Raw genomic sequence first — 49,745 nt, 5'->3', positions numbered from 1 at the left:
GTCCCACCAGCCCCCCCTAATATTCGGGGGGGGCCCGGCGCCCCCGGCCGGCCCCACCACGCTCTCCCCTCCGGAGATCAGCGGATGAAGAGCATCTCCTGATAGGTCGGCAGCGGCCAGAGATCGTCGGCGACGATTCCTTCCAGGGTGTCGGCGGCGGTCCGCACGGCGATCATGGCCGGCAGTAGGGCATCGCGGGCGTGCGCCGCCTCGCCGAGGGCATCCTCGTCGCCTTCGTGGGCGAGAGCCGTACTCAACGTCGCCAGTGCCGCGGTGAGCTCGTTGATCGTTGTGGAGACCTCGTCCAGCACGGTCATGTCGGCGCTCTGGCCGACCGCCTGGAGCCCGGCGGCGTTGGCCGCGAGCTCTGTCTGGTAGCGCATGGCCGCTGGCAGCACGACCGTTTTCGCCATCTCGAGTGTCGTCCGGGCCTCGACGGCCACCGACAGGGTGTACTGCTCGAGGTAGACCTCGTAGCGGCTCGCGAGCTCGCGATCGTTGAGGACGTCGTAACGGGCGAACAGTTCCCGTGTCTCGTCGGTGTCGAGTTCGGGCAGGGCGTCGACCGTGGTGCGGAGGTTCTTGAGCCCCCGGGCTTCGGCCTCGACCTGCCAGTCCTCGGAGTACCCGTCTCCGTTGAACACGACGTTGCCGTGCACGGTGATGATCTCCTGGAGGACCTTCTGGACCGCCTCGTTGAAGTCCGTGCCGGCGGCGGTCAGCTCCTCGAGCGAGGTCGCGATGAAGTCGAGGGCCTCGGCGAGAGCCGTGTTGATCGCAACCATCGGCCCGGCAATCGACTGGGAGGAGCCCACGGCGCGGAACTCGAAGCGGTTCCCTGTGAACGCCATCGGGCTGGTCCGGTTACGGTCCCCGGCGTCGCTGGGCAGGTCGGGCAGCGTGTCGACCCCGATCGTCAGGGTCCCCTTCTCGCGTGAGCTGGTGACCCCACCCTTCGCGACCTGGTCGAAGACGTCGGCGAGCTGGTCGCCCAGGAAGATCGAGATGATCGCCGGGGGTGCCTCGTTGGCACCCAGGCGGTGGTCGTTGGATGCCGAGGCGATCACGGCACGCAGCAGTCCGCCGTGGACGTGGACGGCGCGGATCACCGCGGCGCAGAACACGAGGAACTGCGCGTTCTCGTGGGGGGTGTCGCCCGGGTTCAGGAGGTTCCCCTGGGTGCTGTTGCCGAGCGAGAAGTTGACGTGCTTGCCCGAACCGTTCACACCTGCGAACGGCTTCTCGTGCATGAGGCACTCCATGCCGTACTTGAGGGCCACCCGGCGCAGGGTCACCATCATGAGCTGCTGGTGGTCGGTGGCGACGTTCGCCTTCTCGAACACCGGCGCGATCTCGAACTGACCGGGGGCGACCTCGTTGTGGCGGGTCTTCGCCGGAATCCCGAGCTTGAAGAGTTCCCGCTCCGCCTCGAACATGAAAGCGAGAACCCGCTCAGGAATCGCACCGAAGTAGTGGTCGTCGAACTCCTGGCCCTTCGGCGCGGGCGCACCGAACAGCGTCCGTCCCGATGCCATGAGGTCGGGACGGGCGCTCACGAAGTGCCGGTCGATGAGGAAGTACTCCTGTTCGGCGCCGGCGAACGACGAGACCGCTCCGATGTCGGTGTGACCGAACAGCTCGAGGACCCGCCTGGCCTGGATGTTCATGGCCTGTTGCGAGCGCAGCAGCGGCGTCTTCTTGTCGAGCGCCTCACCGGTCCACGAGATGAACACGGTCGGGATGCACAGCGTGTTCCCGTTGGGGTTCTCGAGGATGTACGCCGGGCTCGTGACGTCCCATCCCGTGTAGCCACGGGCCTCGAAGGTCTGGCGGAGTCCACCGTTGGGGAAGCTCGATGCGTCGGGCTCACCCTGCACGAGGGTCTTTCCGGCGAACTCCGCGATGGCGGCCCCGTTGCCGTCGGGCTCCATGAAGCTGTCGTGCTTCTCCGCGGTGAGCCCGGTCAGGGGATAGAACACGTGCGCGTAGTGGGTGGCGCCCTTCTCGAGGGCCCAGTCCTTCATCGCCGAGGCGACGACGTCGGCGATCGCGGGATCGAGTGGATCGCCCGCTTCGATCGTGGCGATGACGGATGTGAATACCGACTTCGGCAGCCGGCTCTTCATGACAGCCTTCGAGAACACGTTCGCCCCGAAGAGCTCACCGGGCGCGTCGTGGAGTTCGAACTCGTGGTAGGGCGCCCGGTACTCGGTGACGGCGTCGATCGCCCGTCGTCTCACGCTGTTTCCACTCATGTGTCGACTCCCTCGGCAGGTGCGGTGACCTGCGGCTTCGCGGTGTGGGAGACGGTAGGGCGACGGTGTCACAGCCGTGTTTCGGGGTCGTGAATACGCCGACGCACCACGGGCCGACCTGCGACTCACGCGAGGAAGGGAACGAGCGCCCCGTAGCCGACCACGAGAGCGATCCCCTCACGGCGGGTCACGACGTGACCCGTCCCCATCGCCACGACAGCCAGCGCGGCGGCGCCCAGCGCCGCGAGCGACCCGAACGTGCTCAGCGCGACGGAATCGAGTCCGTCGGTGCCGATCACACCGATGAGCCCCCCGACGGCCAGGGCGTTGAAGAGATTCGACCCGAGCAGATTCCCGACGATCAGGTCCGCCTCGTTGCGCCGCGCCGACTGGATCACCGTCACCAGTTCAGGGAGCGAGGTCCCCACCGCCACCATCGTCGCCCCGACGAAGCCCTCCTCGAGGCCGGCCCGGTCGGCGAGGTCGAGGGCGCCCCACAGCAGCAGCTGCGCGCCGCCCACGGTCCCGACGAGCCCGAGAACGGTCCTCAGCACCTCCTGACGCAGGCCGTGGGCGGGGACGTCGGCGAACTCGGCGACATCGGCCGCCAAGGTGTCGTTCGGACTCCGACGCATGACGATCGAAAGTGTTGCGGCCATCAACACGAAGAGCCCCAACCCCTCGGGCCACGACACTCCGCCTCCCTGCACGGCGATCGCGAAGGCTCCCATCGCCACCACGGTGAGCGGTCCCTCACGGCGGACCGTGCGGGAATCGACCGTCAGCGGAACGAGGATCGCCCCCACCCCGAGAAGCAGGGTCAGGTTGGCGATGTTCGAACCGACGATGTTGCCGACCGCCACGGCGGGCTCATCGCCGGCGGCCGCGAGTGCCGACACCAGCATCTCGGGCGCGCTCGTGCCGAAGCCGACGATCACGACACCGACGACCAGCGGCGAGATCCGGGCGATGAGGGCGATTCGCGCCGCGCCGAGCACGAACTGGTCCGCGGCGAAGCCGAGTAGGGCCACACCCCCGACCAGGGCCATCAACGCCAGCGTCATCGGAACCGTCCCGAGGTCACACCTGACCCAGCCGGATCAGCGCGGACAGATCGTAGTGGTGAGCGCCTGGGAGGCAGCGGCAGCCTCACGGGCGCGGTCGCGACGCACCCGCGACGTGTCGCAACCCGACAGCAGTCGGATTCAGACAGCTGGGCGCGCTGGCGCGAGCCCCGCGCGGGTGCACAATGCGCGCGGGGGCGGATCGACTCCCCGGCGACGACCACGAAGGACCAGAGATGGCGAAGCGAAAGATCCTCCGGACACTGCTGGGCGTGCTGGCGATCGTCTCGCTGATCGCCACCGCATGCGGCGATGACGACGACGACGCGACGGGGACGCCCGAGCCCACCGCCGAGCCGACTCCGACGGCCACGGCGACATCCGAGCCGACGCCCACCGCCGAACCCTCGCCGACGACCACCCCGGAGCCGACGGCGACGACCGAACCGACGCAGACCGCCACACCCGACCCCACGGCCGAACCGACGCCCGACGAGGACATCGACGTCCTGGTCTACTTCCTCGACGGCACACGACTGGTGGTCGGTGGCCGGACCTCCGAGGACACCGGCGTGGCCACCACGGCGGTCAACGCTCTCCTCGATGGACCGCAGGGCCTCGCGGATGAGCTCGGGTGGTCGAGTGAGATCCCGGCGGGCACGACGCTCAACGGGATCGTCGTCGAGGACGGGACGGCGACAGTCGACCTTTCGGCCGAGTTCGAATCCGGCGGCGGTTCGCTCTCCATGATCAGCCGCGTCGCCCAGATCGTGTTCACCCTCACCCAGTTCCCGACCGTCGACGAGGTGGACATCAGCATCGACGGCGTGCCCGACGATGCGATCGGCGGCGAGGGATTCCAGGGGCAGGATCTGACCCGCGACGACTTCCTGGTCGCCGACTTCGTCGACGCACCGACGCCGCTGATCCTCGTGGAGAGCCCCTTCGTCGGCGAGGCGGTGGATCGACCGCTCGTCATCTCGGGACTGTCGAACACGTTCGAGGCGAACGTGCGCTACCAGGTCACCGACACCGACGGGATCATCGTGGTCGATTCCTTCACCACCGCGACCGCCGGCACCGGCACCTGGGGGACCTTCGAGATCACCCTCGACATCGGCGACATCCCCGCCTTTGCACGGGAGGGGGTCGCTTCTGTGATCGTGTTCGAAGAGTCCGCCCGTGACGGTTCGCCCATCAACGTCGTCGAGGTTCCGATCGTGATCGGCTCGCAGTGGCTGACGCCGTGACCGGATCGCCGTGCCGGGCATGATCGTGGCGTTTCGGTACGGTCGGGGGCGCTAACCGACTCCCGATACGGACTCATTGACCATGGTCGGCCTGATCAGCCTCTTCATCGTCGTCATCACGTCACTGCTGATCACGCGCGTCGCCACGGTGATGTTGACGCTCACCGGCCTCTCCAGGGAGTCCGCGAAGTTCCAGGCCCGCTCTGCCTTCAGCGGCGTCGGGTTCACCACGTCGGAGTCGGAGTCGGTGGTCAACCACCCGCTGCGGCGCCGCATCGTCATGGCGCTCATCCTCCTGGGCAACGCTGGCGTGGTCACCGTGGTCGGATCCCTGCTGCTGTCCTTCGGGGGGGTGAACGATTCCGTCGCGGCGGTCGAGCGTCTGGGGCTCATCGCAGGGGGCCTCGTACTGGTCTGGTTGCTCGCACGCAGCTCTCTGATGGACCGGGTGCTGTCCCGGGTCATCGAGCGGACGCTGCGACGGTTCACGGACCTCGATGCCCGCGACTACGTGGCTGTTCTGCGACTCGCAGGCGACTGGGTGGTCTCCGAGATCGAGTTGCGCGACGGCGACTGGCTCTGCGACGTACCGCTGCGGGACCTCGACCTCCCCGAGGAGGGGGTCGTCGTCCTGGGGATAGACCGACGCGACGGGCGCTGGGTCGGGGCCCCTTCGGGGAAGTCGGCCCTGCACGGCGGCGACGTCGCCGTCCTCTACGGGACCAAGGAGGCGATCCACCGCCTGGACGGCCGCCAACGCAGCGCCGAGGGTGAACTCGACCGGATCGCGTCGCAGATCGAGTTCACCGAGAAGTACCTCGAACAGCAGGAACTCGAGCGCCTGCGCGAAGAGCTGAAGGACGCCCACGTCCCTGAGCCCGAACTGGTCATCGACGACACGGGCCCGGAGACAGCACCCTCAGCCGGTGACGAAGCCGCTCCAGCAGGTGATGCGCACCACATCGATTCTCACGAGGACTAGCTCGTCTTCGCGTCCGGCGACCGCCCCGGAACCTCGCAGTATCGCCCCCGCCTTGTCGGTGGGGCCCGAGCCTGCGTCGCTGTCGATGGTCACGCAGACGGGGCCCGGCAGGCGCGCGGCGACAAGACCCAGCGCGTCGTGCGACACCGTCACTCCCCTGTCGGGTTCCCACGCGGCCGGGATCACGACGGGCCCGTCGACGCCGAGCACTCCGAGCCATGCTCCACGCGTGGGAGTCACCACGAGCGCCTCGTGATCGTCGCCGAGGTCCGTGAATCCAGCCGGGAGGGAGACGCCCGGCGATGCCGTCGTCGCCGGCGCCGCTGGCCGCCGGTCCCACGCTCCCGCGGCCGAGACGACCCGTCCGGCCGCATCGATCACCATGTCCCTGTTCGGCTTCACGGCGAGGAGAACCCGGCCGACCGCCGACCACTCGACGGGAACATCCCGACGGTCCCGCAGATAGCCGCGAACCTGGCGTGCGTTCGTACCCGCGAGGCGGGTCACCGCCGGTCCGGCTGCCGCCACGGCGACCGGATCCGCAAGCGCCCGGCGACCACGCCGGGCGTCGATGATCGTGACGGCGCCGCCGATCACCGTCGTCGAGTCGCCGACACCACGGGCCACGCATGCGGCGGGTGAACCGTCGAGAACGCGGGCCTTGTAGGACGACCGCGCCGTCGTCGTCCAGTACCGGCCGACGAAGTCGGTTCCCGCCTGCATCGTGACGTGCGGGCCACCGCGGCCGGAGACTGCGAAGGCGTCGAACGTCATCGCCCGGTTCTAGCCGCCGCAGACGCACACACCTCTGACCGAGCGGAGGCCAGGCCGCGCTGACACGACCGGATTTCTTGGGTATTTTGACCTTCGACCGGGCTCATGGCGCGCCGTTCGTGAGTTCACGAGCCTGGTCCGGCGCGGGCATCGCCGTCATCTCCGGAGGTGATGGGTTGCGAGAACGCGTGCTCCATCCGAGGATCCTGGTCGAGATCGCAGGACTCGCGGCGTGCTGGTACCTGTACCGGTTCGGCCGATTCCTCATCCGGGACCAGGTCGTCGAGGCCTACCGCAATGCCCACGACGTGCTCGCCTTCGAATCCGACTTCGGACTGTCGTTCGAAGACGAGCTCCAACGTCTGGTGATGTCGAACCCAGTGGCAGTCGACGTCGTCAACCACTACTACGTGTACGCCCACGTGGTCGTCACCTTGGCGGCGCTGGTATTCACGTGGTTGACGGCGCCCGAGGTCTACCGACGCACGCGACGGGTACTCGTCGTCGCGACGATGCTCGGACTCGTCGTGCACGCGGCGTACCCCCTCGCTCCGCCGCGGCTGGTGGCCCGCAGCGGTCTCGTCGACACTCTCGACCGCTTCGGACCACAGGTCTACAGCGACGATCGGTTCGACTCGGTCGTGAACCAGTTCGCCGCCATGCCGAGCTTCCACGTCGGCTGGGCGGCCCTCGTCGCCGCCGCAGCGGTCACCGGGTACCGCAGCCGCTGGAGATGGCTCGTACTCGCACACCCGGCCCTCATGATCCTGGCGGTCGTGTCGACAGCGAACCACTACGTCCTCGACGCGATCGCCGGGGTGACCGTGGTGGCAGCGGTCGCCTTCGCCGATTCATGGATCACCCGGCGCCGAATGCCCAGAGCCGAGGACGCCCTCGACCACGGCGCGGACCTCGGCGAAGTCGACGACCTCACCGGCCACGGCGCGCTCCCGCATGGTCGCGACGAACTGGAGCGTCTCGTCTACGTTCCCCGCTGAGACGCCACCGGGCGCATCCTCTTCGAGCGCCGCTTCCATCGCTGCGGCCGCGACGATGACCGCCTGGCGGGTCTCGCCCGCCGACTCGAGGCGCTCTGCGGTCACCAGCAGCCGACGTGACAGCGGAGACCGCCCGATCAGGCTCGTCACCTTCGTCTGCCACCGGGTCCGTGACAGTCGGCTGAGCGCCATGGCCGTCAGGGCCGCTGCGAGAGCGAGCAGACCCAACCAGCCGGGCGCACGGGCGAGGACCGCTGCGAGCGCCCCCGTCACCCAGCCCAGTTCCAACCTCGTCTCGAGCCCGGCGTAGGCAGCGCCGCGCGCGCCGTGCGGGGCCCGTTCCTGCACGACGTTGTCGAACGCACGCCGGCCGATCGCGACCGCGGAGCCCAGCCCGAGGGTGACGAGGACCACGCTGACCGGATGGAAGCGAAGCGCAGCGATGAACGCGACGACCGCTGGGATCGTGAGCGCGATGGTCAACATCCGGTACTCGCTGATCCTCTTGCGGAGGGCCGGAGAGGCCAACGTTCCGAGAATCCCGCCGAGTCCGTTGGCCACCAGGACGAGGCCGAAGACCCAGAGGGGTTCACCCGAGCTCTTCAGCGCGAAGCCCAGGTGGAAGGTGACGAACCCCACCGCTGCCCGCAGTGCCGACATGGCGATGCCCGCTGAGCGGATCGCCGGGCTCGCGAGCTCGATGTACTCCTCGATCGCTTCCATCTCTGCGGCGGGCGCAACCGGGGCTGTAGCGGGCGCCGGCACCTTCGTGATGGCGAGGACAGCGAACGCTGCGGCCGCGTAAGGCGCCATGGCCACCCACAGGACGACCGTCGACCCCGCTGTCTCGAGCAGTACCGCCCCCGCGACCGCGGCCAGGGCTCCGCCGACCGTGCCGATGACCGCCAACTGCGAGTTGGCGCGCACGAGTTCGTGGGGGCCCGAGGCGATCGACGGAACCAGCGAGTTCCGTGCGATCGAGTACGTCTTCCCGAGGACCAGTACGCCGAATGCAAGTGGGTACAGCCACAGAGACAGCTCGCGCCCTGCGAGTAGACCGGCCAGTGCGGCCCGGCCGAGGAGGGTGATGAACAAGACGATGCGGTAGCCGCCGCCGATCCGGTCGATCACCGGCCCGATGAGGGGCGCGAGGATGGCGAAGGGCGCCAGGGTCAGCGCCAGATAGAGCAGGATCCGGGGGCGGGCCGCGTCGAGCGAGACGCTGAAGAACAGCGACCCGGCGAGGGAGATCGCAAACATCGTCTCCGCGCCGCTGTGGAGCGCGTGCACGAGCGAGAGGCGGCCGAGCTGGTCCCGCAGGGAGACCTCGAAGGGCAGCGACGGTGCTCGGAACCTCACTCGTCCTCGACGAGCTCTGCGACGGGCAGCGGTTCGGGCTCCCCGTCGAGCCGCCAACTGTCGCCACCCCCGACGAGGGCCACCAGGAACGCGGAGTTGTCGACGAGGCTCCGGTAGACCTCGACTCGCACGACCACCGGCGACGACGCCGGGACCGCGCCCAACCCGATCAGGACACCGTTGTCACGGACCGAGAGCTCCTCGTCGTCCGAAAGCGCCTCGGCCTGGTCGTCGATGAAACGGACGTCGAGCTCGTCGCCGAGGCGGTCGATCGTGTCGACCTGAACCTCGAGCGGGATGCCGTCCTCGTGGAGCGAGTCGATGAAGACACTGGGCCCGTCCCCGGCCGCTCCGGCCGTTGGATCGGCTCCGACCGCCCACCTCACGAGTTCCTCGTAGACGGCTGCCTCGCGGGTCTCCGAGGGCGACGTCCCGGTGCAGCCGGCCGCGCCGACGAGCGCGAGCGCTGCGAGCACCGCCGATGCCATCCGATACCGGGCTTCCATCGCTCCATCGGAGCCCAACGCTCGCCGATGCGCAACACCCTGATCGGGAACCGACCCTTCAGCCATCAGTCAGGTGATCATCGGCGCTCGTCGGCGCCGACGTCAGCTCTCAGCGAAGACCCGGAGGGTCTCGGGACGCACGCCGTCGTGCTTCATCGCCTCGGCGGCCTCGGGTGTGGCCATGGCCGCCTCGAAGGTCGCCATGTCGGGAGTGTCGATGAGCACCCCGACGAGGTTGGAACCACCCGGGTCGACGAACGTGCGTACCGTCATTCCCCTGCCTCCGAAGAACTCCTCGCGCTTGGTCGAGGCGCTCCAGTGGGCGACGTCATCGACTTCGTGGGTCGCCATCAGTGTGATCATCGGATACCTCTTCGTCTTCGGGGACATGCAGAAGACCGCACGCTAACAGGGACGCCGAAGCCGAATCCCCGTCGCGACGGGCCTGTGGGTCCCTGACGGCCGGGACTGTCGCCGACTACGGTCGCGTCCATGTCGCCGCTCGCACCGACGCTCGCCGAACGATGGGAAGAGTTCATCGAAGAAGCGGATCTGCTGATGCTGCGACCCGACGACCTGGACAGATTCGCCGCATTCGTCGCCCGCGCCCACCGCACGCGGCGCGAGGATCCCGTCGACTTCGTGGCACTCCTCTCCCAAGCGTCCGAGGAGTGGTCGAACGACGACCTGGTGCGTCTTGCGAACCATCTCGACGCGCTCTACCAGTTCGGACGCCTCGTCCGCGCGGCACCCAGCTGACCTACGGTTTCTTCAGGCTCACGGGCACGATGGAACGACGCATCGTCGCGACGGCGACCCGGATCGGGCACGCGATGCGGCGCCGCATGACGAACCCCGGGTACCTGCGCAGCGTCGTCAGCCCCGACCCGGTCCGGCTCTACGGCATCGGAAACGAGCGGCACCGAAGCGCGTCGTTTCGAACCCTCGAGCTCTTCCGACAGGGTTTGGCGACCCGCACACCGGTCCGTCGAATCCTTCCTTCGTACCTCGTGGCCCTCAACCACCTCGACGAGGAGTTCGTCGACTTCGCCGGCCCGAGGGTGTTCTGCACCTACGAACCGCCGATGTTCATGACCGACGAGACCAAGCGGCTCCTCGGGACCGCCGAGGTCGCAGCGCACTGGTACCGCGGCGACGATCCCGATCCGGCCCGACGGATGGTCTACCCCGTCCTGCGCGGACTCGATCCCGCCGAGATCGCCGGACGGCTCGCGCCGACCGTGGCGGCGATCCGACCCCACCTCTGCTCCATCGTCGCCCGGTACGCCCGCAACGACGCACCCGAGTCCCTCCTCGACGAGCGGCTCGCCGTCGTCGAGGCCTTCGGTGGCAACATCGACATCTTCGGCCATCCCGGCCGCGACGGCACCAACCGCTGGACCGCGTACGACCGTTACAGGGGTCCGGTGGACGACAAGATCGCGACGCTGCGCAGCTACACGTTCACCGTCGCCTACGAGAATGCCGACGTCGCCGGCTACGTCACCGAGAAGATGCTGGACGCCCTCCGCGCCGGTTCGATCCCCCTCTACCGCGGCGGCGGCGGGCTCGCGGCCGATCTCGTCCCGCCGGACTGCTACGTCGACTGCAACGGCCTGCGACCCGGAGAGGTGGTCGAGATCGCCCAAACCATGTCACACGACGAGGTGATGCAACGCCGTGAGGCGGCCGTGCGCTTCTTCTCGTCGAGCGCCGCGCTGCGGTTCACCGCCGCTCACTGGAGGGCCGAGGTCGCCGCCCGGCTCGCCCCGGCGTCAGGGACTCGCTGAGGCGCGGTCGACCGCTGCGATGATCTCGGCGTTGCGTGGCTCGAGGCCGTCGAGGAGGTAGTTCGTGAACGCGTCCGGCCACGCGCCGGACCGCGGCGCATCGAGCCCCGCCGCGGCGGCGAACCCGTCGACGAGATCCACGAACCGTCGACGATGGGTCCAGACGAGCTCCAAGGTGCGCGACCGGATCTCTTCGGGGCCCACGGCACAGCTCACCAGCTCGTCGACCCCTTCCGCCACCGCCTCGGGCGTCGGCGGGACGATCCTCACGTAGTCGGGGTGGAAGAACTCGTCGCGTCCGCCGCTGCTCGGCGTCGAGACGACGGGTAGTCCGGCGAGCAGGTACTGGATGCTGGCGAACATCGACCCCTCGACCGCCGACAGCGCCAGCCCGACGCGGCACTCGTTGAGAGCACGGTTGACCGCCGACGGCGCGAGGCGCGGCTCGCCCCTGAACGGGTCCACGTAGAGGTGGGCGTGGGCGAGGCGCGTGCGCACCTTCGCCTCGTAAGCGGGATCTATTCGGCCTTCGTAGAACGAGGGGATCAACGCCAGGCTGGCGATCTCGGCAGCGAGCTCGTGCCGCTTGAACGACGTCAGCCGCGCGTCGTAGATCGCGTCGTGACGCTTCTCGACGTGCGCCAAGGGGCGGTAGGTCCCTTCGTGGGAGAACGCGTTCTGATTGACGTGTTCGACCCGCACGCCCGCGGCGACCAGCCGTTCGACCTCGGCGCGGTTCGGCGCCAAAAAGACGACCTCGACGTGGCGATGACGCCGCTCGATGCGGCGGACCATCCGGCGGGCGCGCTTTGCCAGGTCGTCACGGTCGTAGGTCCACGACGGCGACAGCAACAGGTGGACCGGTCGACCTGCGAGGCCGCTGAGCAGCCCGTGGATCGGCGCACGGGGGTGCCGGAACGCCCAGTCCTTGGCGTGGACGACGACCGGTCGGAAGCACACGACCATGAACGGGGCGAACGGCTCGGGTGGCCCGAGCACGAAGCGCGCCCGCCCCAGGTGGTGGCGGAGCCGCCGGACACCGTGACGGATGGAGCCGACGACGCGGATCAATGCGCATCACCCCTGTCGCGCCGGGCTCGTCCGCGTAGCGCGCGGAACAGCCCCTGCCGCTGCTCGTCGGCGCGGTACGAGAGGTTCGCGCCGTGGATCCGTCGTCGGAGCACGACCTCGTCGACACGGTCGACGCGCACGCCGAGCGCCCGCGCCCGCACGAGCCATTCCATGTCCTCGGACACCCGGAAGCTCTCGTCGAAGGGCCCGACCCGGTCGAGGACGCGGCGCCACAGGACCATCGTGACGAGACTGAGGCTGTCGGCGACCTCGCCGCCGTCGAGCCGCTGGACCCACGGAGGGGGCTCGACGCCGTCGGTGCGGAGGACCTCCTCACGACCGAGGACCGCGTCGCATTCCGGATTGCGGAGCAGATAACCGACCTGGACCTCCAGCTTGTCCGCGGGCCAGATGTCGTCGGCGTCCAGGTAGGCGACGACGTCCCCGGTGGCTCGCGCGACGGCTGCGTTGCGGGCAGCTGCGGGCCCGCGGTTGGGCTGACGCAACAGCTTCACGCCAGTCGCCGCAGCGGCGACATCCGCCGTGCGATCTCGCGATCCATCGTCGACGACGACGATCTCCACCGGGGACCAGGTCTGGCGAAGCGCGCTGTCGAGTGCCTCCGCGAGGTAGGCCTCCGCATCGTGAGCCGGCACGACGACGGTCACGAGCGGTAGGTCGGCGGTCTCGATCACCGCCACGCGCTCCCGTCGAGCAGTGCGGCGATGACCTCGGGGAGCCGGGTCGGATCGCTCGTCGGCTCCAGGCGGAACGCGGGCGTGTCAGCGAGGGCCCTGGCGATGACCTTCGCGGCGCCCGCACCTGCGCCCGGCAGCTGGCTCAGCGTGCTCGGCGCCAGCGCCCGGAACGCGACCGCCGGCGGGATCCGTTCGAGCGAAGGGACGCTTCGTCGTGCCGCACCGGCCAGGTCGGGCACGACGACAGCAGCCAGCTGCGCCCGTCGCGGGAGGGGTCGTGCCCCGCGTCGGAGGTGGACGAGCAGCTTCTCGTCATGTGCCTCGGTACGGCCGGCCAGGTCGACCGGATCGACCAGACCGCCGAGGGCCGGCAGGAGCCGGAGCCCCTGTGGCTCGACCTTGGCGATCGCGGAGATCCCGTGTACCACCCAACCGCCGTCGACAGGCTCGAGGGCGCAGTAGTCGTCGGCGAGGCAGCCGAGCTCCGAACCGATCGCCGACAGGCAGGTCGTGGACTTCCCTGCTCCTCCGGGACCGACGACGAGCGCCGCCCTCCCCTTGTGGACGACGGCGCCGCCGTGGACCACCTGGACGCCGTGGCGAGCCAGCAGCCAGTGCAGCACCGGGAGCAACGGCGCGCTCCGCTCGTACCGGGGCATCGCCGCAGCGTCCCCGGTGCAGACGAAACCCTGGGAACCGGCGACGTCGAACGCGAAGACGGTGTCGGTGTCCGTGCGGTAGTCCGCCAGCACGGTCGGGACGGTCTCCGATCCGTGAGAACGCGCTGATCGGGACCCGGCGGTCCAGGAGGACCCGGGCATCGGCCCTGCCGGTCGGCTCGCTCCCGTTTCGGCGACGTCCCACACGTCGATGACCGCAGTGGCGTGCGACCGGTCGCTCCTGTGGTGGCCGAGCGCATCGGTGACGAGGGACACGTGTTATCGGCGGTGCAGGCGGAGTAGCAACCCCACGTCCGCGATACACAGCTCGAACTCGCGGCCGCGTGGCGTCGACGACGCGGCACGGCCGGATGCGACGCGGAGGGCGTCAACGAACTCTCGGAGCACCTCGGGTGGCTCGGAGCCGCAAGGTCGTAGGTCGATTGGCGTCGCGGGCACCACCACTCCTCGATTCGCCGTCCGCAGCCTAGTAGCGTCGACCGCCGTGGCCGTACTCGTCAGCTGCATCGTGCCGACCTTCAACGCCGCCCGCTATCTGCCCGAAGCGCTTGAGAGCATCAGCGCCCAGCGGTACCGTCCGATCGAGATCGTGGTCGCGGACGACGGATCTTCGGACGAGACGCTGGCGATCTGCAGCGGGTGGGTCGACCCGGTTCGTGTGGTGTCCACCGACGGCGACGTCGGCCCGGCGGCCACGCGCAACGCCGGGCTGCTCGCGGCGAGCGGCGATCTCGTCGCGTTCCTCGATCCCGACGACCGCTGGCACCCCGACAAGCTCGCGGTGCAGTCGGCACGTTTCAACGCCGACGCCACCCTCGACGTCTGCCTCTCGCTGGTCCGGATGTTCTGGGAGGACGAGGTGGCCCACGAGCGGCCCGGCGACGACGCCGGCCCACGCGCAGGGGACGTCCCCGGCTTCGCCACGACGACGATGCTGGCACGTCGCCAGATCTTCGACCGCGTCGGGCTACTCGACCCGCGGCGCCGGTTCAGCGACGCACCCGAATGGTTCATCCGGGCCTCGGAGAGCGGCGCGCGCCTGGAGGTCGTCGAGCGGGTCCTCACGTTCCACCGCATGCACGGCGACAACCTGACGCGACGTAGCACCGAGGACTCGCGCCGCGAGTTCCTGGAGTTGATCCGTTCGTCGCTGCGCCAGCGGCGACGGGACGGAACGGCCGTTGCACCGCCCTACACCTTCGGGACACGCTCCACACCCGAGAATCGCTGACGTGCGCTTCGTATACTGGACCCAGCAGTTCTGGCCCTTCGTCGGCGGCGTGGAGGTGCTGGGGACCAAGTACGTGGCGGCGATGAGAGCGCGGGGCCACGAGCCCGTGGTGGTCACAGGCCACGGACCTCGGCGCCGACCCGACACCGAGGTGCACGAGGCCACGCCGATCCACCGGTTGCCATTCCACGACGCCCTCACATGCGGTGACCCCGCCCTCGTCCTCGAGACGGCTCGCACGGTCCGGACGCTGCTCGACGACATCGGACCGGACCTGATCCATGTCAACATCACGGATCCGAGCGTCTTCTTCCTGCTGCGGGCTCGGCACCCGACCCCCGCCGGCGACGCGCCGTGGGTCGTCTCTATGCGCGTCGCACCCGACGTCGCCGGCGCCGGAGCGGGCTCGATCCTCGGTGACGCCCTCCGGCGAGCCGCCGCTATCAGCGTTGCGTCACGTGCCGTTGTCGACGAGCTCGAGGCGCTCGCTCCGGGTGTCGCCGCCCGCAGCGTCGTGATCCCCAACGGCCTCGACACCGACGGACCGGAACCAACCGACCCGCCGACCGGTCCGCCGGTCATCGCAGGTCTCGGCCGGCTCGTGACAGACAAGGGCTTCGACACCGCCGTCGACGCGTTCGCGCAGGTGGCGCCCGATCACCCTTCGGCACGACTCGTCATCGGTGGCGACGGCCCGGAACGAACCCCGCTCGCGGCCCGGGCCCGGGCGCTCGGTGTCGGCGGCGCCGTGGATCTGCCGGGCTGGGTCCCACCGGACCGGGTCCGCTCCTTCCACGCCGCGGCGTCGTTCGTTGTGATGCCGTCGCGGTGGCGCGAAGCGTTCGGGCTGGTCGCCGTGGAGGCGATGTTGTCGGGTCGGGCCGTGATCGCCTCGGACACCGGAGGCCTGCCCGAGGTGGTCCTGCACGGTCGGACCGGGCTCCTCGTTGCGCCGGAGGATCCCGACGCTCTGGCCGCGGCGATGGCGTCCCTGCTGGACGACCCGGCGTGGGCGACCGAACTCGGGCGCGCCGGGCGGCTCCACGCACTCGAGAGGTTCGGGCTCGACCGCTACGTCGCTGAACACGAGACCTTGTATACAGACGTCGTGACATCGAGGAGGAAGTCATGAGCAATCCGGCCCGACTGGTTGTGCCCGAGGACACGATCGCCGCGGAGACCCTCGACGGCGAGACCGTCGCGCTCGACCTGGTCAGCGGCGCCTACTACAGCCTCGCGGGAGTCGCGTCCGACATCTGGCTACTGACGGCGATGGGCCTGACCGTCGACGAGACCGTCGAAGTGCTGGTCGGGCGCTACGACGTCGACCCCGAAACCGCAGAGGCCGACGTAGCGGCGCTGCGGTCGGGTCTGCTCGAGGCGTCTCTCGTCGAGGTGGCCGATCGTGCGGCACCGCCCGCGGTCCGGCTGGACCCGCCGACCGCTTCCTACGCCACGCCGGAGCTCGTCACCTACCACGACATGGCCGACCTGTTGGCGCTCGACCCGCCACTGCCCGGCTTGTCGGGCATGCCGACCACCGACGGGTGAAACCCGGCCACCCGGCCGAACTCGTGCTCGACCTGGCCAGGCTGGTCGGCGGCGGGCTCGATCTGCTGCGTTGCTGCACGGCCGCAGACGCCGATGGGGTCCGCGAAGCCTGGCAGAGGTGGAGCGGGACGACTGGGCCGCCTCATGCGTCGTCGTTCGGCGGACGCCGCCGCCGCGAGCGCGGGATGCTGGCGATGCTGTCATCGCGGCTGCGGGAGGCACAGGTCGAGACGGATGCGGAGCTCGCGACCCTGTTGCGGATGGCACTGGTCCGCGAACGGCGCCGGGCGGAGGCCCACAGGGCCGTGCTGATCGAGGTCCTCGACGCAGTTGACTCCGATGCGCTGGTCCTACGTGGTCCGCCGCTCGCTGAGTGGGCGTACCACGATCCGGACCTGCGTCACTCGGGCCCGCTCCAGATCCTCGTAGAGCCCGGCGCCTTCGACTCGGCGGCTGCGAGCGTCGCAGCGGTCACCCGGCACCTCGGGCGCGCGCCGGGCCGGGCGGTGTCGGAGCACGCGTCCGGCCTGGAGGTCGTCATCGCCACATCGCTGTTCCCCGGTCGGCTCCACGCAGTGGATGCATCATCGGTGACGGCGCAGCGCAAAGTCGTCACCGTGGCTGGTCGGCCCGTCGCCACACTCGACCCGACGCTCACGCTGCTCGAACTCTGCGTGCTCTGTTCGAGCCATCCGGGTGTGCGGCATCTCCGCTGGCCGGCCGATGCCGTGCTCGTGGCGAAGACAGGCGAAGTCGACTGGGATCACTTCGTCGAGACGGGCGTCTCCTGGCGGCTCGGGCCGGTGATCGCGTCGACGTCTCAACTGCTGCGCGATGAGCTCGGCGCTGACATCCCCGCTGACGTACCCGGGCGGCTCGTGTCCGCCGGGAGATCTGACGCGCTGACTGCAGAACTGGCCGTCGCGGCCTACCGGGAGGCCGTCGGTGGGGACCTGCGCTCGCTCCTAACCCACCTCCCCGATCCGAGGTCCCGATGGCGTGCGGTGCGGATGACCGGCCGGCCGTCGCCTGCTATGCAGCGCCTGACCGGCCGACCGTTCCGGTGGCGGGACCAGCCCGGTCGTGCGACACGTACGGCCCGCGCGTGGGTTCACCGGTAGAACGGCCTCGCGACACTGAAGAAACCGATCCGGGTCGTCTTGGCGTCGACGTGGATGGCTAAGGAGTCGTCGCCCTCTGCCAGGGCGACCATCGCCGACTTCAAGAGTCGACACATCTGTCGGGCTGAGAGGATTTGAACCTCCGACCTTCGGTCCCCCAGACCGACGCGCTAACCAAGCTGCGCCACAGCCCGTCTGTGAAGGCCACACTCTACCGGGCCACGCGCCCACGCCTACCGGCCGGACTCGCGTCCGGGGTCTGCTCTGCTCAAACCGTGACCGGTGCGGGCTCGCGGGACGCCCCGTCGTCGTCGCCCGTCGGATCCGACTCACCTTCGGAGAGACCGAAGCGGTCGTGGATACGGCGCGCCCAGACCGGAGCCCACCAGTTGGCGCCGCCCGCCATCTTCATCAGGGCCGGCACGAGCGTCGCCCGCACGACGAAGGCGTCCGCCAGGATGGCGATCGCCAGCCCGAGACCGAACAGCTTGATGAACGTCACCCCGCTCGTGGCGAAGGCGAAGAAGGTGACCGACAGCACCAGCGCGGCTGCGGTCACGATCCCGCCCGTCTTGGCGAGCCCGGCGGCCACGGCGGTGTCGTTGTCCCCCGTGCGGTCGTACTCCTCCTTCATCCTCGACAGGAGGAAGACCTCGTAGTCCATGCTCAGCCCGAAGGCGATGCAGAACATCAGGATCGGCGTGGTCGTATCGGTCAGTCCCGTGGCGGTGAAGTCGAGTAGGCCGGCGCCATTGCCCTCCTGGAAGATCCACACCATCGCCCCGAACGTGGCGGTCAGGCTGAGACTGTTCAACACGATCGCCTTGAGCGGGACGAGAAAGCTCCCGAACATCAGGAACAGCAGGATGAACGTGGCCACGGCGATCCACAGCCCGGCGAGAGGCACCAGATCGAAGATCGCGCTCTTCGAGTCCACGAGGCTCGCCGTCGCGCCCGCCACCAGTGTGTCGAAGGACGTGTCGATGTCACGGATCTCGGCGATACGCGCCTCACCGGCCGACGAGATGGGCTCGAACTCGGGAACGACGCTCAGCCACACCGACTCCCCGTTGTCGAAACGGGCCGACGTCGGATCAGGTTCCGCCACCCGGATCCCGTCGACGTAGCTGCCGGTCACCGTGTCGACACGGGCGATGTCGGTCACGTTCGACACGGCGGCCGCGTAGGACTCGACGGCTTCCGTGTCCCCGCCGATGCCGGTGGCGACCACCGGAAAGGCCGCACCCTCGTCGGAGAGGAACTCGGTGTCGATGATCTCGCTGGTGATGCGCGTCTCGTCGTCGGAGGGCAGCGACCTGGCATCGGCGCCACCGAAGTTCACGTTCAGGAAGGGCAGCCCGACGAACAACAGGACAGCGACCACGGCGGCCGTCACGACGCCCGGCCGGGCCATCACCGACGTGGCCACCCGCCCCCAGAACGGCGAGTCCGCCGACCGCTGGGCGCGCCCACCGAGGGACCACTTGTTCACCCGGGTCCCGAGGGCCGCCAGCAGCGCAGGCAGCGTGATGACGGAGGCGAACATCGCCACCAGGATCACGCCGACGCCGGCGTAGGCGAAGCTCCGCAGGAAGTACAGCGGGAACAACAGCAGCGCCGACAGCGACACGGCAACGGTGAGGGCGCTGAAGGCCACCGTGCGCCCGGCGGTTGCGACCGTGCGCACCACGGCCTGGTCGGGGTCGAGCCCGGCGGCGAGTTCCTCCCGGTAGCGCGACACGATCAGCAGGCTGTAGTCGATCGCGAGGCCCAGGCCGAGCGCCGTGACCAGGTTGAGGCTGAAGATCGACACGTCGGTGAACGCCGTCACGCCGAACAGCACGAGGAACGCCCCGAAGATCGCTGCGACACCGACGGCGATGGGCAACAGGGCGGCGACGATCCCCCGGAAGATGATCACCAGCAGCAGCAGGGTCAGCGGGATCGCGATCGCTTCGGCCGTGGCGAGATCGCCTTCGATCGTGCTCCCGATCGCATCGTAGACCGCCAGCTCACCACCGACTGCCACCTCGATGACGTCCCCGTCGGCGGTCAACTCCTCGATGACGACGCCGGCCACCTCCTCCTGGGTGTCCTCGTCGCCGGGGACCCGGGCGAGGATCAGCGCCCGTGACCCGTCGTCGGAGGCGAGCGAGGGCGGCTCGCCGAGCGACCAGAACGAAACGACGTCGGTCACTCCCTCGATCTCCGCGAGCGTGGCCTGCACGGCGGCGGCCTCCGCCGCAACCTCGGGGCTGCGAACGTCACCGCCGTCAGCGGTGACCAGCAGGAGAATGTTCGAGCGACCCGCATCGAAATCGGTCTCGAGGAGCTCGTCGGCCCGGAAGGACTCCGAGTCCGGATCCTCGAATCCACCGCCGGAGAGACGGTCGAAGACGCCTGTCCCGAGTACGCCGGCGATCACGAGGGCTACGAGAGACGAGACGAGCACCACGCGGCGCCGCCTCACGACGAGATGGCCGAGACGGGTGAACATGTGGGGGGTTCCTCCTCCGGGCGGGCCGTTCCCACCGACACCGACGACCGTAGAGAACCGTCGGTGGACCGTCGCCAGGCTTCGGGACCCTCTTCGCTTCCACTCACGGATGGGGATGCGGGCGGCTCTTCCTACCGTCGTAGGAGGACCCACTCCACCGTGAGGTCAGCCGCCCCCGGGCGTCACGACGCCGTGATCGAAGGCGTAGACGATCGCCGCGGCCCGGTCGCGCACACCCAGCTTGGAGAAGATCGCCCCGACGTGGGTCTTGACGGTGGTCTCCCCCACGAACAGATCGCTGGAGATCTCCGAGTTGGTGCGACCCCGCGCCATGAGACGCAGGACGTCGTGTTCGCGCGGCGTCAGATCATCGAGCAGACCGGCGTCACGCTTCTGGGGGATGACGACCCGCCGGTAGGACTCCAGGACCTCGGGCATGAGGGTCGGATCGAGCCACGACCCGCCGCTGGCCACCGATCGGACTGCACCGATCAGGTCGTCGGAACTCGCACTCTTCAGCGCGAAGCCGGCGGCGCCGGCGTCGAGTGCGTCCCAGAGGATCTCGTTCTCACCGAAAGTGGTCAGCACCAGCACCGGCGGGCCACCGCTTTCGGCGATGCTCCGGGTCGCTGCGACGCCGTCGAGGACCGGCATCCGGATGTCCATGACCACGAGGTCACAGGGCACCGAATCGACGATGACGAGCGCCTCGGCACCGTCATCGGCCTCGCCGACGATCTCGAAGCCCGGCTCCGAGTCCAGGATCAACTTGAGCCCTTGGCGGATGAGGGGCTGGTCGTCGACGAGGACGATCCCGATGTCACCCATGTGACCGGGCCTCACGCATCCGCAGCCGAATGCACGGGCAGGTAGGCGGACACGGCCCAGACACCGTTGCCACAGTCCACGTCGAGTCGCCCACCGACGGCCTGGAGTCGTTCGCTCATGCCGGTGAGACCGATGCCCGAGGCCGCCCCGTTCACGACGGTCCCGCGCGGGACGGGGTTGCGGATGTGCATCTCGGCAGTTCCGGAAAGGCTCACGTCGATGCTCACCGGACCGGACGTCCCGTGTTTCACCGCGTTGGTCAGTGCCTCGCGGGCCACGCCGTAGAGAACGACGCCGGCGGCGGGATCGACGGCGTCAGGGTCGCCGCTCGTGGTCAGCGAGACGTCCATTCCGGCCTGGCGGAATCCGTCCACGAGGCGAGGCAGCGCCTCGTAGCCGTGCACCGGGTCGCTGCTGTCGTCGTCGTCGCGCAACAGCGTCAGCGCGGCCCGTAGGTCGTTCATCGAACGCCGTCCGACACCTTCGGCCTCGGCCAGGGCCTCACGCGCACGCGCGGGGTCGGAGTCGAGCATCCGGCGTGCCCCCGAGAGGTGCAACAACACGACGCTGAAGGAGTGTCCGACGACATCGTGGAGTTCCCGTGCGATGCGTCGCCGTTCGTTGTCGGCTGCGGCCTCCGCCAGGCGCTTCTGCGACGACTCGAGATGGCCGATCAGGTCTCTCTGACGGCCGGCGGTCACACCGAACAGTGCCGACAGCCCGAGGCCCATCATCCAGGTCCATGGCCCCATCTCGACGTAGTCGTCGATACGGCCGACCCACAACCAGAACGGCGCGACCACTATCGCGCCCATCAGAGCCAGCGTGAGGCGCGTCGGGCGGGCCGCGCCGCTGACCACCAACGCCACGCACACGAGGAACCATCCGTCCTTACCGACGTCAGCCGCCTCGGTGGCGAGGACCGGCGCGGCGGTCCCCGCGAGCAGTAGCCACGGCGGCATCGACCGCCACAGGGCCCTCACGACCACCAGCAGCGTCGCGGGCACCAGGCAGAGCCACGCCCACGACGACGAGTTGGCGACGGCGAGAACTCCCGCGGCGACACCCAGGGCGGCGCCGGCGCCGGCGAAGTCGACCTCGTCCTCGATCCAGGACCGCATCCGCCGAGTGTACGAAACGCGCAGGTCAGGGTCGTCGGACCGCGGTGCGGTCTCCGCCTCCTCCCGTGGAAGGAGACTCAGAAGAGCCCGGCGAGGGCGATGAGGCCCTGGATCAGGCGCCAACCCAGATAGATCGAGATCGCGACGATCAGGACCCAGAAGTGCCACGGGATGCGGGTGTGGGCCGGCGCCTTCGCGATCTTCTCGTCGGCTCCGTCACCCGACCCGCCGTCGTCGACGGGACCGCCACATACCGGACATGTTCGGTCCGCGGCCAGCGCCGAGGGCGCGTGATAGCGGTCGCAGGACCCGCACCATGGCACCTAATCAGACCTTGCGGATGGCGAGGATCGCCACGTCGTCGGCGATCGGCCCGTCCGAGAAGTCGCTCGCCGCCTCGTACATCTGCTTGCACAGCACCTCAGGGGAAACCGTGGGGTCCCGCCGTAGCAACATCGCCACCCGGTCCTCGCCGAAGAGATCCGATCCGCGCTTCACCTCGGCGAGACCGTCGGTGTACATCAGCACGATGTCGCCCGAGTTCAACCCGATCTCGCGGCTGTAGTACTCGGAGCTCCCGTGGAGCATGACGAGGGGACCCGTCGCCCTCAGTGGCATGACCTCTCGGTCGTGCCACAGCCACGCAGCGGGGTGACCTGCGGACGCGTACCTGACCGTCTGGGCCTGCGTGTCGAAGACGACGACCACGAGAGAGATGAACTCCTCGCCGCGGTCACCGCTCGACATCTGCCGGTTGAGCTCCTGGAGGGCCTGGGCGGGATCACGGAACTGGCGCAGGAACACCCGCAGCAGGTACTTCGCCTGGAACGCCGTGATGGACGACTCGATGCCGTGTCCGGCGACGTCGCCGAGGACCGCAGCCACCCGTGTCTCGGCCACGTTGAACACGTCGAAGAAGTCGCCGGCCATCAGGCCCGAACCGGCCTGGTACACCTGACCGGTCTCGAACCCCTTGAAGGCCGGCAGGTCCTCCGGAGCGAGCCGTCCGGCCCAGGCCCGGGGTGCGAGGTCCTCCTGGGCGAGGGTCTCCTCGGCGCGCTTCTCGATCTCGAAGCGCTGCTGGGTGATGCGGGCCTCCCGGGCGGAGTTGCGACCCCACGTCGCCGAGATCAGGGCCGGAATGGCGACCAGGACGTACAGGGAGAGCCATCCGCGGCTCTCGGTGACCGCGACGACCAGGCTGGCGAGGGCGATGACGACGTAGAGGCCCGCTGCGTGGACCTCCTTGCGGAAACCCGAGTTGGCCAACTCGAGCGCCTCGTCGAACTCGGCCCGGTCCGCCAGGTCCGCCTGACGGCGTTGACGTTCGATCTGTCGCACGAAGCGAAGCCGGTGTCTCGCGGACCGCACCCATACGGCGGCCGCCACGAGACACGCACAGGCCACGACGACCAGGATCGGTGTCTCCATGAGGGTTCCATCGTAGTCCCGACGCGGACGAGTGCTCCGGGCACCGGTCCGTGCGCTACTCCGAGCGGTTACGCACCCGGAGCTTGATCGGCGTCGAGCCGAGGTCGAAGGCCTCCCGCAGCGCCCGTTCGAGATAGCGGACGTAGGTCTGGGGCAGCCGCCGGTTGGCGAACAGGGTGAACGTCGGCGGATCGATCGCCCCCTGGGTGGCATAGAGCACCCGCGCGCCGCCGGGTGCCGCCTGGGCGATCTGGGCTTCGCGGATCACCTGGTTGACCTGGCGGGTGGGGACGCGGCGGTGGTAATCGTCCACGGATCGACTCAGCAGGGGCATGAGCCGCTGCACGCCCCGCCCGCTGATGGCCGAGATCCGCATGATGGGTGCCTCGCCGAGGAAGTGCAGCTTGCGTTCCATGGAGCGCTCCACCACGGGACGGCTGTCGGCGTCGAGCATCTCCCACTTGTTCATCACGATGATGATCGGGCAGCCGGCCACGTCGATCCGCTCCGCCAGGCGCTGGTCCTGGTGGGTCACGCCCTGGGTGGCGTCGATCACGAGCAGCGCGATGTCGGCGCGGTCGATGGACGACAGCGCCCGGGTCATCGCGTAGTACTCCGTGCCGTCGTCGATGCGGGAACGCCGGCGCAGGCCGGCCGTGTCGACGATCCGGACCGTGCCGACCTCGGTCTCGATGACTGTGTCCACCGAGTCCCGGGTGGTGCCGGGCATGTCGTGGACGACCGAGCGGTCCTCACCGACGAGACGGTTGAAGAGGGTCGACTTCCCGACGTTGGGGCGCCCGACGATCGCCACCGAGATCAGGTCCTCGTCGGCGTCCTCGCCGAGGGCGTCGCCGGCGAGATCATCGTCGCCGATCCACTCGTCGTCGGGCTCTTCGCCCTCGGCCGGCGGCAGCAGGGCGACGATCGCATCGAGAAGGTCGCCGGAACCGCGGCCGTGCAGCGCGCTGAGAGGGAACGGATCACCGAACCCGAGCGACATGAACTCCCAGATCAGCGATTCGCGGCTCTGGTCGTCGACCTTGTTGACCGCCACCAGCGTCGGGCCCTCCCGCCGCCTCAGGAGGTCCGCGACACGATCGTCCTCGGACGTCACACCCGTGGTTGCGTCCACGACCAGCACGGCCACGTCCGCCGCGTACATCGCCTGCTCGCTCTGGCGCGACACCTTGTCGTCGAGGTCGTCGCCCGCGAGCGACCAGCCGCCCGTGTCGACGAGGACGAAGAAGCGACCCTGCCAGTCGGCGACGACCTCCTTGCGGTCACGGGTGACCCCGGGACGCTCCTCGACGATGGCCTCGCGGCGGCCGAGTACCCGGTTCATCAGCGTGGACTTGCCCACGTTGGGGCGCCCGACGATCGCCACGGTGGGAAGGGTGGTCATGAGCTGGCTCCGGAGGTGGTGGGGACGGGCGCCGCGGACATGCCGAGAGCCCGGCGTAGCGCGAGCCCGTCGGTGGCGACGACCTCGACGGGACGGGGAAGATCGGCGACGGACATGCCGTCGAGAAAGGTTCCCCCCGACAGGCAGACATCGGGGAGAAGGTACCGACGGCCGGTCGGCGATTCGGCGAGAACGGAGGCGACGTCGGCGCCCACCATGAGCCCGGCCACGCCGATGTTCCCGCCGAAGAACCGGTTGGGCACGGCACACACCTCGATGTCGTCGCGGCCGATCGCGTCGAGCATCGGCGGCAGGACCCGTGCGCCGTAGTCCCCGGTCAGGATGGTCACGGGTGCGTCGGCCCGAGGGCCCAGCATCACAGGCACGGCGCCATCGGCGTCGGCACGCAGGCTGGGCGTCGCCGCCGGGGCGACCCTCGGGGCCCGGTAGCCCTCGGCGGGCGCACCGTCGACCCAGGCGAAGAAGCCGGCAGCGGGCCCGGTCGGCTCGTCGACCTCACCGCGCAACTCGCGTTCGAACGTGCGGACCATCCCGATGCCGTCCTCGTGCATGCCGAAGTCCTCGTAGGCCTCGGCGGTGGGAAACGGGCGATCGGCGAGAAGGTGGTACTCGTCGGCGGCGAAGACCATCCGCCGGCCGAGCACGGCACTGAAGATCGCCTGCCATTCCTCGACCGTGTCGAGAACCGCCTGCGCCTCGGCGACGGTGTGCGCGCGCATGCGGGCCTCGTTCGAGTGGTCGCTGATCCCCAGTGGCACGACCGCCACCGACGCCAGTTCGGGGTACTCGTCGAGCACTCCGGCCATCGTGTCCTCGAGAACACCCCCGTCGTTGACCCCGGGACACACGACGACCTGGCCCCGGACCTCGATCCCGTGGTCCAGCAGGGCGCGCAACCAGCGGAGGCTGGTCGCCCCCCGACGGTTGCGCAGCATCTCGGCACGGACCTCGGGGTCGGTGGCGTGGATCGAGACGTACAACGGGGACAGTCGCTCGGTTACGACCCGCTCGAGATCCATCTCGGTGAAGCGGGTCAGCGTCGTGAAGTTCCCATAGAGGAACGACAGGCGGTAGTCGTCGTCCTTGAGGTAGAGGCTGCGCCGCATGCCCTTGGGCAACTGGTAGATGAAGCAGAACTCACAGTGGTTGTCGCAGGTCCGGACCGCGTCGAAGATCGCTGCGTCGACCTCGATCCCCAGGCTCTCACCGGCGGCCTTGACCGCCGTGACCTCGCGCACGAGCCCGCCCGAGTCGACCTCGAGGACGACATCGGGCTCGTCGACGAGCTGTTGGTACTCGATCACGTCGGCCGGTACCCGACCGTCGATCGTGACGATCTCGTCACCGACGGCGAGGCCGGCGGCCGATGCGGGAGACCCGGGCGCGACCGCGACGACGCGCGGGCGGGACATGGGGGCGAGGATACCCACGGGCCCGGCGACCCGACGCGTGGGCCCCGCCGACACCGGTGCACGGCGGGCGCGTCGCTAGGGTTGGGTCGTGGACGTCGACAAGGTTCTGCTCGCCACGCCCCGCGGCTTCTGTGCCGGGGTGGAGATGGCGATCAAGGCACTCGCCGTGATGGTGCGCACGTTCGAGGCGCCCGTGTACTGCTACCACGAGATCGTCCACAACAAGGCCGTCGTGCGGCGCTTCGAGAAGCTCGGCGTCGTCTTCGTCGACTCGATCGACGAGGTTCCTCCCGGGTCGCCGCTGATGCTGTCGGCGCACGGATCCGCACCCGAGGTGGTCCAGGCGGCCCGCGACACCGGCGGTTACGTCGTCGACTCGGTCTGTCCGCTGGTCACCAAGGTCCACCACGAGGTGAAGGTCCGCGCCGGCAAGGGCTACAGAATCGTCTACGTCGGCCACGAGGGCCACGAGGAGGCTGTGGGGACCATGGCCGTCGCCCCCGAGGCCATCCACCGGGTCGAGTCGGTCGACGACGTGGCCGCGCTCCCCGACTTCGACGAGCCCGTGGCGCTGCTGGCCCAGACGACGCTGTCGCACAGCGACTGGTCCGGCGTGGCGAAGGCGGCGCGGGAACGCTTTCCCGAGATGTGGACCCCCGGACGCAGCGATCTGTGCTTCGCCACCACGAACCGCCAGGCGGCCCTGCTCGACATCGCCGAGCGCTGCGACGCGTTCATCGTCGTCGGCTCCTCCAACTCCTCCAACACGCTCGCACTCGAGAAGCTCGCCCGCGAGATCGGCTGCCCGCTGGTACTGCGCGTCAACGCCGCGAACGAACTGCCCGACGATCTCCACGGTGTCGTCGGCGTGACGGCCGGTGCGTCGGCTCCCGAGGAACTCGTGGACGCCGTGGTGGCCCGCCTGAACCCCCGCGACGGGGTCGAGGAACTCGGCGCCACCGTCGAAGACGAGTACTTCCCCCCGCCACGCCAGCTGAGGGACCTCATCGGTGCCGTCGCCGGTTTCGCTGCGGCGGGCATCGGCGCACCCCTACCGTCCGGAATCACCGCTGACAGGGCGATGGCGGCCAGCGACGTGCTGTCGGCGATGGACGGCGGCCTCGCCGCCACCCCGGCCACCGACTGACTCCGATTCAGACCCGGGCGTCGACCAGCCCCACGTCATAGGCCCCGAGGCTGCGGTCGGCGGTCACAAGGTCGAGTGCCTCCATCTGGGCCTGGGCGACGAGCATCCGGTCGAACGGGTCGGCGTGATGGGGCGGCAGGTCCGCCGCATGCAAGCCGTGCTCGGCGCGAATCGGGAGTTCCTCGAATCCACTGTCGGTGAGCTCGGCCACGAGTCCGTCGGGAAACCCGATCTTTCCGCTCGCTCTCTTGATGGCCAACTCCCAGGGAGTAGCTGCCGAGAACAGCACCTGATCCGCGCCGGCCAGAGCCTCCCTGCAGTTCTCACCGAGGGCCTCGTGCCCGGCGAGCCACCACAGCGCCACGTGACTGTCGACCAGGAGCCTCACTGTTCGTCGGCAGCAGCCGAGGCGGCGAAGGCGGCCACGACCTCCGGATCCGAGCCGACGATCTCGTCAGGGTCGTCGGGCAGCTCGACGCGCCCCGCCCATCCGCCAGCCACCCTTGGCGGCCGCGGCGGAGGCCACGGAATGATCTTCGCCACCGGCGCTCCGTTGCGAGCAACGATGACCTCGATCCCGTTCTCAGCCTCGCGGATGAGCTCAGATAGCCGACTCTTCGCCTCGTGCGTGTTCACCACATGGCTTGGCATGGTCCTAGCTTAGCTAGCTCCGTTTGTCTCCAACTGGGCAACTGCCTCATGAGCCGTTCGCCGGACATCTTCGTCTTCGTCCTCCAACCGAGCCCTCATCGCCGTCAAGACCTCGTCACCACCCAAACCGCGGGACTCGATCCAGCTCCTGATCTCGAAGACCGCCGAAAATCGGATTCTCTCGACGGGGTCCGCCGACAGGACGATCAACGCGTCGCGCACCTCGCCGGGCATGGGCGTCGGCGAGCAGAATGAGAGCACCTCGGTCATGGCATGACGAACCCCGGGATCGGGGTGATCAACGAGCACTATCGTTGGTTTCACCGCTTCAGCGGTGCCCAACCAGGCGACCGCGCTCAGGTGTATGGCGAGTTCATCCGCTTCGGCGCTGACGTCCAGGGCGGTCAGCACCAGCTGCGCCGCAGAGTCCCTCTGGGTATCGATCTCCCGGAGGATCCGCAGCCCAACCAGGCGACGTTCCTTACGGGCGGCAGAGAGGAGAGCGGCGGCCGTTCGAAACACCTCGTCACGATCAGGCCAGCGGAGAATCAACTCGAACAACGGGAAGTTCTGAACTGCGTCGGTCGTGATGAGTTCCTCGAGCTGAATCTTCACAGCCTCGTCGATGACGAGGTCGATCTGATCAGCCACCATGTTTCACCGCTCGTTGGGCGAGCCCGCCCAGACCTGCGCTTCGTCGAAGAGGCCCTGGAGCGTCTCGCGCAGGTCCTCGGTGGCCTTCGTGATCGCCTCGCGCGAAACCCGGCCCCTCTCGTTGGGCTCGGGCGGCCAGGTGAGCTCGCCCGTGACGAAGCGGATGGCACGGGGCCGCGGGACGACGGTGCCCTTCGGCATCGCCTGCTCGCTGCCGCCCACGCCGAGGGGCAGGATGGGCACGCCGGTGCGTACCGACAACCACACGGCGCCCTCGAGAAGGGGCTGCACCCTCGGCCCCTGCTTGCGTTCACCCTCAGGGAAGACGACGAGCGCCTCGCCCCGCTCCAGGCACGCCGTGGCGTAGCCGAGGGCTTTCCGGTCGAGGCGGTCGCGGTGCACGGGGAATCCGCCGAGGGCGACGATGAAGCGCGTCCAGAACGGACTCGTGAACAACGAGTCCTTCGCCATGTAGCGCAGCTGCCGGTGCGTGTAGGACCCGACGAGCGGCGTGTCGAGATTGGAACGGTGCCCGGCCGGACAGATGATGACCGGTCCCTTCATGGGGAACCGCTCACGCCCGCGCGACCACGTTCTGAAGTAGAGCCGGAACACGATCTGCGCGAGCCGGTGCAGCACGAAGTAGACGATCCGTTGGCGCCACGACTGGGGCCGCCCGAACTCGACGCCGCCGAAACGGGCCTCGTCGTCGCTCACGGGTCCACCTCCCTCACCGGACGACCTCGCGCGCCAGTGCCACCACCCGTTGAACCACTTCGTCGACGGTGAGGTCCGTGGTGTCGATGGTGACGGCGTCGGCCGCGACGGTCAGGGGATCGTGCTCCCGGGTGGAGTCCGCGTGGTCACGGGCCGTGATCTCCGCCTCGATTACGGCGACGTCTCCCCCGCTCTCGGCCGCCCGACGGCGCGCGCGCTCGTGCGCCGACGCTGTCACGTAGATCTTCAGACCGGCGTCGGGAAACACCGCCGTGCCGATGTCGCGGCCCTCCAGGACGCCGCCTTCTCGGTCGAGTCCCCACTCGCGCTGTCGTACCCGGAGGATCTCGCGAACCTGCGGATTGGCCGCGACCGCGCTCACCGCTCCGGTCACCTCGGTGCCCCGGATCTCCGCGGTGACATCCGTTCCGTCGACGACGACCGTGCCGGCATCGATCTCGATGGACGCGTCCGCAGCGGCCTCGGACACCGCAGCCGTATCAGAGGGGTCCAGGCCACGGCGCAGGACAGCGCAGGCGACCGCCCGGTACATGGCGCCTGTGTCGAGGTGGTCCAGTCCGAGCTCCGCGGCCACCAGGCGAGACAGGGTGGACTTACCCGAACCCGCGGGGCCGTCCACCGCGATCACCCGCTGGGAACCGCTCACGACGCGTCACCACCGTGACCGGTCAAGGAGGCCAGATGGGCCCGGAAGTCCGGATAGCTCGTGGCGACGGCGTCGAACCCGTCGATGACCGAGTCCCCGTCGGCGACGAGGGCGGCGACGGCGGCGGCCATCGCGATGCGGTGGTCGCCGTGGGAGTCGATCGTGACGGGCTCGGAGACCGTCACGCCGACCACGTGGAGTTCGTCGTCGGTCACGCTGACCCCGGCGCCCATCACCGCGACCAGTTCGCTCGTGGTCGCGAGGCGATCGGATTCCTTGTGGCGCAGTTCACCGACCCCGCGGAACCGGGTGACACCGTGAGCGCGGGCCGCGGCGACCGCCAGGATCGGGATCTCGTCGATGAGGCCCGGCACCTCGTCGGGGCCTACGTCCGTGCCGTGGAGGTCGCTCGAGCGGGCGGTGAGCGTCCCGGCGGACCGGTCCACGACGAGATCGGCACCCATCCGGACGAGGACGTCCACGAACTCGCCCCGTGCCGGGCCGAGGTAGACGTTCGGCACCGTGACCTCGCTGTCGGGGGCGATCAGCCCGGCGACGACCCAGAAGGCGGCCTGGGATGGGTCGGCCGCCACGGCCACGTCACAGGCCACCGGGATCGCGGCCGACACCGAGATCCGACCTCCGTGCGCGTGCACGGGCACACCGAAGACCTCGAACATCTCCTCGGTGTGGGCCCGGGTGGGCGTGGGTTCGACCACCGTCGTCTCCCCCGGCGCGAAGAGACCGGCGAACAGGACCGCGCTCTTGACCTGTGCCGAGGCGACGGGCAGCTCGTAGGTGATGGCGTGCAGCGCGGCCGGGCGGATCACGAGGGGGGCGAGACGGCCCTCGTCACGTCCGCTGATGTCGGCGCCCATCTGCCGCAGCGGCTCCACGATCCGGCCCATCGGGCGACGGCGGATGCTCTCGTCGCCGTCGAGGGTGGTCGTGAACGGGAGCCCGGCACACAGACCGGCGAGGAGTCGGATCCCGGTACCGCTGTTGCCGACGTCGATGGGGCGGTCCGCGCCGGACAGGGTCCCGCCGTCCACGACGACCTCGGTCGTGAATCCGGCGGAGTCGTCCACGCGGGCGCCGAGCGCGGCCATCGCCGCTGCGGTGTGCCGCACGTCCTCCCCGCCCGAGAGGCCGGTGATGCGCGAACGACCCGGGGCCAGACCCGCCAGCATGAGCGCGCGATGCGAGATCGACTTGTCACCCGGCACGCGCACAGTTCCCCGCACCGCTGCCGGGCCGGTGACCACGACACGATCGCTCCCCGGGTTCATGCGGCGGCGTCCGGGGTCACTTGCCGGTGTCCAGGGTCATGTGCCGATGTCACGGGTGGTCGGGCGGTACGAGTTCGCCATCAGAGCGCCCGTGAGACGCTCGGCCAGACTGGTCTCGACGATCATCTCCAACACGCCGGCCGCGCCCTCGCCGGAGTGCGAGATCGCAACGTCGAAGATGTTGACGCCGATCTCGGTAGCGAGCGTGGTGATCCGGGCGAGTTCGCCCGGCCGGTCGAAGATGGGCACACGGATCTCGCTGAGAGCGACGTCTGCGGGAATCCCGGTGGGCAGGTTGACCCGGGCCTGGCGGGCGGCGTCCAGCAGCGAGACGATCCCCGCCCGGTCGGCGTCGGCCACGAGCGACCGCACCTGCCCGAGCGAGCCGATGAGGCGATCCAGCGACGCTGTGATCGCGCTGCGGTTCTCCGCGCAGATGTCGGGCCAGATGTCGGGCGGGCTCGCGGCGATCCGCGTCATGTCCCGGAATCCCCCGGCGGCGAGGCGCAGAAGGGCACGATGCTCGACGGAGCGGTCGGCCGCCATCGCCATGAGTGCGGCGGCCGTCAGGTGGGGGACGTGGGACACGTCTGCGACGATCGCGTCGTGTGACGCCGGCTCGAGATCGATGACCTCGGCTCCCAGAGACGAGACCATCGCCCGAACCGTCGTGTAGGCGTCGTCGTCGGTCACGTCGGTCGGGGTCAGGACCCACACCGCACCGTCGAACATCGCGGGCGTCGCCCCTTCGATCCCGTCCTGTTCGGAGCCGGCCATCGGATGCCCGCCGACGAAGCGGGGATCGTCCACGGCACCCACCACCGGCGCCTTGACGCTGCCGACGTCGGTCACGACCCCGGCGACCCGCCCGAGTACATCCGCGACGACGGCCGCCACGGACCCGACCGGCGTGGCCACCACCGTGACGTCGGCATCCGCGTCGAGACCGATCGCGTCGAGCGCTCCGACGTCGAGTGCCCGCGCCGCCCGCGCGTCGTCGAGATCCACACCCGACACGTGCCACCCGGCGGCGCGCAGCGCCATGCCGACCGACCCGCCGATCAGCCCGGTCCCCACGATGTTGGCGCGAGGGGTCCTGTCGCCGGGCGAGCTCACGACAGATCGGGTCGGAGCGCGGCTGCGGCGTGCAGGTAGACGTGACGGACCTCGGCCCGCGACCGCTCTGTGTGGAAGTGCACCATGACCCGGATGCACAGTGGTGTGGAGCCGGGGACGGCCATCTCCCGCGCGCCGAGAAGCGGCACGTCGTCGAGTCCCATGTTGCGGGCCGCGGTGGCCGGGAACATCGCGTTGACGTCGTCGGTGGTCGTGAAGATCATGCTGACGAGGTCGTCGTCGTCGATGTCGTTCTCCGCGAAGATCCGGCGGAGCACCTCCCGCACGCGGGCGTCGATCTGCTCGGTGGTGTCCTCGTCGATCGTCGTTGCGCCTCGCACGGCGCGAAGGGCTCGCGACACGGCCGGAATGCTACTGCCCTACCCCTCGGACCCTGCAGTGGGTTCGGTGTCAGGCGCGCCCGGCGTGGATTCACCCTCCCCGGTGGGAGCGGCCGCCACGGCGAGGGAGCGCACCTCGGCGGGGGTCAACGCACGCCACTCCCCCGGCTTGAGGGAACGGTCGACGAGCGGGCCGATCCGGGAGCGGACGAGGCGGCGCACCGGGTGTCCGACGGCCTCGCACATGCGGCGGACCTGCCGGTTGCGACCCTCGTGGATGACGAGCCGGATGACGCCGGGAGCCACGAGCGACGCCTTCGCGGGAGCCGTCACCCCGTCGTCGAGTTCCACACCCTCACGCAGTCTCCGCAGGGCGCCACGCGACACCTCACCGTCGACCTCCGCGATGTACTCCTTGTCCACCCCGAAGCTCGGGTGCGTCAGCCGGTGGGTGAGGTCTCCGTCGTTGGTGAGGATCAGGAGGCCCTCGGTGTCCATGTCGAGGCGACCGACCGGGAAGACCCTCGGCTCGGCGGGCACCGCGTCGAGAACCGTGGGCCGCCCGTGGGTGTCCACGGTGGTCGTCACGACGCCCGACTGCTTGTTCAACAGGTAGTGGACCAGGTCCGCCCTGGTGGCCAGGGGGACACCGTCGACCTCGATGAGATCGGTGTCGGGGTCCACCCGGCGGCCCAGTTCCGCAACCTCGCCGTTCACCGAGATCCGCCCTTCGGCGATCAGGTCCTCGGTGACGCGCCGACTCGCGAAACCCGCCCGGGCGACCACCTTCTGCAGGCGCTCACCGTCGCGGGGAACGGTCATCGCCGTGATCAGTCGTCCGGGTCGAGGCGCAGACCCTGCTCGAGGGCCTCGACCACGTCGGCGTCGGGCACGAACTGCCCCAGCGGCGGCAACTCACCGAGATCGTCGAGCCCGAGCCGCTCCAGGAACAGATCGGTGGTGCCGAAGAGGGCCGCGTTGCCCGGTCCCGGGTCACGGCCGAGTTCGGCCACCAGACCACGCTGGGCGAGGGTACGCATCACGCCGTCGACGTTCACCCCGCGGATGGCGGCGACCTGGGCCCGCGAGATGGGCTGCTTGTAGGCGACGATCGCCAGCGTCTCGAGCGCGGCGGCCGACAGGCGGGCCGCCTGACCGTCGATGACGAAGCGCTCGACGTAGGGCGCCATGTCGGGGTGCGACTGGAACCGGTAGCCACCGGCCACCCGGGCCAGGACGAACCCGCGTCCCTCATAGGAGTCGGCCAGGTCCGCACAGACCGCCTCGACGTCGGTGACGGGCATTTCGAGGAGCTGCGCGAACAGCGACGGCTCGACGGGATCGGTCGCCACCATGAGCACGGCCTCGATGGCGCGCCGGGCCTCGACGGTGCGATGGTCGTCGCTGGTCACGGATTCCTCGTTCGTCTCGGTCACGTCATCCCTCGTAGGTGTCGACGGCACCGGCCAGGATGTCTTCGTCGTCCCCGCCGGTCCAGCGCACGGTGATGTCGCCGAACGTCTTCAGCTGGTCGAGTTCCACGGCTCCCTGCTTGTAGAGCTCGAGGATCGCGAGGAAGTAGATGACAACCTCGACGCGGTCCACGAGCTGGGCGGTCAGCTCACGGAATCCGGCCCGTCGAAGCCGGTGCAGTTCGGTGGCGAGATCCCCGACGGCGTCCGCCACGGTGAGACGGATCGGCGCGATGTGATCCAGCGAGACCTGTTGGCGGGGCTTCGGCGCGATCGCTCTGAGGTAGGCCGCGCGGATGTCGTCCGCCACGACGTTCTCGAGCGGGTCGGGCATGAGCCCCTCGAAGGCCTCCTCGAGCCCCGCTCGCCGGGGAACGGAGCGTCCGGCCACCCCGGCGAGGCGCTCGAACTCCCGTGAGGCGTCCTTGAACGTCTTGCACTCCAGCAGCCGCGACAGCAGGAGATCGCGTTCCTCCCAGAGGGCCAGCTCCTCGTCGAGGTCACCATCGACCTCGTCGGGCAGGAGGCGGCGGCTCTTCAGCTCGACCAGGGTGCACGCGATCAGGAGGAACTCGGTCGCGAGTTCGAGATCCATGTTCTCCATGCGCCCGAGCTCGACCAGATAGGCGTCCACGATCGTGCACAACGACACTTCGTAGAGGTCCACCTCGTCGCGCAGGATGAGGTGGAGCAGCAGGTCGAAGGGACCTTCGAACACAGACGTGTGCACATCTACGGACATCGTCCACGACCCTATTGGCCCCGAGGCGACGCGCCGCGGATCCGCCCCCTACGGTCGGCACCGTGACTACGACCGGCATCGTGTGGTTCAGACGGGACCTGCGGCTTCACGACAACCCCGCACTGGATGCCGCATCCGCGCTCTGCGACGACATCGTCGCGCTCTTCATCGTGGATCCGGCGCTCTTCGACGCGGCGGGGCCGTTCCGTCGCCGCCAGCTGGTCGCCCACCTCCACGCGCTGGCAGCCGACGTCGCCGAACGTGACGGCCGGCTGGTCATACGTCACGGCGATCCCGTCCAGATCGTGCCCACTCTGGCCGCGGAGCTCGACGCCGGTGTCTGGGTCAACGCGGACGTCACCCCGACGGCCGTCGCCCGTGACGACGCCGTCGACGAGGCCCTCGCCGCGGAAGGTCCCGGCGGCCCGGTTCACCGTTTCTGGGGAAACCTGGTCCACGAACCCGGTGCCGTTCTGACGCAGGCCGGGCACGTCTCACGGGTCTTCACCCCGTTCCACAAGACCTGGGCGGTGACCGATCGGGCACCGTGGCCCGCGGGGGCAGAGGCTCCCGTCCTTGCCGACGTCGCCACCGACGAGCTGCCACAACTGGACGCCGAACCGCCGATGGAGGGCGGCGAGCGGGCCGCTCTCAGCCGCCTGGAGGCGTGGGCGGCGGGTCCTGTCGACGACTACCGCGAGGTACATGACATCCCGGCGGCGGAAGCGACTTCGCAGCTCTCGGCGGACCTGCACTTCGGCACGCTGTCGGCGCGGCGCGTCGCGGACGAGGTCGGCGACGCCACGCCCGGACGGGCGGCGTTCGTCCGCCAACTCGCGTGGCGGGACTGGTATGCCCACCTCCTCGCCGCCCATCCCACACTCGTGGAACGACCGGCCAACGACGCCTACGAGACGCTCGAGTGGAACAACGACCCCGACGAGATCGACGCCTGGAAGCAGGGCCTCACCGGCTACCCGATCGTCGATGCTGCGATGCGTGAGCTCGCGGCCACCGGGTGGATGCACAACCGGCTGCGGATGATCGTGGGCTCGTTCCTCGTGAAGGATCTGCTCGTGGACTGGCGGATCGGCGAGCGCTGGTTCCGCCACCTCCTCGTGGACGGTGATGTCGCCCAGAACAGCGGGAACTGGCAGTGGGTGGCGGGCACCGGCCACGACGCCGCGCCCTACTTCCGGGTGTTCAACCCGGTCACCCAGAGTCGCAAGTTCGATGGGGACGGCGACTACATCCGTCGTTGGGTGCCCGAGTTGCGCTCCCTCGACAGCTCGGCGATCCACGCTCCCTGGGAGGTCGGCCCGCTCGAACTCGCCGCCGCCGGCGTCACCCTGGGTGAGGACTACCCGGAGCCGATCGTCGACCATTCCTGGGCCCGGGACCGTGCGGTGGAGACCTACGCGGCCGCCCGGGAGCGGGCCGACTGACCTGGGCGGGTACGCTCGCCGCCCGTGGCACGAGTCTTCTCCGGTATCCAACCTTCTGGCGACGTCCATCTCGGCAACCTGCTCGGCGCGCTCCGCAACTGGGTGCGGGACCAGGACGAGCACGACGCCGTCTACTGCGTCGTCGACCTTCACGCGGTGACGACGCCGGCCGGCGCCGACGGCCTCGAGGCGGCCACGCTGAAGCTGTCGCAGGTGCTCGTCGCAGTCGGCATCGACCCGGCCAAGGCCACGTTGTTCGTGCAGAGCCACGTCCGTGAGCACTCCGAGCTGGCCTGGCTCCTGCAGTGCACCGTGGCCTTCGGTGAGCTGCGCCGGATGACGCAGTTCAAGGACAAGTCCGACGGCGCCGACTTCGTCTCGGCCGGCCTGTTCACGTACCCGGCTCTGCAGGCCGCCGACATCCTGCTCTACGACACGGACAAGGTGCCCGTCGGCGACGACCAGCGTCAACACATCGAGCTCACCCGCGACATCGCCGAGCGCTACAACAGCCGCTGGGGGCAGACCTTCGTGGTTCCCGAGCACGTGATCCCCGCAGCGGGAGCACGGATCATGGACCTGCAGGAACCGACGAACAAGATGTCGAAGTCCGCGGGTGACGCGCCCGGAACCATCTGGCTGCTCGACCCACCGAAGACCATCGAGAAGAAGATCAAGCGCGCCGTCACCGACAGCGACAACGCGGTCTTCTACGACCCGACGGAAAAGGCCGGCGTCTCTAACCTGCTCGACATCCTCGGAGCGGCCACCGATCGCGATCCGGTCGCCCTGGCCGACGAGTACGAGCAGTACGGGCCACTCAAGTCGGACTGCGCCGAGGCCGTGATCGAGCTACTCGCACCCATCCAGGACCGTTACGAGGAACTCTCCGCCGATCCGGCCGAGACGCGCCGGCTGCTGGGGCTGGGCGCTGAACGCGCTCGCGAGCGCGCATCGGCGACCGTCGAGCGGGCCAAGGCGAACCTCGGTTTCCTGGCGGGCTAGCGGCCGAAGCCGCCGAAGATACGTCGCAGGATGTGCAACAGGCGGCGGAGGTAGAAGAGGATCCCGCGATCCTCGTCGTCGTAGAGCCAGCTGCTGTCGCTGACCTGAGCACCGGCCTCCGAGTCGTCCAGTGTCACAGCCACGACCGTGGGCACTGCGAACACGCCGGCAACGCCGGCCATCTTCTTCAGGAATTCGCGCCGGTCCGGATCGACGCCCCGCAGTGGGTTGTCGACTCCCGCGGGCTCGTCATCAGAGCCGTGTTCGTCCGCCATCGCAATACCTCACGTTCGTCAACCGTCCCCGAATCCAGGACAATTTAGCCCACTGATCACCCCACATGCCACCATCTCGACGTGGTCCCCGGTCCCGAACGTCCACTCGAGATCTACGTGAGCTACGGAACGGTCAAATCTGCGAGCACCTTCGCTTTCGAGCTCACGAAGCGCATGTTCATACAGAACGGCTTCGAACAGCCCCGGCTCAGCGACGACGCGGTCGAACCCGGGCACAACATCAACTTCGTGACGAGGTGGGACGAGGACCGCGTCGACGCCCTCAGAGCCGAAGCCCAGCGACATCACACGGTCCCTGTGCTCAAGACGCACGCCCGGCCGAGCCGGCCCATAGTCGAACTCCTGGAGTCCGGCGTCGCGGCAGCGCACGCTGTGTATCGGGACCCTCGCGACATGGCTCTGTCCCTGATGGACGCTGGGCGCGCCGCGCGTGCGAAGGAGCGCCGGGCCTTCTCGGAGATCGTCACTCTCGACGACGCGACCGAACACGTCGAAAGGCACCTCGCGAATTTCGACCTCTGGACGGGACTCACCGGTGTGGAGCCCGTGGACTACGCGACCGTCACTGCCGACACGGCATCGTTCGCCAGTGTCCTCGGTGACCAGACAGGTCTGACCTTCGACCACGAGGCGGCGACCGCACACGTGACCGAGAACGAGTTCATCCAGTTCAACCAGGGTCACCAACGCCGCCACGAGAGCGAGATGTCGGCGGCCGACTCCGAGCGGATCGTCGAGCGCTTCGCGTCGTTCTACGAACGGTTCCCCGGCCTGAGATGACGACGATCTCGGTCCGATCGACCGTACCGACAGCCGGGTTCTGGCACTTCATGCTCGGCGAGTTCGTCCCGCTCCTGGCGACCATCGCCACGGAGGAGCCCGACACCGTCGACCTCTACTGCGGACACCAGCTCCCATTCCTCGGCTTCTACGACGAGCTGACCGCAGGTGGCATCGAGGTCCGTGTGCACCCGCTCGAGAATGCCGGATCCGGTGTCGCGCAGCTCCCGCGCTGGGACCGGGCCACGTGGCGGTCCATCCGCAACACCACGCTGACCCGGGAGCACCTGGATGCGGCGCGACGTTGGGCCACCGAGCTGGCCACCGGACTGGGCCCACCGGAAGCGACCTCGATCGTGGTTCAAAGGCGAGATGCCGATCCGGCCACGGGTCGAGCACTGGGACGGGAGAACTACGGACCCGACCGGAGGAACGTGACGAACCTCGACGACGTTGCTTCGGCCCTCGCTGCCGAGCACGGCGGGACCCCCGTGTCGCTGACGTCCGCCCTCGACAAGTCGATTCTCGAACAGATCCGTGATCATGCGGACGCGGCGGTGCTCGTCCTCGGGCACGGGGCCGGAGCCGCCCACATGTGCTGGATGCAACCGGGCGGGCTCGTCGTCGAGATCGTACCCCGCGCCAAACTGTCCCGCCTCGGTGCCCCCGCCCTGGGCTCGACTCTGGGTCTGCGCGTGGAGCGTCTCGTCGTCGAGCACAAGCGCGACGTCGTCGACGTCGACGCGGTCCGAGCTCTCGTCGCCTCGCACCTCGTGCCCACCGCACCGAGGTCGCCGGCGCCAGCCAAGACGCACCGGCGGAGACCACCGCGACATTCGGCGCGTCTCGTCGAGAACCTGAAAACGCTCGACCAGTTCGCCATCACGTGGGAAGAACTCACGGGCCGCCCCAGCCGCGAGCCTCATCCGCTGCAGGCGTCGCGCCTGCACCTCCACATACCCAAGACCGGCGGCACCACCTTCCAGGCGATCATGGCCCGGAACCACGCTCCTGGCCACACCGTGCATGTGAACGCTCCACGACTCAGCCGCGATCAGACCGTCGCGGCGCTCACGGCGTCCGCCCTGGCTCGTGAGAGCCGCGGCCCGGGGCGCCCGCCGGCAAAGTTCGCGGTCACAGGCCACCATCACATCCACGGCCAGATCTACGGCCTGATCAGATCCCCGTTCGTGCACATGACCATCCTGCGCGACCCGATCAGGCGGGTGATCTCCCATCATCGTTACCTCCGCACCTCGCCGAACCACGGCATGCACCGTCTCGCGATGGACAAGAACCTCCGCGACTTCGTACTCGACACGAGTACCCACGAGACAACCAACGGGCAGACGTGGCGTCTGGCCGGTGGGCCCCGGGCTCAGCGCGGTGAGGCCGACGAGGCATTGCTGGCCCGGGCAAAGGAGAACCTCGCATCGCGGTTCACCCTGTTCGGTCTGACCGAGCAGTACGACGCTTTCCTCGTCATGTGCCACAGGGTCCTGAAATGGAACGAGATCCTCTATCTCCGGCGCAACGTCACACCCCCCGCCGCCGGGTCGAACGGTGCGAGCGAGGTCATCGACGACGAGACCATGGCGACGATCACGGAGGCGAACCGTCTCGACATCGAGCTCTACGGGTTCGCCGTGGATCTGTTCGAGGAGCGCCTGAGCCAGGTGGCCATCACACCAGCGGACGTCGCGCGCTTCCGGACACACAACACCACCTATGGCGAACTCGTCGCAAGACCATGGTGATCCGAAGGGATGCCCTCGGAGCGGGCGATGGCCCCCACCGGGAAGCGAACGTGGCACATCACCCCACCCGGCGGTCAGGTTATGAGGCCTGCCTCGGCGAGCTTGCGGAGCCCGTCGAGGGTCCTCTGGACCGGGGGCTCGCCGAGGTCGAAGAGCTCACCCACGGCCGCCGCCAGGGCAGCCACGTCGCGGGTGCCGTCCGCCAACTCGAACAGAATCGCTCCCGTGGGATCGAGGTAGGCAACCCGACCGGCCTCGCGCACGTGCACGATGATCCCGTCGTCGGTCCGCTGGACCTCCGCTCCGTCCACCCGCTGAGGGTTCTCACCGCTCATCGTCCGAGCGACGGTAGCAGCCGATGACCGTCGCGGGAATCAGGTACATGGCGGTGGCACCGGGTACCGGGTACGGCGAGTCGGCCGAGGAGTACATCACGGCGCTAAGAGCGACCGGCATCCCGGTTTCGTGGACCCCGCTTGTGAACGGCAGCCGATTCCGGGGGGAGGTCCGCGTCGCCCCCTTCGAAGGTGACGAGGTCGGCGGCTGCCGCCACGACGACATCTGTAACGCAGAGATCGATCACGACACCGTCATCGTCCACATGCCGCCCCGCCGGTGGGAGGGGTGGCTGAACCACCTTCGCGACAAGCGCCTCGTCATCTACTGCACTTGGGAAGCCGATCGCATCCCACGGCACTGGCCGAAGATCCTCAACCGCTTCGACCAGGTACTCGTGCCATCGTCGTTCAACAGGGACTCGTTCATCGCATCCGGCGTCACCACACCGGTCTCGGTCGTCCCTCACATCGCGCCGGCCGATCCGCCCGAACCCGCTCCGCCGGGCCGCCTCGGCGACATCGACGACGAGTTCGTCTTCTACTCCGTCAACACGTGGACCACCCGTAAGGCCGTCCCGGAGACCCTCACCGCCTTCCTCGACACCTTCACCGCCGACGACGGGGTCGCGTTCGCCCTGAAGACGACTCCCCACGACCACATTGCCTCTGAGCGGCTCCGGCGCGACAAGGGGCGCCAGGCGACCGACCCACGCCGCACCGGCTCATTGTGGTCTCTGGCGCGCCTCGCCGGCCGCTACCCCACTGCGCCCAAGATCCACCTCATGACCCGAGAGGGCGAACCGCGCTCGGTGATCGAGGGTCTCCATGCCCGCGGCCAGTGTTTCGTCTCGCTGACACGGGGTGAAGGCTTCGGCCTCACTCCATTCGAGGCCGGCGCAAGGGGCGTGCCGGCGATCGTCACCGGCTGGAGCGGTCCCCTCGACTATCTCGGTCCCGACTACCCGTACCTCGTCGACTACGACCTCGTGCCGATGTCCGACGACGACCCCGACGGCTGGTTGGAACTGTCCCCCGATCGGCGGTGGGCACGGCCCGACGTCGCCCATGCCGGCGCGCTGATGCGGCGTGTCGCTGAGAATCCCGACGAGGCACTGCGGGTCGGCGCCGAGTTGCGCGAACGGATCCGGGCGGATTTCTCGGCGGATGTGGTCGTCTCGCGGCTGCTCGCCGCGATCGACACCTGAACGACCCGCCCTCAGGCGACGATGTCGGGGTGGCGGGCGAGGACGCTCTTGAAGAGCGCCTGGAACGACGTGTAGCCCGCCGTGCGGGTGCCGACCTGCTCGCGGGTGTGCACGGCGACGTCGTGGTCGAGCACGTGGTAGGTCCGCCCGGACGCCTCGAGCATCAGCTGGTCCCGGCACAACTGGTCGAACATCACGAACCAGAACACGGCCTCGTCTACCGTCTCCCCGACGCCGATGTGGCCGTGGTTGGCGAGGATGCACACCTTGTAGCCGGCCGGATCCCCGGTGGGCTCCGCCAGAGCTTCCGCGATCCGCTCGCCCTCTTCGCCGAGCACCACGCCGCTGTAGTCATCGAACAGTGCCTGTGACTCGTAGAAGGCGCACGCGTCCTGACTCGTCGGCTCGACCCGCCGCCTGAAGGCCGAGAAGGGCCGCGCATTGGGGGCGTGGGCGTGACAGGCGCCGTCCAGGTGTGGGAATCGGCGGTGGATCGCTGCGTGGATGGCGAACGCCGCGTTGTTCAACGGCAGCTCCCCCTCGAGGATCTGGCCGCCGTGGTCGACGCAGAGCAGGTCAGCGACCGTCACACGGTCGAACGGGAGGTTGATGGGATTCACCCAGAACCGGTCGGCGAACTCCGGGTCCCGCACGGTGATGTGACCCGCGACGGCGATCCCGGTCTGCAGACCGAGGTCTGCCAGCAAGCGCAGCCCGCCGACAAGGCGCTGCTTGCGGTGTCTGCGGGCGTCGGCGGGATCGTCGAAGGAGGGCGGGACGAACGACTCGAGGTTGTTCAGGACGCGCTCGTCGATCGCGACGACGTCCGACTTCAGTTCCGGCCTGTCGTCGGCATCGCTCACCACCCCGAGACTACGCGACGCGCCGCCTCGAGGCGGCGCTCAGGCCTCGTCCGCACTGCATAGCGCGGCGATCAGTTCGGGATCACCGGGGCATCGGGCCGGGGCGTGGTGGTAGGCGGCCCAGTCCACGACGAGTCCGGCCGAACCGGCCCTGCGCAGCGCGGCCGCGCCGATGACGTCGTGACGGGCGTAGCGGCCCACCCGGCGGCGCCAGGAGCACGGGGGGTCGTCGATGGCGTCCGCCGGATCGTCCCCGAGTTCGGCCCAGATATCGAGACGGCGCTCCCCCACCAGCGCGGCGACGAGGGTGGCCCCCACCCGCCCGGACGTGCCGAGGCCCGCCGCCAACTTGCCGACATCGTGCAGCGCGGCCGCGACGACGACCTCGTCGGTGGCCCGCTCCCCGAGATCGGAGACCACCGACGCCACTCCAGCCACCCCGTGAAGCCTGTCGACCGGCGACAGGCGCTGGTGGAGCGCCCGCTCGGCGGGTGACATCGCCGCTACGACACGTTCCTCGGCATCGGGATCGGTACCGCCGGGCCACAACGACCAGAAGAACCGCCGGATCAGGTGGCGCGGACCCCCGAGACGACTCATCGGCCCTTCGCCCGTGGATGAGCCGACGCATACACCGACCAGAGGTGATCCGTCGTCACCTTCGTGTAGATCTGCGTGGTCGTGATCGACGCGTGCCCGAGGAGTTCCTGAACGGTGCGGATGTCGGCTCCCCCCTCCAGCAGGTGGGTGGCGAAGCTATGGCGGAGTACGTGCGGCGACAGTTTCGCGCCGAGGCCGACCTTCGCCCCGTGCTTCTTGACGACACCCCACGCTCCCTGACGGCTGAGCCGTCCACCCCGTTGGTTGAGGAACACGGCCTCGGAGTCGTCGCGGGACCGCCACCGTCGAGGCTCGAGCTCGGAGCGACCGCCGGGCTCGAGCCACGAGATCAGGGCCCGCATCGCCATGCGACCGACGGGCACGATGCGCTCCTTCGAACCCTTTCCCAGAACGCGCATCAGTGCCGCCTCGAGGTCCACGTCGGTCAACGACAGGCCGACCAGCTCGGAGATCCGCACGCCCGTGCCGTAGAGCATCTCGAGGATGGCCCTGTCCCGCCGGGCGGGCCCGTCATCGCCCTCGACCGCGTCGATCAGCGAGAAGACCTCGGCGGTCGTCAGCGCCTTCGGCAGTCCCGCCGGTACGCGTGGCATCTCCACGGCCGCCCCCGGGTCGTCGGCCCGGATCCCGTCCACGGCGCAGAACCGGTGCATCCCCCGCACCGAGACGAGAGTCCGCGCCACCGACGAGCGGGCCCTGCCCTCGCTCTCGAGGCGGCGGACGAACGCGATGATCCCCTCGGGATCGACGGTGGCCACGGTCTCGCCGATGTCGTCGAGATGCGCCGCGTAGGCACGCAGGTCACGTCTGTAGGCGGCGATCGTGGCGGGCGCACGACCCTTCTCCACGGTCAGCCACACCAGGTACTCCTCAGCCTCGGCCGGCAGGAGCGCCTCGTCGGTGTCAGACACGCCCGAGCGTGAGCAGCAACCCGATGATCGACTTGCCGTCGCTGATCTCGCCCTCCTCGATCATGTTCGGGACCGATGCCAGCGGGACCCTCTCGATGGTCATGTGCCGCTCCTCGGCACCCTGCAGGTCGGCCTCACCGAACGTCAGCCCCGTCGCCAGGAACAGATGCGAGAGTTCGTCACAGAAGCCCGGGGAGTTGTGGAAGACACACAGCGGCACGAGCGACGCAGCCGTCGCACCGATCTCCTCGGCCAGCTCACGGGCAGCGGTGACCTCGGGCGGTTCGCCCTCCACGTCACGCTTCCCGGCGGGAATTTCGAGGATCTCGGCGTCGATGGGCGCCCGGTACTGGCGGATCATCACGACCTCGTCGCCGTCGAGGGGGACGACGACGACCGCACCGGGATGGCGGACCGCCTCGCGCTCGACCGTGTCACCGTCAGGTGTCTCGTAGCGGCCCGACGTGACCGAGATGACGGGACCGGTGTGGACGACCTCTTCGGAGAGGCGTCGGAAGCCCCCGGGCACGGGATGTCAGTTCCGGGCGGCCGACGGTTCGTCGACCTCGATGAGCCGCGGGTTGCGGCCCGAGGCGCGGTCGATCGCCGCTCCGATGAACGCGCGGAACAACGGCGCCGGGCGGTCGGGGCGGCTCTTGAACTCGGGATGCGCCTGGGTGCCGATCCAGAACGGGTGACCGGCCAGTTCCACGAACTCCACGAGGCGTCCGTCGGGCGACGTACCCGAGCACACGAATGCCCCGTCGTCGAAACGTCCGCGGTAGCGCGGGTTGAACTCGTAGCGGTGGCGGTGCCGTTCCGAGATCACGGCGTGCCCGTAGATCTCCGCGACCTGGGACCCCTCGGCGAGCTCAGCCACGTAGGCGCCGAGGCGCATGGTCCCGCCGAGGTCCGTGACGTCGCGCTGGGACTCCATGAGGTCGATGACCGGGTTGGGCGTCTGAGGGTCGAACTCGGTGGAGTTGGCGCCGGTGAGTCCGAGCACGTTGCGGCCGTAGTCGACCGTCATCGCCTGCATTCCGAGGCACAGCCCGAGACACGGGACGCGGTTCTCGCGGGCGAACCGGGCCGCGGCGACCTTGCCCTCCACGCCCCGTACCCCGAATCCGCCCGGGATGACGATGCCGTCGAGTCCTCTCAGTCGTCCCGCGGCCAGCAGACCCTCGACCTCTTCGGCCTGGATCCATTCGACTTCGACGCGGGCCCCGTGGTGGATCCCGCCGTGGTTCAGTGCCTCGACCACCGACAGGTAGGCGTCCACGAGGCTCACGTACTTGCCGATCAGGCCGATGCGGACGTCCTTGTCGGCGGCGTTGCGGCGGTCGTTCAGGGCGACCCAGTCGTCGATGTCGAGCGGCTGGTCGAACCCCAGAAGATCGCAGACGACCTGGTCGAGTCCCTCATCGTGGAGGGTCAGGGGGATCTCGTAGAGGCTCGCCGCGTCCGCGGCGTTCACGACGGCCTCGATCGGCACGTCACACAACGACGAGATCTTGCGTCGCAGGTCGTAGCTGATGGGCCGGTCACTGCGGCACACGATGGCGTCGGGCTGGATACCCCGGGCACGCAACTCCGTCACCGAGTGCTGGGTGGGCTTCGTCTTCTGCTCGCCGGAGGGGCCGATGAACGGCACCAGCGTCACGTGGATGTAGAAGACGTTCGCACGCCCCACGTCGAGGCGGAACTGTCGGATGGCCTCGAGGAAGGGAAGGATCTCGATGTCGCCGACGGTGCCACCGATCTCGGTGATGACGACATCGGTCTCATCACCCCCGAGGCGGGTGATCCGACGCTTGATCTCGTCGGTGATGTGCGGGATGACCTGGACGGTGGAACCGAGGTAGTCCCCGCGCCGTTCGGCCGCGAGAACCGACGAGTAGATGGACCCGGTGGTCGCGTTCGACGCCCGTGTCAGGTTCTCGTCGATGAAGCGTTCGTAGTGACCGAGATCGAGGTCCGTCTCGCCGCCGTCGTCGGTGACGAAGACCTCGCCGTGTTCGAACGGGTTCATCGTGCCGGGGTCGACGTTGATGTACGGGTCCAGCTTCTGCATGGTGACCCGCAGGCCGCGCGATTTCAGGAGTCGCCCGAGCGAGGAGGCCGTCAGCCCCTTACCCAGCGAGCTGGCCACGCCGCCCGTGACGAAGATGTGCTTGGTCACGGAACCCGACCCTACCGGTACGACGTCGGCGGCGGCGCGGATGATCAGCGACTCCCGCGTTCTGATGCGGCTGCGGCGACGAGTTCGGCGGCGTGGCTGCGCGCCGTCGACGAGTCCGGCGAGCCCGACAGCATCCGCGAGAGCTCGATCACGCGACCCTCGTCGTCGAGCGACGCGACCTCCGTGCGGGTATGGGTGCCGTCGTCCACCTTGGTGACCGACAAGTGCCGGTCGGCGAACGCTGCCACCTGGGGCAGATGGGTGACGACGAGGACCTGCCGATCCACGGCGAGGCGTGCGAGCGCCCGACCGATCGCGGTGGCGGTTCGACCACCGACCCCCGCGTCGACCTCGTCGAAGACGACTGTCGGTGAGACGACGCTGCTCACCAGTTGGACGGCGAGCATGGTCCGCGACAGTTCGCCGCCCGACGCGACCTTGGTCAGCGACGCGAGCGGCGCCCCCGAGTTGACTGCCAGGCGGAACTCGACATCCGCGCCCGCCTCGCCGTCGACGGACACCTCGAAGCGGGCGTTGGCCATCGCGAGCTCGCCCAGCACATCGACCACCGCGGACGCGAGTCGAGGCGCCGCGGCGCGGCGCGCTGCCGCGAGCTCCCCGGCCAGACGATGCTCCTCGGCCTCGAGGCGTTCCACCTCGGCATCGATGGCGGCCGCCCGTGCGGTACGGGCCTCGAGCTCGGTGAGGCGCTCAGCCGCCGATTCGCGGTAGGCGAGGACGTCGGCCAGCGTCGGCCCGTACTTTCGCCGGAGTTCGGAGAGACGGTGGCGGCGCGCGGTCATCTCGGCGAGTTGCTCGGGATCCTCGACGATCTGTTCCGCCGCAGCTCTCAGCTCCCGACCGAGATCCGCCACCTCGTCCGCGACGGCTGCCAGCCGGGTGGCGACCGCCTCGAGCGCGGCGTGCTGTGACACCTCCGACAACGCACCGGCCAGGGCCTCCCCGGCTGCACCGTCGGTACTCAGGGTCTCAGCGAGACGCTCGGCGGCATCACGCGACGCCGCCGCGGACGCCAGGAGCAGTTCGCTCTCCGCGAGGCGCCGGTCCTCGTCGAGGTCCACGATGGCGGCCTCGTCGATCTCGGTGATCTGGAACCGGTGAAGGTCCTCCTCACGGGCCCTGGCCTGCTCGTCGCCGCCCAGCGCGTCGCGCTCGCGGTCAGCGGCCGCCCGTGCCGCACGGGCCGCACGCCACGGACCCGGGTCGATGTCGCCGAAGCTGTCGAGAGCACGACGCTGCTCCGACGGCCGCATCAGCCGCTGATGGCCGTGTTGACCGTGCAGGTCCACCAGGCCGTCGGTCAGCTCGCCCAGTGCCTCGCTCGACGCGAGGCGGCCGTCGAGATACGCCCGCGACCGCCCCTGCGCGGGCACCACCCGGCGGATCACGAGCTCGTCACCATCCGCGACGACCAGGCGGCACTCGACCTCAGCCGCATCGGCACCGGGACGCACGAGCTCCGCGTCGGCGCGTGCACCCAGTGCCAGGGCGAGAGCGTCGGTCAACAGGGTCTTTCCCGCCCCGGTCTCACCGGTCAGGGCCGTCAGGCCCGAGTCGAGGACGACCGAGGCCTCCTCGATGACTCCAAGGTCGCGGACGACCAACTCGACGAGCACGTGACCCTCCCGGGCTACCGGTCGTTCAGACCGAACTTCGACTTGAGGATCCCCTGGAAGTCCCGGGTTCCGAAGGTGACGAGCCTGGCGGACTTCACCGCACCGGTGACCGTCACCGCGTCACCGGGTTCCAACACTCCCCCCGCCTGGCCGTCCAGCGCGAGTTGGCACGGGCGGTCGTCGATCACCTCGATCCGCAGCCGGCTGGCGGGTTCGAGCACCAGGGTCCGATCGAAGAGCATGTGGGGGGCCACCGCGGTCAGCAGCAACGCACGGTGGGTGGGCGCGACGATCGGGCCGCGCGCGGACATCGAATAGGCCGTGGAACCGGTGGGGGTGGCCACGATGAGCCCGTCGGCGGCGTAGGTCGTGAAGAAGCGGCCGTCGATGCTCACGGCCAGATGCACGGTGCGCCCCGATTCGATCTTCTCGACCACGCTCTCGTTGAGGACCCGCACCGGGTCCTCGGCGATTCCGGCCCGTTCGACCGTCACTGCGGCGCGCATCCGCTCCTCGATCTGGTGGTCGCCGGCCCACACACGCGACAGCGCGTCGGTGACGTCAGCCGGATCGACCTCGGTGAGGTAGCCGAGGCTCCCGAAGTTGACGCCCAGAACGGGGACGTCGTCATCCGCGACGAGGTCGATCGCCCGAAGCATCGAGCCGTCACCGCCGAGGCTCACCGCCAGTTCCGCCCGTCGACCGATCTCGTCCTCGTCGCAGGCGAACTCACCGAGCCCGGCGATCTCGGCGTCGGGGCCGGTGACCAACACCGTGCGATCGTGCGCGCGCAACCACCCGACGAGGTCCCGGGCCACGTCGGCGGCCTCGGGACGCTCCTGGTGGACGATCAGCGCGACGGCCATCTGCTCAGGCTATGGCGTCGCTATGACACAGGTCTGCGATGTCGCACCCACGGGCCGGTTCCCCGCGGCGGAAGCAGACGAGGAACTCGACGTTGCCGGCGCCGCCGGTCACGGGTGAACGGATCGCGCCGCGAACCCCGAACCCGTTGCGCGCGGCCTCGGCGACGACCCCGTCGAGGGCCTCGCGCCACAGACCGGGCTCGGTGATGACGCCCCGTCCGCGGGAGACAGCGGCCTTCCCCACCTCGAACTGGGGTTTCACGAGCGTCACCAGGTCACCCGCGCCGTCGACGAGTCCGCTGAGGGCCCCGAACACCGTGCGCAGTGAGATGAACGACACGTCACACACGACGATCGGCGCGGGGCCGCCCCACGGCCCGGGGTCGAACCCACGGACGTCGCGCTTCTCGAGCGACGTGACCCGTTCGTCGGACCTGAGCCGTTCGTGGAGTTGGGCGGTTCCCACGTCGACCGCGATCACCGCGGCGGCCCCGTGTTGGAGCAGACAGTCGGTGAACCCGCCGGTGGACGCGCCGACGTCGATGCAACGCCGACCCGCCACCTCGATGGCGAAGGCCTCGATGGCCGCCTCGAGCTTCGTCCCACCGCGACCCACGTAGCGCTCGGGTTCGGACGCGAGAACGATCGCGTCGGCGGGATCCACCTGGCTCGCCGGCTTCGCCGCGGGTGAGCCGTTGACGAGGACCGCCCCGTCGTCGATCAGGCGGCGCGCGGCGTCGCGGCCCGACGCCAGTCCACGCCGGACCAGTTCCGCGTCGAGACGTCGGCGAGCGGCCACTGGCCGCAGGCTAGGGCGTCTAGCGTCGGAGCCGTGATCCCCCTCAAGGACGAGAATCCGGCTCATCGGATTCTGGCGGGGGTGAGGGTGTCGAGTAGGTCCCAGTTGGGTCGGCCGGCGTAGAGCAGGGCTCGGATCCGGTAGTTGCGGAACTTCCGGAATCCGAAGCCGATCCGCTTGATGCGCTTGATCAGGTTGT

51 protein-coding genes, 1 tRNA gene and 1 pseudogene are annotated in these 49,745 nt (G+C 69.3%); 15 read left to right on the top strand and 38 right to left on the bottom strand.

Going from position 1 to position 49,745, the window contains the following annotated elements; all coding sequences use genetic code 11:
- Positions 1-77: 77 nt before the first annotated feature.
- Together RIE08_02575 and RIE08_02570 are read right to left on the bottom strand one after the other, a co-directional pair.
- Positions 78-2,255 (bottom strand): glutamine synthetase III, encoded by a 2,178-nt coding sequence (locus tag RIE08_02575; protein MEQ8716472.1) that lies wholly within the window; start codon positions 2,253-2,255, stop codon positions 78-80.
- Positions 2,256-2,380: 125 nt separating this feature from the next.
- A complete protein-coding gene (locus RIE08_02570; protein ID MEQ8716471.1) occupies positions 2,381-3,319 on the bottom strand; it encodes a sodium:calcium antiporter in 939 nt (312 codons plus the stop codon).
- Positions 3,320-3,555: 236 nt separating this feature from the next.
- On the opposite strand from RIE08_02570, the gene RIE08_02565 reads away from it, so the two are divergent.
- The gene (locus RIE08_02565; protein ID MEQ8716470.1) at positions 3,556-4,569 is read left to right on the top strand and encodes a GerMN domain-containing protein; all 1,014 of its coding nucleotides are present in this window, start codon (positions 3,556-3,558) and stop codon (positions 4,567-4,569) included.
- A gap of 82 nt (positions 4,570-4,651) precedes the next feature.
- Positions 4,652-5,551 (top strand): TrkA C-terminal domain-containing protein, encoded by a 900-nt coding sequence (locus RIE08_02560; protein MEQ8716469.1) that lies wholly within the window; start codon positions 4,652-4,654, stop codon positions 5,549-5,551.
- Here RIE08_02560 and RIE08_02555 read toward each other — a convergent pair.
- Entirely contained in the window at positions 5,489-6,325 is an 837-nt protein-coding gene (locus RIE08_02555) for a hypothetical protein (GenBank protein ID MEQ8716468.1), read from the bottom strand. The two genes, RIE08_02560 and RIE08_02555, sit on opposite strands and share 63 nt — an antisense overlap.
- Positions 6,326-6,444: 119 nt before the next feature.
- Between RIE08_02555 and RIE08_02550 the strand changes: the two genes are divergently transcribed.
- Positions 6,445-7,323: a phosphatase PAP2 family protein gene (locus RIE08_02550; protein MEQ8716467.1), complete on the top strand. Its 879-nt coding sequence runs from the start codon at positions 6,445-6,447 to the stop codon at positions 7,321-7,323.
- A 303-nt stretch (positions 7,324-7,626) separates the two neighbouring features.
- Here the strand turns inward: RIE08_02550 and RIE08_02545 are convergent.
- The 3 genes and pseudogenes from RIE08_02545 to RIE08_02535 form a co-directional block, all read right to left on the bottom strand.
- Positions 7,627-8,583: pseudogene (locus RIE08_02545) on the bottom strand (MFS transporter).
- A gap of 95 nt (positions 8,584-8,678) precedes the next feature.
- The gene (locus RIE08_02540) at positions 8,679-9,188 is read right to left on the bottom strand and encodes a hypothetical protein (protein ID MEQ8716466.1); all 510 of its coding nucleotides are present in this window, start codon (positions 9,186-9,188) and stop codon (positions 8,679-8,681) included.
- Between the two features lie 102 nt (positions 9,189-9,290).
- Positions 9,291-9,539: a hypothetical protein gene (locus RIE08_02535; protein MEQ8716465.1), complete on the bottom strand. Its 249-nt coding sequence runs from the start codon at positions 9,537-9,539 to the stop codon at positions 9,291-9,293.
- 141 nt (positions 9,540-9,680) lie between these two features.
- Here RIE08_02535 and RIE08_02530 point away from each other — a divergent pair, with 141 nt between their 5' ends.
- Complete coding sequence (locus RIE08_02530; protein MEQ8716464.1) at positions 9,681-9,947, top strand: hypothetical protein; 267 nt, start codon at positions 9,681-9,683, stop codon at positions 9,945-9,947.
- A 29-nt stretch (positions 9,948-9,976) separates the two neighbouring features.
- On the top strand, positions 9,977-10,978 hold the full coding sequence (locus RIE08_02525) for a glycosyltransferase family 10 (protein MEQ8716463.1): 1,002 nt from the start codon (positions 9,977-9,979) through the stop codon (positions 10,976-10,978).
- Here RIE08_02525 and RIE08_02520 read toward each other — a convergent pair.
- The 3 genes from RIE08_02520 to RIE08_02510 are packed head-to-tail and all read right to left on the bottom strand — an operon-like array spanning position 10,964 to position 13,682.
- Positions 10,964-12,049 carry a hypothetical protein gene (locus tag RIE08_02520; GenBank protein ID MEQ8716462.1) on the bottom strand — a complete coding sequence of 362 codons (1,086 nt, stop codon included), beginning with the start codon at positions 12,047-12,049 and terminating at the stop codon, positions 10,964-10,966. The two genes, RIE08_02525 and RIE08_02520, sit on opposite strands and share 15 nt — an antisense overlap.
- Positions 12,046-12,744 carry a glycosyltransferase family A protein gene (locus tag RIE08_02515; GenBank protein ID MEQ8716461.1) on the bottom strand — a complete coding sequence of 233 codons (699 nt, stop codon included), beginning with the start codon at positions 12,742-12,744 and terminating at the stop codon, positions 12,046-12,048. The genes RIE08_02520 and RIE08_02515 overlap by 4 nt, the downstream gene beginning before the upstream one ends.
- The gene (locus tag RIE08_02510) at positions 12,741-13,682 is read right to left on the bottom strand and encodes a hypothetical protein (protein MEQ8716460.1); all 942 of its coding nucleotides are present in this window, start codon (positions 13,680-13,682) and stop codon (positions 12,741-12,743) included. The genes RIE08_02515 and RIE08_02510 overlap by 4 nt, the downstream gene beginning before the upstream one ends.
- Positions 13,683-13,911: 229 nt before the next feature.
- Between RIE08_02510 and RIE08_02505 the strand changes: the two genes are divergently transcribed.
- Genes RIE08_02505 through RIE08_02490 form a run of 4 tightly spaced genes read left to right on the top strand, consistent with a single transcriptional unit; the run spans position 13,912 to position 17,330 of the window.
- Positions 13,912-14,658 carry a glycosyltransferase family A protein gene (locus RIE08_02505; protein ID MEQ8716459.1) on the top strand — a complete coding sequence of 249 codons (747 nt, stop codon included), beginning with the start codon at positions 13,912-13,914 and terminating at the stop codon, positions 14,656-14,658.
- A 1-nt stretch (position 14,659) separates the two neighbouring features.
- Positions 14,660-15,790 carry a glycosyltransferase family 4 protein gene (locus tag RIE08_02500; GenBank protein ID MEQ8716458.1) on the top strand — a complete coding sequence of 377 codons (1,131 nt, stop codon included), beginning with the start codon at positions 14,660-14,662 and terminating at the stop codon, positions 15,788-15,790.
- Positions 15,787-16,209 carry a PqqD family peptide modification chaperone gene (locus RIE08_02495; protein MEQ8716457.1) on the top strand — a complete coding sequence of 141 codons (423 nt, stop codon included), beginning with the start codon at positions 15,787-15,789 and terminating at the stop codon, positions 16,207-16,209. The genes RIE08_02500 and RIE08_02495 overlap by 4 nt, the downstream gene beginning before the upstream one ends.
- Positions 16,206-17,330, top strand: coding sequence for a nucleotidyltransferase family protein (locus RIE08_02490; protein ID MEQ8716456.1), 1,125 nt, complete (start codon positions 16,206-16,208; stop codon positions 17,328-17,330). Before RIE08_02495 ends, RIE08_02490 begins: the two co-directional genes overlap by 4 nt.
- A gap of 119 nt (positions 17,331-17,449) precedes the next feature.
- Here RIE08_02490 and RIE08_02485 read toward each other — a convergent pair.
- The 8 genes from RIE08_02485 to RIE08_02450 form a co-directional block, all read right to left on the bottom strand.
- Positions 17,450-17,524 (bottom strand) — tRNA-Pro (locus RIE08_02485).
- Positions 17,525-17,598: 74 nt separating this feature from the next.
- On the bottom strand, positions 17,599-19,827 hold the full coding sequence (locus RIE08_02480; GenBank protein MEQ8716455.1) for an MMPL family transporter: 2,229 nt from the start codon (positions 19,825-19,827) through the stop codon (positions 17,599-17,601).
- 165 nt (positions 19,828-19,992) lie between these two features.
- The gene (locus tag RIE08_02475) at positions 19,993-20,655 is read right to left on the bottom strand and encodes a response regulator transcription factor (protein ID MEQ8716454.1); all 663 of its coding nucleotides are present in this window, start codon (positions 20,653-20,655) and stop codon (positions 19,993-19,995) included.
- Between the two features lie 11 nt (positions 20,656-20,666).
- A complete protein-coding gene (locus RIE08_02470) occupies positions 20,667-21,776 on the bottom strand; it encodes a histidine kinase (GenBank protein ID MEQ8716453.1) in 1,110 nt (369 codons plus the stop codon).
- Between the two features lie 77 nt (positions 21,777-21,853).
- The gene (locus RIE08_02465; protein ID MEQ8716452.1) at positions 21,854-22,099 is read right to left on the bottom strand and encodes a hypothetical protein; all 246 of its coding nucleotides are present in this window, start codon (positions 22,097-22,099) and stop codon (positions 21,854-21,856) included.
- Positions 22,100-22,103: 4 nt separating this feature from the next.
- Positions 22,104-23,207: a PP2C family protein-serine/threonine phosphatase gene (locus RIE08_02460; GenBank protein ID MEQ8716451.1), complete on the bottom strand. Its 1,104-nt coding sequence runs from the start codon at positions 23,205-23,207 to the stop codon at positions 22,104-22,106.
- A 55-nt stretch (positions 23,208-23,262) separates the two neighbouring features.
- The gene (der, locus tag RIE08_02455; protein MEQ8716450.1) at positions 23,263-24,612 is read right to left on the bottom strand and encodes a ribosome biogenesis GTPase Der; all 1,350 of its coding nucleotides are present in this window, start codon (positions 24,610-24,612) and stop codon (positions 23,263-23,265) included.
- Positions 24,609-26,045 carry a DUF512 domain-containing protein gene (locus RIE08_02450; GenBank protein ID MEQ8716449.1) on the bottom strand — a complete coding sequence of 479 codons (1,437 nt, stop codon included), beginning with the start codon at positions 26,043-26,045 and terminating at the stop codon, positions 24,609-24,611. The genes der and RIE08_02450 overlap by 4 nt, the downstream gene beginning before the upstream one ends.
- 88 nt (positions 26,046-26,133) lie before the next feature.
- Here RIE08_02450 and ispH point away from each other — a divergent pair, with 88 nt between their 5' ends.
- Positions 26,134-27,192 (top strand): 4-hydroxy-3-methylbut-2-enyl diphosphate reductase, encoded by a 1,059-nt coding sequence (gene ispH / locus RIE08_02445; protein MEQ8716448.1) that lies wholly within the window; start codon positions 26,134-26,136, stop codon positions 27,190-27,192.
- Positions 27,193-27,199: 7 nt separating this feature from the next.
- Here the strand turns inward: ispH and RIE08_02440 are convergent, their stop codons facing one another.
- Genes RIE08_02440 through RIE08_02390 form a run of 11 tightly spaced genes read right to left on the bottom strand, consistent with a single transcriptional unit; the run spans position 27,200 to position 34,841 of the window.
- Positions 27,200-27,580 carry a type II toxin-antitoxin system VapC family toxin gene (locus RIE08_02440; GenBank protein ID MEQ8716447.1) on the bottom strand — a complete coding sequence of 127 codons (381 nt, stop codon included), beginning with the start codon at positions 27,578-27,580 and terminating at the stop codon, positions 27,200-27,202.
- Complete coding sequence (locus tag RIE08_02435) at positions 27,577-27,843, bottom strand: type II toxin-antitoxin system prevent-host-death family antitoxin (protein MEQ8716446.1); 267 nt, start codon at positions 27,841-27,843, stop codon at positions 27,577-27,579. The genes RIE08_02440 and RIE08_02435 overlap by 4 nt, the downstream gene beginning before the upstream one ends.
- 9 nt (positions 27,844-27,852) lie before the next feature.
- On the bottom strand, positions 27,853-28,494 hold the full coding sequence (locus RIE08_02430) for a hypothetical protein (protein MEQ8716445.1): 642 nt from the start codon (positions 28,492-28,494) through the stop codon (positions 27,853-27,855).
- A 6-nt stretch (positions 28,495-28,500) separates the two neighbouring features.
- Positions 28,501-29,214: a lysophospholipid acyltransferase family protein gene (locus tag RIE08_02425; protein MEQ8716444.1), complete on the bottom strand. Its 714-nt coding sequence runs from the start codon at positions 29,212-29,214 to the stop codon at positions 28,501-28,503.
- Positions 29,215-29,227: 13 nt separating this feature from the next.
- Complete coding sequence (cmk, locus tag RIE08_02420; GenBank protein ID MEQ8716443.1) at positions 29,228-29,881, bottom strand: (d)CMP kinase; 654 nt, start codon at positions 29,879-29,881, stop codon at positions 29,228-29,230.
- A complete protein-coding gene (gene aroA / locus RIE08_02415; protein ID MEQ8716442.1) occupies positions 29,878-31,170 on the bottom strand; it encodes a 3-phosphoshikimate 1-carboxyvinyltransferase in 1,293 nt (430 codons plus the stop codon). Before aroA ends, cmk begins: the two co-directional genes overlap by 4 nt.
- Before the next feature lie 36 nt (positions 31,171-31,206).
- Positions 31,207-32,286, bottom strand: a complete 1,080-nt coding sequence (locus tag RIE08_02410; protein ID MEQ8716441.1) for a prephenate dehydrogenase/arogenate dehydrogenase family protein — start codon at positions 32,284-32,286, stop codon at positions 31,207-31,209.
- Complete coding sequence (gene aroH, locus RIE08_02405; protein ID MEQ8716440.1) at positions 32,283-32,648, bottom strand: chorismate mutase; 366 nt, start codon at positions 32,646-32,648, stop codon at positions 32,283-32,285. The genes RIE08_02410 and aroH overlap by 4 nt, the downstream gene beginning before the upstream one ends.
- Positions 32,649-32,666: 18 nt before the next feature.
- Positions 32,667-33,449 (bottom strand): pseudouridine synthase, encoded by a 783-nt coding sequence (locus tag RIE08_02400; GenBank protein ID MEQ8716439.1) that lies wholly within the window; start codon positions 33,447-33,449, stop codon positions 32,667-32,669.
- 8 nt (positions 33,450-33,457) lie between these two features.
- Complete coding sequence (scpB, locus tag RIE08_02395; GenBank protein MEQ8716438.1) at positions 33,458-34,063, bottom strand: SMC-Scp complex subunit ScpB; 606 nt, start codon at positions 34,061-34,063, stop codon at positions 33,458-33,460.
- Position 34,064: 1 nt separating this feature from the next.
- Positions 34,065-34,841, bottom strand: coding sequence for a ScpA family protein (locus tag RIE08_02390; GenBank protein MEQ8716437.1), 777 nt, complete (start codon positions 34,839-34,841; stop codon positions 34,065-34,067).
- Between the two features lie 62 nt (positions 34,842-34,903).
- On the opposite strand from RIE08_02390, the gene RIE08_02385 reads away from it, so the two are divergent.
- Positions 34,904-36,286 (top strand): deoxyribodipyrimidine photo-lyase, encoded by a 1,383-nt coding sequence (locus RIE08_02385; GenBank protein MEQ8716436.1) that lies wholly within the window; start codon positions 34,904-34,906, stop codon positions 36,284-36,286.
- Between the two features lie 24 nt (positions 36,287-36,310).
- Positions 36,311-37,291: a tryptophan--tRNA ligase gene (gene trpS / locus RIE08_02380; protein ID MEQ8716435.1), complete on the top strand. Its 981-nt coding sequence runs from the start codon at positions 36,311-36,313 to the stop codon at positions 37,289-37,291.
- Here trpS and RIE08_02375 read toward each other — a convergent pair.
- Positions 37,288-37,566, bottom strand: coding sequence for a hypothetical protein (locus RIE08_02375; GenBank protein ID MEQ8716434.1), 279 nt, complete (start codon positions 37,564-37,566; stop codon positions 37,288-37,290). The two genes, trpS and RIE08_02375, sit on opposite strands and share 4 nt — an antisense overlap.
- Positions 37,567-37,647: 81 nt before the next feature.
- On the opposite strand from RIE08_02375, the gene RIE08_02370 reads away from it, so the two are divergent.
- Both RIE08_02370 and RIE08_02365 read left to right on the top strand, forming a co-directional pair.
- Positions 37,648-38,367: a hypothetical protein gene (locus RIE08_02370; protein ID MEQ8716433.1), complete on the top strand. Its 720-nt coding sequence runs from the start codon at positions 37,648-37,650 to the stop codon at positions 38,365-38,367.
- On the top strand, positions 38,364-40,124 hold the full coding sequence (locus RIE08_02365; GenBank protein ID MEQ8716432.1) for a sulfotransferase family 2 domain-containing protein: 1,761 nt from the start codon (positions 38,364-38,366) through the stop codon (positions 40,122-40,124). Before RIE08_02370 ends, RIE08_02365 begins: the two co-directional genes overlap by 4 nt.
- A gap of 74 nt (positions 40,125-40,198) precedes the next feature.
- On the opposite strand, the gene RIE08_02360 is transcribed toward RIE08_02365, so the two are convergent.
- Complete coding sequence (locus tag RIE08_02360; GenBank protein ID MEQ8716431.1) at positions 40,199-40,459, bottom strand: PqqD family protein; 261 nt, start codon at positions 40,457-40,459, stop codon at positions 40,199-40,201.
- 23 nt (positions 40,460-40,482) lie between these two features.
- Here RIE08_02360 and RIE08_02355 point away from each other — a divergent pair, with 23 nt between their 5' ends.
- Complete coding sequence (locus tag RIE08_02355; GenBank protein MEQ8716430.1) at positions 40,483-41,667, top strand: hypothetical protein; 1,185 nt, start codon at positions 40,483-40,485, stop codon at positions 41,665-41,667.
- An 11-nt stretch (positions 41,668-41,678) separates the two neighbouring features.
- On the opposite strand, the gene RIE08_02350 is transcribed toward RIE08_02355, so the two are convergent.
- Genes RIE08_02350 through RIE08_02315 form a run of 8 tightly spaced genes read right to left on the bottom strand, consistent with a single transcriptional unit; the run spans position 41,679 to position 49,546 of the window.
- On the bottom strand, positions 41,679-42,530 hold the full coding sequence (locus RIE08_02350; GenBank protein MEQ8716429.1) for a class II aldolase/adducin family protein: 852 nt from the start codon (positions 42,528-42,530) through the stop codon (positions 41,679-41,681).
- Positions 42,531-42,569: 39 nt separating this feature from the next.
- Positions 42,570-43,130: a hypothetical protein gene (locus tag RIE08_02345; protein ID MEQ8716428.1), complete on the bottom strand. Its 561-nt coding sequence runs from the start codon at positions 43,128-43,130 to the stop codon at positions 42,570-42,572.
- Positions 43,127-44,062, bottom strand: a complete 936-nt coding sequence (gene xerD, locus RIE08_02340) for a site-specific tyrosine recombinase XerD (GenBank protein ID MEQ8716427.1) — start codon at positions 44,060-44,062, stop codon at positions 43,127-43,129. The genes RIE08_02345 and xerD overlap by 4 nt, the downstream gene beginning before the upstream one ends.
- Positions 44,055-44,591: an NUDIX hydrolase gene (locus RIE08_02335; protein ID MEQ8716426.1), complete on the bottom strand. Its 537-nt coding sequence runs from the start codon at positions 44,589-44,591 to the stop codon at positions 44,055-44,057. The genes xerD and RIE08_02335 overlap by 8 nt, the downstream gene beginning before the upstream one ends.
- Before the next feature lie 6 nt (positions 44,592-44,597).
- Positions 44,598-46,244, bottom strand: a complete 1,647-nt coding sequence (locus RIE08_02330) for a CTP synthase (protein ID MEQ8716425.1) — start codon at positions 46,242-46,244, stop codon at positions 44,598-44,600.
- A gap of 44 nt (positions 46,245-46,288) precedes the next feature.
- The gene (gene recN, locus RIE08_02325) at positions 46,289-47,881 is read right to left on the bottom strand and encodes a DNA repair protein RecN (protein MEQ8716424.1); all 1,593 of its coding nucleotides are present in this window, start codon (positions 47,879-47,881) and stop codon (positions 46,289-46,291) included.
- Positions 47,882-47,895: 14 nt separating this feature from the next.
- Positions 47,896-48,747, bottom strand: coding sequence for an NAD(+)/NADH kinase (locus tag RIE08_02320; GenBank protein ID MEQ8716423.1), 852 nt, complete (start codon positions 48,745-48,747; stop codon positions 47,896-47,898).
- 4 nt (positions 48,748-48,751) lie between these two features.
- Positions 48,752-49,546 (bottom strand): TlyA family RNA methyltransferase, encoded by a 795-nt coding sequence (locus RIE08_02315; GenBank protein MEQ8716422.1) that lies wholly within the window; start codon positions 49,544-49,546, stop codon positions 48,752-48,754.
- Positions 49,547-49,745 lie beyond the last annotated feature (199 nt).

The sequence above is a fragment of the Acidimicrobiales bacterium genome, from assembly GCA_040219085.1.
Lineage (GTDB): Bacteria > Actinomycetota > Acidimicrobiia > Acidimicrobiales > JAVJTC01 > JAVJTC01.
The sequence above is the reverse complement of the archived record's forward strand: the minus strand, read 5'-3'. Positions and strand labels throughout refer to the sequence as shown.

Excerpts from the sequence above, each read along its gene's own strand:
- RIE08_02390 (MEQ8716437.1), bottom strand. The coding sequence starts at position 34,841 with ATGTCCGTAGATGTGCACACGTCTGTGTTCGAAGGTCCCTTCGACCTG.
- RIE08_02320 (MEQ8716423.1), bottom strand. The coding sequence starts at position 48,747 with ATGGCCGTCGCGCTGATCGTCCACCAGGAGCGTCCCGAGGCCGCCGAC.
- RIE08_02345 (MEQ8716428.1), bottom strand. The coding sequence starts at position 43,130 with ATGAGTCGTCTCGGGGGTCCGCGCCACCTGATCCGGCGGTTCTTCTGG.
- RIE08_02400 (MEQ8716439.1), bottom strand. The coding sequence starts at position 33,449 with ATGACCGTTCCCCGCGACGGTGAGCGCCTGCAGAAGGTGGTCGCCCGG.
- RIE08_02555 (MEQ8716468.1), bottom strand. The coding sequence starts at position 6,325 with ATGACGTTCGACGCCTTCGCAGTCTCCGGCCGCGGTGGCCCGCACGTC.
- RIE08_02560 (MEQ8716469.1), top strand. The coding sequence starts at position 4,652 with ATGGTCGGCCTGATCAGCCTCTTCATCGTCGTCATCACGTCACTGCTG.
- RIE08_02365 (MEQ8716432.1), top strand. The coding sequence starts at position 38,364 with ATGACGACGATCTCGGTCCGATCGACCGTACCGACAGCCGGGTTCTGG.
- RIE08_02575 (MEQ8716472.1), bottom strand. The coding sequence starts at position 2,255 with ATGAGTGGAAACAGCGTGAGACGACGGGCGATCGACGCCGTCACCGAG.
- RIE08_02480 (MEQ8716455.1), bottom strand. The coding sequence starts at position 19,827 with ATGTTCACCCGTCTCGGCCATCTCGTCGTGAGGCGGCGCCGCGTGGTG.
- RIE08_02360 (MEQ8716431.1), bottom strand. The coding sequence starts at position 40,459 with ATGAGCGGTGAGAACCCTCAGCGGGTGGACGGAGCGGAGGTCCAGCGG.
- RIE08_02540 (MEQ8716466.1), bottom strand. The coding sequence starts at position 9,188 with ATGGAAGCCCGGTATCGGATGGCATCGGCGGTGCTCGCAGCGCTCGCG.
- RIE08_02495 (MEQ8716457.1), top strand. The coding sequence starts at position 15,787 with ATGAGCAATCCGGCCCGACTGGTTGTGCCCGAGGACACGATCGCCGCG.
- RIE08_02565 (MEQ8716470.1), top strand. The coding sequence starts at position 3,556 with ATGGCGAAGCGAAAGATCCTCCGGACACTGCTGGGCGTGCTGGCGATC.
- RIE08_02375 (MEQ8716434.1), bottom strand. The coding sequence starts at position 37,566 with ATGGCGGACGAACACGGCTCTGATGACGAGCCCGCGGGAGTCGACAAC.
- RIE08_02535 (MEQ8716465.1), bottom strand. The coding sequence starts at position 9,539 with ATGGCGACCCACGAAGTCGATGACGTCGCCCACTGGAGCGCCTCGACC.
- aroA (MEQ8716442.1), bottom strand. The coding sequence starts at position 31,170 with ATGAACCCGGGGAGCGATCGTGTCGTGGTCACCGGCCCGGCAGCGGTG.
- RIE08_02435 (MEQ8716446.1), bottom strand. The coding sequence starts at position 27,843 with ATGCCAAGCCATGTGGTGAACACGCACGAGGCGAAGAGTCGGCTATCT.
- RIE08_02530 (MEQ8716464.1), top strand. The coding sequence starts at position 9,681 with ATGTCGCCGCTCGCACCGACGCTCGCCGAACGATGGGAAGAGTTCATC.
- RIE08_02525 (MEQ8716463.1), top strand. The coding sequence starts at position 9,977 with ATGGAACGACGCATCGTCGCGACGGCGACCCGGATCGGGCACGCGATG.
- der (MEQ8716450.1), bottom strand. The coding sequence starts at position 24,612 with ATGACCACCCTTCCCACCGTGGCGATCGTCGGGCGCCCCAACGTGGGC.
- RIE08_02470 (MEQ8716453.1), bottom strand. The coding sequence starts at position 21,776 with ATGCGGTCCTGGATCGAGGACGAGGTCGACTTCGCCGGCGCCGGCGCC.
- RIE08_02475 (MEQ8716454.1), bottom strand. The coding sequence starts at position 20,655 with ATGGGTGACATCGGGATCGTCCTCGTCGACGACCAGCCCCTCATCCGC.
- RIE08_02570 (MEQ8716471.1), bottom strand. The coding sequence starts at position 3,319 with ATGACGCTGGCGTTGATGGCCCTGGTCGGGGGTGTGGCCCTACTCGGC.
- RIE08_02355 (MEQ8716430.1), top strand. The coding sequence starts at position 40,483 with ATGACCGTCGCGGGAATCAGGTACATGGCGGTGGCACCGGGTACCGGG.
- RIE08_02460 (MEQ8716451.1), bottom strand. The coding sequence starts at position 23,207 with ATGGAGACACCGATCCTGGTCGTCGTGGCCTGTGCGTGTCTCGTGGCG.
- RIE08_02450 (MEQ8716449.1), bottom strand. The coding sequence starts at position 26,045 with ATGTCCCGCCCGCGCGTCGTCGCGGTCGCGCCCGGGTCTCCCGCATCG.